We start from the raw sequence: 56,124 nt of genomic DNA, 5'->3' as shown, positions 1-56,124 counted from the left end.
TGGCGCTGCAGTCCAGCGGGCTCGGGCGGTTCACCCAGTTCGGCACCGACCAGGAGGTGCGCGCCGGCGAGCTGATGCTCAACGACCTGCGGGTGCCGTACTCCTTCTCCTGGTCGGGGTCCGGGGGCTCACGCGCGTTCCAGGTGCCCTCCGAGCAGCTGGGGCTCTCGCCGGACGTCGTCCGCGCGGCCGCGCCGCGGTTGCGAGCCAGCCCGCTGCACGACCTCGTGCGCGACCACCTGGCCGGCCTGACCCGGGACGCCGGCCGGCTCACCGCCGACCCGGCCGCCGCCACGCTCGGGACGGCGACGACGGAGCTGGTGCGCGCGCTGCTGGTCTCGGCGGCGGCGCCCGACCGGCTGGTCGCCGGCGTCCGCGCCGAGACGCTGGCGACGCGGGTGCTGGCCTACGCCCGCCGGCACGTGACCGACCCCGAGCTGACCCCGGAACGGATCGCGGCCGCGCACAACGTGTCGGTGCGGCAGCTGTACAAGGTCTGTGCCCGGGCGGGCGTGAGCCTGGAGCAGTGGCTCATCGAGCAGCGGCTGGAGGCGGCGCGGGCGGAGCTCACCTCGCCGGCCGGCCGACAGCGCTCGATCGCGGCCGTCGCCCGGGGCTGCGGGTTCAGCGACCCGAGCCACTTCGCCCGGCGGTTCCGCGCGGCCTACGGGACGACCCCGCGGGAGTGGCAGCGGTCGACCGGCTGACCTCGCCGCGGCCGAGTGCGCAGTCGTGGTCGCCCGCGGCGGCGTGTCCTCGCGTGCCGGCGACCGCACCTGCCCGCTCGGCGGGGATCAGCCGCGCGGCAGCTCCACGGCCGGGGTGCCGGGGCGCGGACCGCAGCCGGTCTGCGACCAGCGGTGCGGGTCCACCCCGGTGGGTGACCCCGCGGTCAGGCGGCGGCGCCGACCGCCGCAGGGACGACGCCCTGCTCGACCAGCGTCTCGACCACCGCCACCACGAGGACGACGATCCGGTCCTCGGCCGGCATGCTGTTGAGCCCGATGGCCACGATCAGGCCGGACTCGGGCAGGTGGACGTGCAGGGTCCGGAAGCCGATCGTGCCGCCCTCGTAGACCCAGAACGTGCCGAACCCCTCCGCGGTCTGCTGGGCCACGCCCAGGCCGAACCCGCTCGGGTCGCTGGGCGAGGTGGACTCGATCGGTTCGCCGGTCGCGGTCGAGACCAGGCTGGTCAGCTCCTCCTGCTGCTCGGGCGGCAGCAGGCGGCCGGAGTAGAGCGCCCGCTCCCAGCGGGCCAGGTCGCCCGTCGTCCCGACGATGCCGCCGGCGCCCCGGCCCCAGGACATCGTGTCCCGGCTGGCGTCGCGCCCGAGCAGGGCGGTCCGGGCGGGCCCCCGGTCGTCGGCGAAGTAGCCGGCGGGTACGCGGTCGGCGATCCGCGGCGGGTACAGGTGCGGGCGGTAGTGCAGGTCGTCGAGGTCCAGCGGGTCGAGCAGCCGGCCGTACAGCTCGTCCTCGTAGCTCTCGCCGGTCACCCGCTCGACGACCAGCTCGGCGAGCACGTAGTTGGTGTTCGAGTAGCTGTAGCCGGAGGTCGCCGGGAGGCCCTCCGCGTACCCGACCAGCCGCTCCGGGGAGAAGTTCGTCCGCGGGTCGGCGACGTAGTCGGCCCAGAAGGACTCGTCGTGGTCGTAGGTGGGGATGCCGCTGGTCATGTTCAGCAGCCGCCGGATCGGCACGTCGGCCCACTGCGGGTACTCGGGCAGCCAGTCGCCGAGCGGGTCGTCGAGCGACAGGCGGCCCTCGGCCTCCAGCTGGAGCAGCAGCACCGAGGTGAACGCCTTGGTGTTGCTGCCGATCTGCCAGAGGGCGTCCTCGGCCACCGGTTCGTCGCCGCCGTACGTCGTCGTCCCCGCGGCCACGTCGACGTGCGGACCGTCGGGCAGGCTCACGGTCAGCCCCGCGGCCGACACGTGCTCCGCCTCGCCGCGCGCCTGGAGGTAGGCCTCCAGGTCGGCGCGCAGCTCGGCCCGCAGGACGTCGTCCTGCGCGTGCGCCGGCAGGACCGCGACCTGCGGGGCGACGAGGGTGGCGAGCCCGACCAGGACGACGAGGACGACGCGGGTCGGGAGGAGGCGGGCGCGCTGTTCGGTCATGGGGACTCCCCAGCCGGGACGGGAGACGCGTGCGAGCAGCAGGGTCCCGCGGCCGGGCCCGCGCCGACAGGCCCTGACGCAGCGCCCGGCCGATGACCTGGGTGCCCCCGACCGGGCGCAGCCGTGCTCCGTTGGGGTGACCTCCCGGCGCACACCGTTGTGGTGCAGCTCACTTCGTCGAACGCTCTCCGCTCGGAGCTACTGGGGGGACGTGGGAGCGATGGCGTGGTGGAACTGGGCCCTGATCCTGTGGGCGACGGGGGCGACGGCGGGCGTGGTGTGCCTCGGCGTCGTCCTGTCGAACCGGGTGGAACGGCGGCAGGCCCCGGCGTCCGACGACGACGGGCTGGGCGTGTTCGACGAGGAGGCCGCACAGCGCGCGGAGATCCCGAAGGCCCGGCGCCCGCGGCCAGGACCTTCTGCCCTTCTGCGGTCCGGCGGGACGAGGAGAGTCGTCGACGCCCTGCGTTTCGATGCGCCCACCGGCAGGTCTCGTCGGGGGGCCTGAACCACACCGCGTCGTCCGGCTCTCCTCGCCGGCCTCCTGCCGCGGACGGCCGCCGTGCCCGAGCGGACGACCGGATCGGGAGGACGCCATGAGTGACCGTCTCGCCGGCAAGGTCGCGCTGATCACGGGTGCGGCACGGGGTCAGGGGGCCGCGGAGGCGGCGCTGTTCGCCTCCGAGGGGGCCCGCCTGGTGCTCGGGGACATCCGCGGCGAGCAGCTCGCCGAGGTGGCCGCGGAGCTCACGGACAAGGGCCACGACGTGGTCGCCCACGCGTTCGACGTGAGCGACGAGGACGGCTGGGCCGGCGCGGTGGCACTGGCCGAGGAGCGCTTCGGCCGGCTCGACGTGCTGGTGAACAACGCCGGCGTCCTCGACATGGCCGGCGTCGAGGCCACGACCATGGAGAACTGGGAGCGGGTGATCGCGACCAACCAGACCGGGGTGTGGCTGGGCATGAGGGCCGTCGCACCCGCGATGCGCCGGGCCGGTGGCGGATCGATCATCAACACGTCGTCGATCTACGGCCTGATCGGGAGTGGCGGAGCGACGGCCTACCAGGGGACGAAGGGTGCCGTCCGCCTCCTGACCAAGACCGCGGCCGTCGAGTTCGCCGGGGACGGCATCCGCGTCAACTCGGTGCACCCCGGGATCATCGACACACCGATGGTGGCGGAGGACGTGCCCGACGAGGTCATCCCGATCGTCGTCGGCGCCACGCCCCTGCAGCGGATGGGGCGACCGGACGAGGTCGCCTACGGCGTGCTCTTCCTCGCCTCGGACGAGGCGTCCTACGTGACCGGCTCCGAGCTCGTGATCGACGGCGGCTACTCGACGCAGTGAGCCGGCCGCTCAGCGGTCGACGTAGCGGTCGCGCTCGACGACGAACTGGCCGGTGGCGGTGTTGGCGTCGGCGAACTCCGGCAGCAGCGGGATGCGCACGGTCACGGTGACGCAGACGGAGAACTCCTCCCCCGGCGTCAGGCTCGGCGTGTAGCTGCCGGCGGCGTCGCAGTCGGCACCCGGCGGTGCGTAGGCCAGCCGGACGTCGGTGGCGTCGACCGCCTGGTCCTCGACCGCCAGCCGCGCCGCGACCTCAGCGCGGGCGGCACCGCTGACCGGGTCGGGAGCGGTGCCGATCGCCCGGCCGGCCTCGCGCGCCGCCGCGGTGGAGGCGAACACCCCGCGCTGCACCGCGGAGAACCCGGCCACGATGTAGACCAGCGGCACGAACACGACGATCGCGATGAACACGAACTCGACCAGCGCCGAGCCCCTCTCACCCTCCATCTGACCCAGTCGTGCGCGCAGCCACCTCACGCCGCGGCCTCCTTGACCGCCCGGCCGGTCACCTCGAGCGGCAGCAGGCCGCCCAGCCCCGCCAGCAGGGTCGGCACCGACCCCGAGCAGCGGACGACCACCAGCGTCAGCCCGGTGTCGTCGGCCTCCTCGACCGAGCTGCACACCAGCCCCTCCGCCGTCCCGACCGACGTCGCCCGCGCCACCGTCGCCACCGCGCGGTCGGCACCGGCCGACGACGCGACGTCGCCGAGCGCCGCGTACCGGGCACCCTCCTGCGCACTGGCGGTCACCACGTTGCGCACGTGCACGTAGACCGCCACCTGCAGCACCGCCAGCAGCAGCACCACGACCAGCACCGAGACGAAGACGAACTCGACGACCGCCCCGCCCCGCTCGCCCTCGCCGGGTGAGGTGCTGGAACGGCCCCGTCCCGGGGCCCGCGCCGAGCCTGCGAGGGGCGGGGGGCAGAGGGGTCCTTTCTCAGCCACCTGTCGTGACGGAGTCCAGCGCGTTGGTCACCGCGGAGACGATCGCCTCGCGGAACGGGATGAGGATGGCCAGCACCAGGGCCGCCGTCATCACCGTGATCATCACCCAGCCCGGGACGTCGCCCCGCTCGGGGTCCTCGCCCCTGAGCCGGTCGCCCAACGCGGCCAGCACGGCCAGGACCCCCGTGAACTGCGGCATCAGTGTCGTCCTTCCTGTCGAGTCCGCCGGCTCATCGCGCCAGCGAGACGATGCTGATCAACCCCGGGAACAGGGCGAAGAGAACGGTGACCGGCAGCACCAGGAAGACGACCGGGACCATCATCGCGATCTCCTTCCGCCCGCCGGCCTCCAGCAGCCGGCGCTTGCCGGCCTCGCGCACGTCGGCCGCCTGGGCACGGAGCACCTCGGCCAGCGGGGTGCCGCGCTCGATGGCGACGAGCAGGCCGTCGATGAACCGGGCCAGCGCGTCGACCGACGTCCGGTCGGCGACCTGCTGCAGCGCGTCGGTCAGCGGCACCCCGGCGCGGGCGCGGCCGAGCGCGGAGCCCAGCTCGCCGGCGAGCTCACCGCCGGAGAGCCGGGTGACACGGGCGATCGCCGCGGTCGGGCTCTCCCCCGCGGTCACCGCGAGCGCGAGCAGCTCGGCGACGACGGGGAACTCCGCGAGCAGCAGCTCCTCGCGGCGGCGGACCTGCTGGGTGAGCCACCAGTCGCGGCCGAGCACCCCGCCGACCAGGCCGGCGACACAGAGCAGCGCCGCCGACAGCACGTTGAGGCTGCCTGCGAGCAGCGAGCCGACCCCGGCGAGGAGCGCGGCGCCCAGCAGTCCGAGGCCGCCCCAGACCACCTGCTCGATGCGGAGGTCCTCGACGGTCGAGTCCCCGCCCAGCGCGTCGAGGCGGCGGCGCACCGCCGTCCGGCCGCCGAGGACGCGGTCGACCAGACGGGCGCCGTCGGCGACCACCGGGCCGAAGACCCGGCGCGCGGCGGTGAGCAGTCCGGCCTCGGTCGCCGTGCCCAGCAGCCGGGACGGCGGCGGGGTGTCGTGCACGTACGGAGCGAGCCGGTCGACCAGCCGCACCGAACGGAACGGCGGCGCGAACGTGACCACGAGCAGGACGCCGGCCGCCACGGCCAGCCCGAGCAGCATCCCCGCGAGCGCCGCGCTCACTGCAGCACCCGCACGTCCTGCGGCAGCCGGCCGATCTGCAGCATCAGCCGGTAGGCGACCAGGCAGACCGCGGCGCCGCCGAGCAACAGCGCGGTGCCGAGGGGCGAGTCGTAGGCGTCGAGGGTGGTCGATTGCGTGGCGAGGAGGAGGAGCACGACCCACGGGGCGGCGACCGCCAGCCGGGCCGCCTGCACCACCCATCCTTGGCGGGTCTCCAGCTCGGCGCGGGCCCGGGCGTCCTCGCGGAGGAAGGTGGCCAGCGTCCGCAGGACCCGGCCGAGGTCGCTGCCGCCGACCTCGCGGGCCACCCGCAGCGTCTCGACGATGCGGTCACCGACCGGGTCGGCCAGGGAGTCCTTGAGCCGGTCCAGGCACTCTCCGAACCGGCCGGTGGAGCGGTACTCGGCGGCGAACCGGGCGAACGGTGCCCGCAGCGCCTCCGGACCCCGCGTGGCCAGCGCGGCGAGCGCCTCGGGCAGGGACAGGCCGGCGCGGACGGCGGAGGCCAGGTTGTCCACGACCTCCGGCCACACCTCGCGCAGGTCCGCCCGCCGCTTGACCGCCAGCCGGCGCACCTGGACGGCCGGCAGCGCGAACCCGAACGCCGCGAACACCAGGCTGACCGTCACCGTGCCCGTGGTGAGCAGGACGACCACCAACACCAGTAGTCCGAGCCCGACCTGCAGGGCGGTCAGCTGAGCGGCGTTGATGCCGGTCAGGCCGGCCGCGGCGAGTCGCTGCTGCCGCCGCGACGGTCCGCGCGCCCCGCTCCGGCGCCGCGGCGCGCGTGGTCCGCTGCGCCAGATCAACAGCAGGCCGACGCCCAGCAGGAGCCCCAGCAGCGGCCCGGTCAGGGTCACGACCCCCACCGGGCGTCGTCGAGCAGCGCCGGCAGGTCGAAGCCGTGGGCGGCGAAGCGCTCGGCGTGCGGCGGGTAGCCGTCGGCGCGCACCAGCCGGCCGTCGCGGGTGGTGAAGACGTCGGCCAGCTCGATGACGCCGTCCTCGGCCCGTCCGGGGACCGCGGCGATCTCGCGCACCCGCCGCCGTCCGTCGGGGTCGCTGCCCACGTGGACGACGAGGTCGACGCTGGCCGCCACCGTGGGGACGACGAAGCCGTGGCCGATGTTCTCGCCGGCCAGCAGCGGCAGCGTGCACATCTTCACCACGGCCTCGCGGGCGCTGTTGGCGTGCAGTGTGCACATGCCGGGCAGGCCCGAGTTGAGCGCGATGAGGAGGTCGAGGCACTCCTCCTGGCGCACCTCGCCGACGACGATCCGGGAGGGCCGCATCCGCAGCGCCTCCTTCACCAGCCGGCGCAGCGGGATCTCCCCGGCGCCCTCGAGGTTGGGCTGGCGGGTCTGCATCGCCACCACGTCGGGCAGCGGCACCCGCAACTCGAAGACCTCCTCGCAGGTGACCACCCGCTCCCGCGCCGGGATCGCGGCGCACAGGCAGTTGAGCAGCGTGGTCTTGCCTGCCTGGGTGCCGCCGGCGACGAGGATGTTCAGCCCGGCCGCGACCGCGGCCTCCAGGAACCGGGCCGCCTGCGCCGTCAGCGTGCCGAGGGCGACCAGCTCGTCCAGCGAGTGGGCCTGCAGCACGAACTTGCGGATGTTGACCGCCATGTGCCGGCGCGTGATGTCCGGGATGACCACGTGCAGTCGCGACCCGTCTGGCATCGTCGCGTCCACGAACGGGGTCGACATGTCGATCCGCCGTCCCGAGGTGCGCAGCATCCGCTCCACCAGGTCGGCCAGCTCCCCGGCGCCCAGGATGGTCGTGGTCAGCTCGCTGCGCCCCCGCCGTGCCACGAACACCCGGCCCGGCTCGTTGACCCAGATCTCCTCGACCTCCGGGTCGTCGAGGTGCCGCTGCAGCGGACCGAACCCGGCCACCCGGTCGAGCACGTCGCGGACCACGGAGTCGGCGTCACCGATCGGCGGCAGCGCCGAGGTCAGGGAACGCTCGGAGTAGTCGGCGACGACGTCGCGCACGAGCAGCCGCACCGGCGCGGGATCTGTGAACGGGTCCAGCCCACGGCGCCGGATGAGCTCGCGCACCTCGCCGTCGACCACCTCCAGCGCACTGGTCGCAGTCGGCACGCCCACCCCCGTCGGCCTGTCGAGATCGGATCCAAGGTCGACGGACTGTAAGAGAACGGCACGGTCCGCAGGGCCGGTCGGCGACGGTCTGTGGACAACACCGCGCCAGCCCCACCCGGTCGGGTGTCACCCCGCACCGCCGGCCGGTGACCGGGTGTGACCGCGGACACTCGTGCTCTGCCCACGGTGGTGGGCAGAGCACGAGCCCCCGCAGGTGAGGGTGTCCGGTCCGCTAGGCCCCGGCCGGCGCGCCCGCCCGGCGCCACTCCTGAGGCGAGACCCCGTGTGCCGCGCGGAACCGGCGGATCAGGTAGCCGGCGTCGGCATAGCCCACCCGGCCGGCGATCGCCTGCACGGTCAGGTCGGTCTCGGTCAGCAGCCGGCGCACCTCGGCCAGCCGGCGCTCGGTGATCCACTGCTGCACCGTGCGCCCGGTGCGCTGCCCCACCACCGTCGTCAGGTGGCCCGCCGACAGCCCCACCTCCGCGGCCACGTCGCGCAGCGAGATCGGCTCCGGGTACCGCCGCTCGACCACGTCGAAGACCGCCGCCAGCAGCGGCTCGTCCCGCAGCCGTAGGTGCCCCGGGACGTCGGCCGCCAGCCGCGCCAGCTCCACGAGCAGCAGCGTCAACCGGGCCAACGCGGCCTCGGCGTACCCCTCGCGGCGCTCCCGCAGCTCCTGCTCGAGGCCGGCGAACCGCCGCACCCAGGCCGGCCGCTCGTCCTCGGGCACCGACAGCCGCTGCACCCCACCGGCCCGGCGCCCGACGAACGGGAACAGCAGCGGGTGCGCCCGCCACGAGCCGAGCGAACCCGGGCTGCGCCGCTCCACCGCGTCCGGCGGGAAGGACGCCGTCCACACCGCCGCGTCGAGGTGCGGACCCGACCACTCCGGGCCCACCACCTCCCCCGGCGCCACCACGACGACGTCCCCCGCCGTGAGCTCCCACGTCCGGCCGTCCAGGACCAGCCCGCCCGCGCCCCGCTCGACGTAGCTGAGGACGAGGAAGTCGTGCGCGTGCGGCCGGTGCGGGAACCCGGGCGGCCCGTGCGCGCCCTCGAACAGCGAGACGGTCACCGGGGGCAGCCCGGCCACCCGCGCGTAGCCGTACAGCGGCGCACCGTCGACCCGGCCCACGATCGGCCGCTCGTCCGAAGATCGTCCCATCGCGCCCGAAGCACCGCCTTTGTCGCCCGGAGTGGCAGGCCCGAGGGTAGAGGTCGAGACCGGAAGATCGAGCACGAGCGAGGCAGGGACATGAGCGAGACGACCAGCGGGCCACGGCTGCGGACGGCGATCAGCGGCACCGGCCGCGAGTACCTGCCCGGGATGGGGCGCCCCTGGCTGCTCCCCCTCTACGACCCGATGACCCGGCTGCTCGGCGTCCAGCAGGTGCACCGGCGGCTGCTCGACCAGGCCGCGCTGCGCCCCGGCCAGACCGTCCTGGAGATCGGCTGCGGCACCGGCAACCTGCTGCTCGAGGCCAAGCAGACCCAGCCCGCGGCCACCGCCGTCGGCGTGGACCCGGACCTGTCCGCCCTGGCCCGCGCGCAGCGCAAGGCCACCCGTCGCGGGCTGGCCGTCCAGCTGGACCGCGGGCACGCGGAGGAGCTGCCCTACGCCGACGACAGCGTCGACGTCGTCCTCTCCTCGTTCATGCTCCACCACGTGCCCGCCGGCGAGCAGGAGACGGCGGTGCGCGAGGTCGTGCGGGTGCTGCGCCCCGGCGGAGCGCTGCACCTGGTGGACGCCGACGGGCACGACCACGAGCACGGGGGTCACCGCGGCCACGAGCACCACGGCCCGGCCCGCCACCACGTGGGCGCGGCCCTCCCCGACCTGCTGCGGCGCGCCGGCTTCACCGAGGTCACCGAGACCGGCTCGGACTCCCGCCGCCACGTCGGCCGGTTCACCTTCTACCGCGCGACGGTCTGACCCCCGGCCGGCACCGCCCTCCGCACCTGGAAGTGCGGCGGGCGGGCGAGGGTCTGGGCGACCACGCAGTACCGCTCGGTCAGCTGGGCGAGCTTGGCCAGGGTGGCGTCGTCGGCGTCGGTGTCGACCTCGGCGTCCACGGTGATCTCGCCGAGCCCGACCGGCACCTCGCGGGAGACGCCGAGGGTGCCACGGGCGTCCATGTCGGCCCGGGCTCTGAACTGCGCCGAGCGGAGCTGCACGCCCATCGCCGTGGCGACGCTGCGCATCGTCACCCCGGCGCAGGCCAGCAGCGCCTGCAGCAGCATGTCGCCGGAGCAGGCGTCGCTGCCGTCGCCGCCGGTGTAGGCGTGCAGCCCGGCGCGGACCGGCCCGGCCCAGGTCTGCACCGTGCAGGTGATGCCGGGGTCGGCGTACTCCGCCTCGGCGTGCATCGGCGCCCGCGCGGCCTCCGGGTCGTCCCGGTACCGCTGCTTGAGCGGCGCCTGCAGGTCTCGGAGCGCGGCGGCGTCCACGGGCCCTCCCTCTCGCCGGGGTCCCCATGCTGGCCCGGCGGGCGGAGCCCCCGCCAGGTCGGCGGTCGCCGCTAGCCTGCCGCGCATGGCGACCTGGTCCGACGTCCGCGACACGGCCATGGCCCTGCCGGACGTCGACGAGCGGCCGCGGCAGGACACCCTCCAGTGGCGGGTCCGCGACAAGGGCTTCGTGTGGGAGCGCCCGCTGCGCCGCGCCGACCTCGCCGCGCTCGGCGACGCCGCACCCCGGGGGCCGGTCCTCGCCGCCTGGGTGCCCGACCTCGGCGCCAAGGAGGCGCTGCTCGCCGACGACCCGGCCGTCTACTTCACGACGCCACACTTCGACGGCTACCCGATCGTGCTGGTGCGCCTCGAGGAGATCGACGCCGGCGAGCTCGCGGAGCTGGTCACCGAGGCGTGGCTGGCCCGGGCCCCGAAGCGCCTGGCCCGCCAGTACCTCGACGCCGGCACCGACTAGCGGCTCAGCCGGTCACGTGCCGGGCCAGCTCGACCACCGCGCCGACGAACGCGTCGCCGTCGAGCAGGACCCGGTCGTTGTGGTCGGCCCCGGGCACCTCGACCAGGCGGTGCAGCCCGGCGGCGGCCGCGGCGACGGCGCGGCTCTGCGCGGGCGGCACGATGCCGTCGGCGTCCCCCAGCACGACCGTCGTCGGCGCGTGCACCGTGGCGACCCGCTCGGCCACCGGGAAACGGTCCCGCAGCAGGGCGCGGACCGGGAGGAACGGGTAGTGCACGCTGCCGACGGCGGCCAGGTCGACGAACGGCGAGCGGAGCACCAGCCCCGCCGGCGCGTGCTCGGTCGCCAGCTCCGTCACGACCGCCGCGCCGAGGCTCTCCCCCAGGTACAGCAGCCGCTCCGGCGGCACCCCGGCGTCCCCGACCAGGTACGCGCGGGCCGCGCGCACGTCCCTCGCCAGCCCCTCCTCGCTGGGACTGCCGGGGTTCCCGCCGTAGCCGCGGTAGTCGAACAGCAACACCGCCAGGCCGTGCCCGGCCAGGGCGCGGGCGAGCGGCGCTCGCAGCCCGCGGTGGCCGCCGTTGCCGTTGGCCACCAGGACGGCGGGCGCGTCGGGGCCGTCGCCGGGGAGGAACCACGCCCCCAGCCGCAGCCCGTCGGAGGTCTCCAGGACGACGTCCCGGCCGCCGGGGAGCACCGAGGCCGCCGGCGGCACCGGGCCCCGGTCGGGCAGGTACACCAGCCGGCGCTGCAGGCCCCACAGGACGCCGGTCAGCACGAGCAGCACCACCGCCAGGACCGCGGTCGCCCGCAGCGCGGACCGGGCACGGCCCCGCGGGGCCACGTCACCGGCGGCCGGGCAGCACCGCGTCGATCAGGTGCGGCCCCGGCTCCGCGAGCGCCGTCCGCAGCTGGTCGGCCAGCTCCTCGGCGGTCGTGGCCCGGGTGGCCGGCACCCCCATGCCGGTGGCCAGCGCCACGAAGTCCAGCCCCGGCCCGCCCAGGTGCAGCAGCTGCGCGGCCCGCTCGCCGTCGCCCTGCGCGCCCACCCGCGACAGCTCGTGCTCGAGGATCGCGTAGGAGCCGTTGTCGCAGACGATCGTGGTGACGTCGAGCTGCTCGCGGGCGTGGGTCCACAGCGCCTGCACCGTGTACATCGCACTGCCGTCGGCCTGGATGAGGACCACCGGCCGGTCCGGGCAGGCGACCGCCGCCCCGACCGACATCGGCAGCCCGTCGCCGATCGCCCCGCCGGTCAGCGCGAGCCAGTCGTGCCGCGGCGCGCCGGAGGTCAGCTCGGCCAGCCCCACCCCGGAGGTGAGCGCCTCGTCGACGACGATCGCGCCCTCCGGCAGCAGCGCGCCGACCACCGCCGCCATCGACCGCGGGTCGAGCGCGCCGGTGGGCAGCTCCGGGCGGGCGGGTTCGAGCAGTTCCGGCTCGGCGTCCGGGGCCGCCAGCGCGGCCAGGGCCTGCAGCGCGGCGACGCCGTCCTCGCCCGGTGCGGACAGGACGTGCACGGTGCACCCCTCGGGCACCGGCGTCCCCGGCACGTCGGGGTAGCCGAAGAAGTGCACCGGCGCGGTCGCGCCGGCCAGCACCAGGTGCGCCGTCCCGGCGAGGGCGGCGATCGCCATCTCCGGCGGGTACGGCAGCTTCGCGACGTCCGGCAGGCCCGCGCCGCGCACCATCCGGGCCGAGAAGGTCTCGCTCACCAGCCGCGCGCCGGTGCCGGCCGCGACCCGGCCGGCGGCGAGCAGCGCGTCGGCGGAGGCGACCACGTCCCCGCCCAGGAACAGCACGGCCGGCTCCCCGGACGCGAGCGCGGCCGCGACGTCGGCGACCACCTGCTCGGGCACCCGCGGCGCGGGGCGCACCGGCACCGGGGCGGCCGGCTGCGCGCCGTCCTCCCACGAGACGTCGGCGGGCAGCACCAGCGTGGCCACCGCCCCGCGCGCCGCCTGCGCCACCGCCTCCGCGGCGTCGGCGGCGACGTCGGCCGGCGACAGCGAGCGGCGCACCCAGTCCGACACGGCGCCGGCGAGGGCGTCGATGTCGGACTCCAGCGGCGCGTCCAGCCGCTTGTGCGACCGCGCGTGGTCACCGACGACGTTGACCACCGGAGCACCGCCCCGGCGCGCGTTGTGCAGGTTGGCCAGCCCGTTGCCCAGGCCCGGCCCGAGGTGCAGCAGGGTCGCCGCGGGGCGGCCGGCCATGCGGGCGTACCCGTCGGCCGCGCCGGTGGCCACGCCCTCGAAGAGGGTGAGCACGCCGCGCATCTCCGGGACGTCGTCGAGCGCGGCGACGAAGTGCATCTCGGAGGTGCCCGGGTTGGCGAAGCAGACGTCGACGCCGGCGGCGACCAGCGTGCGGATGAGCGCCTGGGCCCCGTTCACCCGCGCCCGCCCGGCCGCCGCCGCGGGACCGCCGTCACGGCAGGTTGGGCATGCCGACCTGGATCTCACGCACCTCGAAGTGCGCCATGGTCGCCCCGCCGGTCGCGAAGTTCGCGACGTCGGCCGCAGCCGACTGGCCCTCCGGGGAGGCGAAGGCCTTGCCCATCGCCTCCTCGGACTCGAAGTCGAGCTCGGCGACGAAGTAGGGCGCCGGCTGGGAGGGGTCGATCGACTTGCCGTGGCCCACGGTGAACCGGATCAGGCCGGGCATCTCGATCGCCAGCGGCGCGTGGGTGTCGCGGTAGTAGTCGTCGAACGCGCCGGGGTCGGTGGGCTGTCCGTAGCTGACCACGAGCCGGTGGACCATGTGTGCACCTCCGCGTCGGCCGGGCCTCGCTGCCCGGGAGTGGCCCCACCTTGGCAGGACAGGGGCCACTCCCGCGACCGCTAGAAGGTGATGACCAGGCGCCCGCGCACGCCGCCGCCCTCCAGCACGCGGTGCGCCTCGGCGGCCTGCTCGGCGGGGAAGGTGCGGGCCACCCGGAGGGTCACCACGCCGTCCTCCACCAGCTGCCGCAGCTCGTCGAGCTTCTGCTGCTCCTCGCCGTAGGTGCGCACCATCACCGGGTGCACGCGCAGCCCGCGCTCCCCGTTCCCCCGGTAGCCGCGGACGGTCGTCACGGCGCCGCCGTCCTTGACCGCCGGGAGCACGAGCTCGTCCTGCACCGAGCCGTCGGCCAGCCCGTCGACGCCGTCCGGGTACAGCTCGCGGATGCGGTCGGCGACGTCGTCCCCACGCCGGACGACGGCGTCCGCGCCGAGGTCCCGGACCAGCTGCTCGTCGGCCCCCGAGGCGTCGGCGACGACGGTCAGGCCCGCCTGCTTGGCCAGCTGGACGACGTAGCCGCCGAACGCGCCGGCCGCGCCGGTCACGGCCAGCACCTGGCCGGGCTCCAGCGCCATGAGGTCGAGGGCGAGTCGCGCGGTGAGGCCGTTCATCGGCAGGGTCGCGGCCTCGACGTCCGTGGCGCCCTTCGGCGAGCGGGCGACCGCCCCCACGGGGACGACGAGGTCCTCGCGGTACCCGCCGTGCGCACCGGAGGGCAGCACGACCGCCATGACCTGCTCCCCCACCTGCAGGTCGGTGTCGACGTCCGGGCCGATCTCGACCAGCTCACCGGCGGCGTCCATGCCGGGCACGAACGGGAACTCCTTGACCGGGTCGCGCTGGGCGTAGCTGCCGTTGCGGGCGTAGGTGTCCGTGGGGTTCACCGTCGCCGCGGTCACCCGCAGCCGCACCTGGCCCGCGCCCAGCGGCTCGGCCGGGACGTCGAGGACGTGCAGGGCCTCCGGCCCACCGAACTCGGTCACTCCGACAGCTCTCATGCCCCCAGCCAAGCCGGTGCGGCGGACCGGTGTTCCCGTCCTTCCACGCAGCAGAACCCCAGCCGGTTCGGGGCGCCTCCCCGGATGGGCCCCCGACCGTGGTGCCGGTGGACGGCGGGACGTGTCGGGAATGGACCGCCCCCGCCGGTCGCTGAACCGGGCGATCCCCCCGCACGACCCGCGAGAGGTGCCGCATGCCAGCTCTGCTGCAGGACCGGTCCACCGACGTCCACGCGGACGGCGCCCGGGCGCCGCGGCGTTCCCGGCGCACGCGGCGGCGGCTGGTCGCCGCCGGGGTCGGGCTCACCGTGCTCGTGCCCCTGTCCGCGCAGCTGCGGGACTGGCTGCCCGGCAACCCCTTCGGGCAGGACGTGGTCGACCGCAGCACCACCCCGCTGCTGCTGGCCCTCGACGACCTGCACGAGTACCACGCGGCGACGGGCACCTTCCAGGTCGTCGTCGACCGCGAGGTGGACACCCGCTACGTGCCCTCGGTGATCAGCGGTGAGCGGGTCACCTACCTGGCCACCGGCACCGCCGACGCCTCCGTCGACTTCGAGGGCCTGGACGCCGAGCGGGTGACGCTGTCGGCCGACGGCGAGTCGGCCACGATCGTGCTGCCGGCCCCGCGCATCGGCGAGGTGCGCATCGACCCCGCCGAGAGCCGCGTCCTCGACCGGGACCGCGGCCTGGTCGAGCGGGTCGGGGATGCCCTCGCCGACGACCCCGCCGCCGACGACCCCGAGCTGTTCGCCCTCGCCGAGAGCCGCCTGGCCGCGGCCGCGAACGGGAGCGACCTGGTCAGCCGCGCCGAGGACAACACCCGCTCGATGCTCACCACCCTGGCGCAGTCGCTGGGCGTCGACGAGGTCGAGGTCCGGTTCGAGGAGGCTCCCGGCAGCGCCGGCTGACCTCTCTCCCCGCGCGCGCTCGTGCTCTGCCCATCGACCTGGGCAGAGCACGAAGGCGGGGCGCCACCACCTGCTGCCGCGGGAACTCGTGCTCTGCCCAGCGGTGTGGGCAGAGCACGAGCTCCTGCAGGGACACCATGGCCCCAGCCCTCCGGCGAGGGCACCCCGGGACCCAGGTCGCTCAGCGCTTGAGTGCGTACTCCTTGAGCAGTCCCCGGCTGATGATCGTCTTCTGGATCTCGCTGGTGCCCTCACCGATGAGCAGGAACGGCGCCTCGCGCATCAGCCGCTCGATCTCGTACTCCTTGGAGTACCCGTAGCCGCCGTGGATCCGGAAGGCCTGCGTGGTCACCTCCGCGCAGTACTCGCTGGCCAGCAGCTTGGCCATGCCGGCCTGGACGTCGTTGCGCTCGCCGGAGTCCTTGAGGCGGGCGGCGTTGACCATCATCAGGTGCGCGGCCTCGACCTTGGTGGCCATCTCGGCCAGCTGGAACGCGATGGCCTGGTGCGCGGCGATCGGCTTGCCGAAGGTCTCCCGCTGCTGCGCGTAGGCCACGGCCAGCTCGAAGGCCCGGATCGAGATGCCGCAGGCACGGGCGGCGACGTTGACCCGGCCCACCTCGACGCCGTCCATCATCTGCGCGAACCCGCGGCCCGGCGTCCCCCCGAGGACGTCGCCGGCCGAGGCGCGGAAGCCGTCGAACACCAGCTCGGTGGTGTCCACGCCCTTGTAGCCCATCTTGTCGATCTTCCCGGGGATGGTGAGCCCGGGGAGCACCTCGCCGAAGCCGGCCGGCTTCTCGACGAGGAAGGTCGTCAGGTTCTGGTGCGCCTTCGCCGCCCCCTCGTCGGTGCGCACGAGCGCGGCGACGAGGGTGGAGCTGGCGCCGTTGGTCAGCCACATCTTCTGGCCGTCGATCACGTACCCGTCGCCGTCGCGGACCGCCCTGGTGCGGATGCCGGCGACGTCGGAGCCGAGCCCCGGCTCGGACATCGAGAACGCGCCGCGCACCTCCCCGGTGGCCATACGGGGCAGCAGCCGCTGCTTCTGCTCCTCCGTGCCGTGCTGGACGAGCATGTAGGCCACGATGAAGTGCGTGTTGATGACGCCGGAGACGCTCATCCAGCCGCGGGCGATCTCCTCGACCACCAGCGCGTACGTCAGCAGAGACTCCCCCAGGCCGCCGTACTCCTCGGGGATGGTCAGCCCGAAGATGCCCAGCTCCTTCAGGCCCTCGACGATCTCGGTCGGGTAGACGTCGCCGTGCTCCAGCTCCTGGGCGGACGGGATGATCTCCTTGTCCACGAAGCTCCTGACCGTCGCCAGGATCTCCTGCTGGACGTCGGTGAGGTCGGCGGTCTGGGCCAGGCGGGTCATGGCGAAAGCTCCTCCGGGACTCCGGTGTCCGTGGTTACCGGTGAGTATGGAGCACGTGAGATGTCCCCCGGCCGCGACGCTCGGCGCCGTCCGCGTGACCGCGCGCCTGGCCGCCGTCCTCACCGCCTGGGCACTGCTGGCGGGCTGCGGCGGCGACCCCGGCGAGCGAGCGCCGCGGGAGGACCCGGCCCCCGCGCAGGCCGAGCAGTCGGCCGCGGCCGCCGCCGACCCGGCGTCCGCGACCACCCCCGCGGAGGCCGCACTGGCCGTGGCGCTGCGCGCCGGTGACCTCCCGGCGGGGTGGACCGTGCAGGCGAACCCGGTGGCCGACGACGACCTCTCCGACGACCCGAGCCTGGACGGCATCTGCGGGATCTCCTCCACCTCCGAGGCGCACCGGACGGCGAAGCACCCCGTGGTCGGGCTGGACGCCGACGGCATCCCGGGCCTGGTCTCGGAGGCCATCGCCTACGACTCGGCCGCGGCCGGCGCGCTGGCGATGACCGAGCTGCGGGACGCCTTCGAGTCCTGCCCGGCCGGCGACCGGACCTTCCTCGACCCACCCGTCGTCGACGGGCTCACCGGCACGGTCGTGGCCGTCCGCTACCGGCTGGCGGACGGGACGACGCAGGACGTGCTCGCGCAAGGGCGTGGCGCGGTGGTGTCGGTGCTCATCGCGGAGGATCCTGCGGCGGGCGCGACGGCGGCCGAGGGCATCGCCGCCCGGATGGCGTCCCTGCCCGCCCCCGCGACCGGCGGCTGAGCCACCACGACGAGAGGACCCGCATGAGCAGCGACGCGCCCGGCCACGGGCAGCCGGCCGGCCACGGCCCGCCCCCGGGACACGGAGCGCCGGCGTACGGGCCGCCTCCCGGGTACGGCGCGCCTCACGGCTACGGCCCACCGCCCGCCTACGGCCCGCCGCCGGGGTACGGCGCGCCTCCCGGATACGGTCCGCCGCCCGGCCTCTACCGGCGGCCCACCAACACCATGGCGATCCTCGCCCTCGTGATGGCGTTCGTGTTCGCGCCGGCCGGGCTGGTGCTCGGGGTGGTCGCGCGCCGGCAGATCCGGCAGACCGGCGAGGAGGGCGACGGCCTCGCGCTGGCCGGGATCATCGTCGGCGCGATCGCCTGCGCGCTCGTCGCCCTGGCGTTCGTCCTGTGGTTCATCGCGCTGGCCTCGCTGTCGAGCGTCTCCTTCGGCCCGTGAGACCGCGACGGCCCGCCCCGGCGCACCGGGCGGGCCGTCGCGTCCGGCGGCTCAGGCTTCGGGCGGGGTGAACGACGAGGTGCGGGTGAGGCCCGCGGCGCGGCCCTTGCCGGCGATGACCAGCGCCATCTTGCGGCTGGCCTCGTCGATCATCTCGTCGCCGAGCATCGCCGAGCCCTTCTTGCCGCCGGCCTCCGAGGTCGACCACTCGTAGGCGTCGAGGATGAGCTCGGCGTGGTCGTAGTCCTCCTGGGACGGCGCGTAGATCTCGTTGGCCGCGTCGATCTGGCCGGGGTGCAGCACCCACTTGCCGTCGAAGCCGAGCACCGCCGAGCGCTTGGCGACCTCGCGGAACGCGTCGACGTCCCGGATCTGCAGGAACGGCCCGTCGATCGCCTGCACACCGCGGGCGCGGGCGGCCATGAGGATCTGCATGAGGATGTAGTGGAACGGGTCGCCGGCGTAGTCCGGGTGCAGCGCGCCCACCACCAGCGACTTCATGTTGATCGACGCCATGAAGTCGGCCGGGCCGAAGATGATCGTCTCGATCCGCGGGCTGGCGAAGGCGATGTCGTTGACGTTGATCAGGCCCTGGGCGTTCTCGATCTGCGCCTCGATGCCGATCCGGCCCACCTCGAGGCCGTTGGACTTCTCGACCTGGGTGAGCAGCAGGTCCAGGGCCCGCACCTGGGTGGCGTCGACGACCTTGGGCAGCATGATGCAGTCCAGCTCGGCGCCCGCGCCCTCCACGACCTCGATGACGTCGTGGTAGGTCCACTCCGTCGTCCAGTCGTTGACCCGGACGGTGCGGATCTTGTCGCCCCAGCCGCCCTCGTTCAGCGCCGCGACGATGTTCTTGCGGGCGCCCGGCTTGGCCAGCGGGGCACAGGCGTCCTCCAGGTCGAGGAAGACCTGGTCGGCCGGCAGGCCCTTCGCCTTCTCCAGGAACCGCGGGTTGCTGCCCGGGACGGCGAGGTTGGAACGGCGGGATCGGAGCTCGGCCACGACCGGAGGGTAGCGACGGGGTCGCGGGCCCGTCAGGTCGCCGGCTCGACCAGCGTGCTGGGCCGGCTGGCCCGCACCACGAGCGCGACGCCGACGACGACGAGCAGCACGCCGGGCAGGGCGAGCAGCGGCGGCACCTGCTGCAGCAGCACCAGCGCGAACAGCAGCGCGCCGGGCACCTCGAGCAGGACGACGAGCGACACCACGGTGGGGCCGACCGAGGACAGCACCCGGTTGAGCAGCGTGTGGCCCAGCAGCTGCGCGCAGAAGGTGATCCCGGCGATCAGCAGCCAGTCGCGGGCGCTGAACCCGGCCAGCGGAGCCCGGACGACGACGGCCGACACCGCGATCGCCGCCGCGCACACCGAGTAGCAGACCACCGCGTACGCCGAGGTGGTCAGGCGCTGGCGGGCCCGCGCGCCCGCCAGCACGTACCCGCCGGCGCAGACCGCGCCGAGCAGCGCGAGCCCGTCCCCGGCCAGGGCGCGCAGGCTCACCGTCACGTCGACCCCCGCGATGAGCGCGACCCCGAGCACCGCGATCACCAGTCCCCACCAGATGGCCGCGGGCAGCCGCACGCCGCTCACCCGGGCCGCCAGCGCCGTCCAGATGGGGGTGGTGGTGACCAGCGCGGTCGAGGCGGCCACCGTGGTCATCGACAGGCTCGGGAGCCAGGCGGCGAAGTGGGCGGCGAGGAACAGCCCGGCCACCACCGAGCTGCCGAGGTCACGCGGGCGCAGGCCGGCCAGCGTCGAGCGGTCCCGGAGGAGGACCACCGGCAGCAGGGTCCCCGCGCCACCCACGTTGCGCCAGAAGGCCAGCGCCAGCATCGGCGCGGTCACCAGCGTGGTCAGCGGCGCCGACAGCGAGATGCCGAGGACGGCCACGGCGATGATGCCGACGTCCCGTCCGCCGGGCCGGTGCACGTCCCACGCGGACGCCGCCGGAGCGCTCAGGAGGGCACCCGGATCCGGCCGCGGGCGACCGGCACCACCGCACCCTGCACGGTCGTCGCCGTGGTCCGTCCCCCGGAGGCGGTGACGGTGCAGGAGAGCACCGACGGGCGGCCCATGGCCTCGCCCTGGCGGACGACGTAGGACGACGTCCCGTCGGGGGCGACCAGGCCGGTGGCGACCAGCCAGACGCCGGTGCCCAGGGCCGCCGAGCCGGTCGCCGGGTCCTCCCCCCACCCCAGGTCGGCCGCGAAGACGCGCGCGTAGGCGGTGGAGGCCGCGGCGTCCCAGGACAGCACCGAGACGCCCTCCCCCACCCCCAGCTCGCCGAGCAGGGCCGGGACGGGAGCGGCGGCGTCGACCACCTCGGGACGGACCGCCAGGAAGCTGAAGGGCAGCCCGCAGCCGGCGACGTGCGCGGGCAGGCCGACGGCGTCGGCGGCCGAGAGCCCCATCGCCGCGGCCAGCGCACCGGGCTCGGGGCCGTCCTCGAGGGTGGGCCGCCCGCCGGAGAGGGTCGCGCCGTCGTCGTCCACCACGAGGTCGAGGACGCCGGCGCCGCACTCCTGGCGCACGGTGCCCGCGGGCAGCCGCCCGGCGCGGACCAGCGTGTGCGCCGCGCCGACGCTCGGGTGCCCGGCGAAGGGCAGCTCGGCGTACGGCGTGAAGATGCGGACCCGGTAGTCGGCCCCCGAGCCCTCGGAGGGCGCGCACAGGAACGAGGTCTCCGACAGGTGGAACTCGTTGGCCAGCGCCTGGCACTGCTCCGTCGTCAGCCCGTCGGCGTCGTACACGACGGCCAGCGGGTTGCCCGCGAAGGCGCGGGGGGCGAAGACGTCGACGACCTCGTACTCGAGCTCGGCTGCGGGGGACGACACGGCGCCGACGGTAGCCTCAGCGCGCGTGGCCGGTCTCGCCAGGCCACGGCACCGCCGGTCAGATCCACACCCTCGGCACGGAGCCGACGATCGCCATCGAGGAGGTTCCGTGACCACGGTGACGAGGGCCTACGTCTCCCGGCTCGCCGGGCTGCCGGTCTTCGACCCCAACGGCGACCGGGTCGGCAAGGTCCGGGACGTCGTCGTCGCCCTGCGGGTGGGCACCGCCGCGCCCCGGGTGCTGGGGCTGGTGGTCGAGGTGGTGGCCCGCCGGCGCATCTTCGTGCCGATGGGCCGGGTGACCGCCGTCGACACCGGCGCGGTCGTGCTGGCCTCGGGCACCCTCAACCTCAAGCGCTTCGAGCAGCGGGCCGGCGAGACCCTCGTCCTCGGGGAGCTGCTGGACCGTGCCGTGCACATCGCCGAGTCCGGCCGCCCCGCGCACGTGGTCGACGCCGGCATCGAGCAGACCCGCACCGCCGACTGGGTGCTGTCCAAGCTCGCCGTCCAGGAACCCGGCCGGCTGGGCCGCCGGGGCCAGCTGCACACCCTGAACTGGGACGAGGTCACCGGCCTGGCGCTGCCGCAGGGCGGCCAGGGCGCGGAGACCCTCATCGCCACGTACCGCGAGCTCAACGCCGCCGACCTCGCCCACGCCCTGCAGGACCTCCCGATCAAGCGCCGGCACGAGGTGGCCGAGGCCCTGGACGACGAGCGGCTGGCCGACGTCCTCGGGGAGCTGCCGGAGGCCGACCAGATCACCATCCTGGGCACCCTCGACGAGGGCCGCGCCGCCGACGTCCTCGAGGTGATGGACCCCGACGACGCCGCGGACCTGCTCGCCGAGCTCTCGAACGTCGACCGCAACCGGCTGCTGGAGCTCATGGAGCCCGACGAGGCCGAGCCGGTGCGGCAGCTGCTGCAGTACTCCGAGGACACCGCCGGCGGGATCATGACCAGCGAGCCGGTGATCCTCTCCCCCGACGCCACCATCGCCGAGGCACTGGCGCGGGTGCGCGAGCCGGAACTGACCCCGGCGCTGGCCAGCCAGGTGTACGTGTGCCGGCCGCCGTCGGCCACCCCGACCGGCCGCTACCTCGGCCTGGCCCACATCCAGCGGATGCTCCGCGAACCGCCGTCCACCCTGGTCAGCGGGGTCGTCGACGACCTGGAGCCGCTGCGGCCGGAGGCGCCGCTGGCCGAGGTGACCCGCTACTTCGCCACCTACAACCTGGTCGCCGCGCCGGTCGTCGACGCCCAGGGCCGGCTCGTGGGCGCGGTCAGCGTGGACGACGTCCTGGACCACCTGCTGCCCGAGAACTGGCGCGAGCGGGCCCGCCGTGGCTGAGGGCCGCCGGCTCGACGTCCCCCGGGGTGCGCGCGGGTTCGGCAGCTTCCTGCGCCTGGACCCCGACGCGGTCGGCCGCTTCGCCGAGGGCATCGCCCGGTTCCTCGGCACCGGCCGCTTCCTCGCCGTCCAGACCGTCATCGTGACGGTGTGGATCATCCTCAACGTCTTCGCGGTCCGCCTGCAGTGGGACCCCTACCCCTTCATCCTGCTCAACCTGGCCTTCTCCACCCAGGCCGCCTACGCCGCGCCGCTGATCCTGCTGGCGCAGAACCGGCAGGCCGACCGCGACCGCGTGCAGGCCGAGGAGGACCGGGCCCGCGCCGCCTCCACCCGCGCCGACACCGAGTACCTGGCCCGGGAGCTGGCCTCGCTGCGGGTCGCCGTCGGCGAGCTGGCCACCCGCGACTTCATCCGCGGCGAGCTCAGCCGGCTGGCGGAGGACGGCGGCGACGACACGGACAAGCGCGAGAAGAAGGCCAAGAAGAAGCGCGACGCCCTCGGCTGAGGACGCCGGCGCTGCGCCGGTCCTGTCGGTGCCGTGCGTCACGATCCGGGGCGTGACGCGCACGCACACCGTCACCGGGTCGCCGATCGGCCCGCTGACGCCGGTGGCCGAGGGCGACGCGCTGGTCGCCCTGTACATGGACGTGCCCGACGGGGCCGCGCTCGGGGAACGGGACGACGCCGCGTTCACCGACGTCGTCCGGCAGCTGGAGGAGTACTTCGCCGGCGACCGGAGGGAGTTCGACCTGCGGCTGCGGCCGTCGGGCAACGAGCTGCAGCTGGCGGTCTGGCGGCTCATGGCGGAGATCCCCTACGGCGAGACGCGCTCCTACGGCTCCCTCGCCCGGCAGCTCGGCGACCGGACCCTCGCCCAGGCGGTGGGCACGGCGTGCGGGCGCAACCCGTTGCCGGTCGTGATCCCGTGCCACCGGGTGATCGGCGCCGACGGCCGCCTCGTCGGCTTCGGCGGCGGGCTGCACCGCAAGCGGCTCCTCCTCGACCTGGAGCAGCGCGACCGGCGACTGTTCTGAGCCCGCGGGTCAGCCGGTCAGGACGTGCACCAGCGCGCCGGCGGCGTCCGCGAGCTACACCGGCAGGTACCAGCGGCCCAGCCAGCGTTCCCGCGACGTGATCCGCAGTCGGCACTCCTCCGGGTCCAGCCCGTTGGCGTCCAAGCTGGCGCGCACGTACTCCTCCGCCCGCTCGGACAGGCCCCGGAGCAGCGTCACCGCGGTCTCCATGCGGGCGAGAGGCCTGAGGGTGAGCGCGACCTTGGCCCGCCCCCGCAGCCGCCCGTCGTCCACCCGGCGCGTCCGGGCGTAGGCGACTTCGGCCTCGACGTCCTCGGCGGTGAGGAAGTCGGTGAGCAGGTCGAGGATCTGCCCCTGGGTCAGGGTGCTGGCCGGGAGGTCCCATGCCGCCCAGAGCGGGTAGGGCCCGACGAGCGGATCGAACGGCTTGGCCATGGGAGGCGCCACGTAGGGCTCGCTCCGGAGCAGTTGGTACCCGGCGGCAGGCCTCAGGTCGCCACCGAACTCCCCTCCGGTGTCGGTGAAGTCGCCCAGGGAACAGATGCCCCTCAGCTGGCTGATCCCCTTCTCGACCGACCGCACGCTCCCTCCCGAGGTCCGGACGATCCTGTCCTCGGCGGTCGGGGAGACGGCGAGGAGCATGTTGATCACCGCCATCTCCGACAACGAGGACGCCGCCGCCGACACCACCCCGATCCCCTCCTGCTGCAGCAGTGCCGCGATGGCGTGGCAGGAGCCCACCCGGGCCGGTCCGACGGCGGTGGCGAGCACGAGGCGCGTCGGGTTGTCGTCGGGCAGCACCCCGAACCGTGTGTCGCGCGCGGTGCTGAAGGTCGCCGGGTCGCCCGCCCGGACCTGGGACCACTCACCGCGGATGCGGCGTACCCGCCGATCGCCCACGTACAACGACAGTCCCCACTCGGCGGCGAAGCGGTCGACGGCGTCGAGGAAGGCGATCCGCGCGTCGGACTGGTGGCGGCCGACACCCACCGACAGCCGGATCGCGTGCCCGTTGGCCGGGCGGCCGGCCTCCCGGCTGCCGTCACCCGCGGCTTCCGTGGCGGGGGCAACCGGTGTCTGCATGAAGAGGATCGGCGCCTTGGCCACGTGGGCGGCGAGGTGGGATAGGGTGCTCAGGGCTGCGGTGAGGAAGAGGCTGTCGCGGATGCTGGGCCGCCAACCGCGCGCCCCGTAGGTCAGCAGCACCTCGACGCCCTGGGCGTTCTCGAAGAGGAAGCCGGGGTTGGGCACGGCCGTCCCCACGTACCGCCGGCCCTGTTTCCGCCCGCGCAACCTGCCGGTCTCGAAGACCGTCACCTCACGCGGGTCACGCCTGACCTCGGGCCAGGTCGTCACCTCGATGCGGCACCGCAGCGCGGAGAAGAGGAACTCCTCGTGCGGCCCGTCGAACCCGTCCAGCCGCCCCGTGTCGGCATCGGCTGCCTCCACCGGCCCGGGCGCCCTCGTCTCCTCCACGCCGAACAACGGCGCCGCCAGCCCGTCCCCGCCGGATTCCCCAGGGAGCTGGTCGGGGCGTGCGCCCGGCCGGGCCGTCGACGTGGCCGTCCCGGCGCGGTCGGGGCCGGAGTGCAGCACCTGCAACCTGACGGCGGAGTTGCCCGCGGCCGCGGACCGCGCGGCGATGCGCACCAGCTCGGCGGGCCGGTCCAGATCGCCCAACACCTAGATCACGCCCTTGCCGTCGAACCGGACGTCCACCGCGCCGACTTCCCCCCGGCCGTTACCGGACATCTCCTGGCGCAGCCAGGCGGGCAGGGCCGGCACGAGCGGAACGCGCTGACGGCGCAACCGGCGCCGCAGCAACATCTCCCACGCACTGAGGGCCAGCAGGAGGAGGAGGCCGCCGGCCGCCGCCCGGAAGGCCCACAGGAGGCTCGAGGGGTCGTCGGTCCCGGCGATGGTCAGGGCGAGCACCGCGGTCACACCGATCGCGAGATAGGCCAGCCGGGTCTGGTAGGCGCGAAGGTGGTGCAGCACCGAGTTCGTCCGTGGCAGCGGCAGCCTGGTCGCGAGCAGCCCAGGGACGACGAGCAGCGCGGCGACGACCGCGTCGCTGCTCTCGAACGCGATCCGGGCGTCGCTCCCCACGCGCCAGTCGAGCAGCCAGTCGGTCGACCGGGTCGCGGTGGTCACGACGAACCCGACGAGGAGAGCCAGGCACCCGATGAACTTGAGTACGGAGCCGACCAGAGACGGCGTCTCGTCGGTCAGCACGAACACGGCACGGGCTGAGACGGGCTCTGCGCTGCGCCGGGTCCACTCGACGAAGCGTGGCCGCCAGTGGACGTGAGCGCCGTGCTCGCGGGGGTCGTCATCGGCGACCACGTCGTCGCCGAGCTGGAGGTCGGGCAGCACCCGGGCCACGTTCCTCAGCGTGCCCGCCGTCAGGGCACTGAACGCCAGCTGCCGGTAGGCGTCGGCGTGGTAGTGACCGGCGAAGGCGGCCAGGTCGGTCAGCGCGAGCGCCGGGACGTCCAGTCGCGCCAGGGCCTCCTCTTGGGACAGGCCAGGATCCGGGATCCTTTCCGGCTCGTAGCCGAAGGAGCGCACGCTGGTGCGGTAGTACTCGAGATACGCCGTCCGGTCAGCGAGCCGCCGGCGCGCCAGCTCGCTGAGCTTCGAGGCGACGCTCTGCAGCTCGGTCTCCAGGAGCTTGCGCGCGATGGAGCCGGCGTCCCGCGGATCCGGGCGCACCCGTAGCGCGTCGAAGTGGTGAGCGAGAGCGGCACAGTCCTGAGTGATGGAGGTGACCAGGGGTGCGTCGACGTCCGTGCAGAGAGCGAATCGGGAGACGTGCACCTCCTCGTCGACCTCGAGCTCCAGGTGGTATGACTCCACCTCCCTGGGCACCTCTGTCGCGAACGTGCCGACCAGAACGCCCGAGTCCGGCCGGAAGCCCCGCAGCCACCTCGCCAGCCGGTGCGAGCTGTGCACGGGGGACAACCGCGGGAGCTCGTACTGCACGGTGAACCCGGCGTCGGTGAACGGCACCTGGACGACGAGGAACTGCTCGCGGACGGCGAAGTCGAGGAGCCTGAAGAACGGGTGGTCGACACCGAGGAGCGCCTCGAGGCCGTTCTGCGCGGCGAGTCGGATGCTGTAGGAATCCGACTCCAGCAAGGGTGGGCTGCCGGGGTCGCGGTGCAGGGGCTCGCGGGTCGCCCGCTGGCTCATCTCCTCCAGGGACCGCGCGTGCGCCGAGCCGGACTCGTCGACCGCGTGCGCGATCGCCATCTCGACCAGCCACCTCGCGCGGTTCTGGGAGTGCCGCAGTGCGTGCAGCGCCGTCCCCCGCACCTGGCCGTCCGGATGGGCGTCCAGGAGCATCCGGAAGAGCCTGATGAGGCCCGCGGAGAGGTTCCGGGCGGAACGGAGCGCCGTCAGCCGCGGGAGGACGTTGCCCTGCCCGTCCCGCACCACCACGGGCGCGATGTCCTGGCGCGGCTGACGCGCGATCGGCAGCCAGACGTGGCCGCGCATCGACTCCTCAGGGGGCTGGGCGTGGTCGACGGGCAGGCGCAGAGCGGACACCTGGTCGGTCGTCAGTGCCCGCAGGTCGACGTCCATCGACACGTCCCGCGCGAGATAGCCGCTCTCGCGGTACGTCAGCCGCTCGGAGATGCGCGTGACGTGGTTCATCCGCAGTGACAGGTCCAGCAGCGCCAGCCCCCGCGCCGACTCCTCCCGCGACACCCGGGGCGGCGTGGACGGGACCGCGAGCGACCACAGGTCCGACAACGGCGCCGTCGGGTCGGCGGACGACGTGGCAGGAGCACCACCTCCCGGCACTGGGCCGTGGCTCATGGCTGCACCTCTCCCCCGACACAGGCGCACGACACCCTGCGACTGTTGCGTGCATCACACGTGCGGGGACTCTACGGCGCGCTCCGGCCTCCAGCGGGCCGAGGTGGGTCAGCCGGTCAGGACGTGCACCAGCGCGCCGGCGAGCCCAGCGAGCACCAGGACGACGATGAACGGCGCCCGCAGGGCCAGCGCGACCGCGGCCACGGCGAGCCCGACCAGCCGCCCGTCGACCACGATCGCGCCGTCGCTGGTGGCGGCCTGGACGGCGACCAGCGCAGCCAGCAGCGCGGCCGGGACGAAGTCGACGACCCGCGCCACCCACGGCTGCTCCACCCACGCCGCCGGCACCGACAGCCCCGCGAGCTTGAGCAGGTAGCAGCCCAGCGACCCGGCGACGACCGCCACCCACAGCGCGGTGCCGCTCACTGCGCGCCCTCCGGAGCGACCCGCGCGCGGGGCCGACCGGCGAGGGCGACGGCCACGACCGCGGCGATGACCTGCACGCCGGGTGGCACGAACGGCGTCAGCGCCAGCGCCACCACCGCGCCCCCGAGCGCGACCCGCCGCTGCACCGCCGCCTCGGGGAACGGCCGCCGCAGTCGCGGCCACAGCAGGGCCAGGAACGCGGCCGGGACGACGGCGTCGAGCGCGGCCAGCGCCGCACCGCTGAGCGCCGCCGCGCCGAGCGAGCCGACCACCGTCGTGAGGTTCCAGATCAGGAAGATCGTCGCGCCGCCGGCCAGGAAGGCCAGCCGCGCCAGGCCCCGGTCGGGGGCGGCGATGGCCAGCGCCGTCGTCTCGTCGATGACCCAGTGCGCCGTCCCCAGCCGCGGCACCGCACCCCGCGGCCGCAGCAGCGGCACCAGCCGGACGCCGTACACGGTGTTGCGGGTGCCGAGCAGCAGCGCGCTGCCGACGGCGGCCAGCACGCCGCCGCCCGCGCCGAGCACACCGACCAGGGCGAACTGGGAGGCGCCGGTGAACATGAGCAGCGACATCGTCATCGCCTGCCAGAGGTCCAGCCCCGCGGCGTCGGCCGCGGCGCCGAAGGCCACGCCGTAGAGGCCGACGGCCACCCCGAGCCCGATCGCGTCGCGCAGGGTGGCGGAACGCTGGTCGGACACGCGGCCAGGGTAGTGAGCGCCTCCGTGCGTACCGGATCACTCCTCGGACGGCGGGCTGGGCCGGTGGGCCGCCGTACAGTGGCAGGAGACCCGTGTGCGCAGGTCCCCGCCCCTCGCGGCGGACCGACCGGGTCCCCCGTCGAAGGAGACAGACGCAACGATGTCCGCCCCGCTGACCGGCGCGCCGGCGCTCGACGCCGTCACCGCCGCTCTGGCCACCGTGCAGGACCCGGAGATCAACCGCCCGCTGACCGAGCTGGGCATGGTCAAGGACGTGCAGATCGCCGAGGACGGCACCGTCCGGGTCGAGGTCTACCTCACCGTCTCTGGCTGCCCGATGCGCGAGACGATCACCAACCGCGTCACCCAGGCCGTCTCCGCCGTCCCCGGTGTCACGGCCGTCCAGGTGGCCCTCGACGTGATGAACGACGAGCAGCGCGCCGAGCTGCGGCGCACCGTCCGTGGCACCGACGCCGCCGACCCGGTCATCCCGTTCGCCCAGCCCGGCTCGCTGACCCGCGTGTACGCCGTCGCCTCCGGCAAGGGCGGCGTCGGCAAGTCGTCGGTCACGGTCAACCTGGCCGCGGCGCTGTCCAAGCGCGGCCTGTCGGTCGGCGTGGTGGACGCCGACATCTACGGCCACTCGGTGCCGCGGATGCTCGGGGTCGACGACAAGCCGACCCAGGTCGACAACATGATCATGCCGCCGCAGGCCTACGGCGTGAAGGTCATCTCGATCGGCATGTTCACCCCGGGCAACACCCCGGTCGTGTGGCGCGGGCCGATGCTGCACCGCGCGCTGCAGCAGTTCCTCGCCGACGTGTGGTGGGGCGACCTCGACGTGCTCCTGCTGGACCTCCCGCCCGGCACCGGCGACGTCGCGATCTCCATCGCCCAGCTGCTGCCCAACGCCGAGATCCTCGTCGTGACGACGCCGCAGCTGGCCGCCGCCGAGGTGGCGGAGCGGGCCGGGGCGATCGCCACCCAGACCCACCAGCAGGTGGTCGGCGTCATCGAGAACATGTCCTGGATGGACCTGCCCGACGGCTCCCGCGTGGAGGTCTTCGGGTCCGGCGGCGGTCAGACCGTCTCCGACGCGCTGACCCGCTCCCTCGGCGCCCGGGTGCCGCTGCTCGGCCAGATCCCGCTCGACACCCGCGTGCGCGAGGCCGGCGACGCCGGTGCGCCGGTCGTGCTCGCCGACCCCGAGTCCTCGGCGGCGCAGGCGCTGACCGCGATCGCCGACGGGCTGGCCACCCGCCAGCGCGGGCTGTCGGGCATGTCGCTGGGGCTCACCCCCGTCCGCCGCTGACCTGATCGACGACAGAGGCCGGTTCCCCGCGAGGGGAACCGGCCTCTGTCGTGTCCGGGACGGGCACTGCGGGCGTTCCCCGCGCCTTGCGGGCGTTGTAGAGCCGGCAGTGCACGAGGAACCCCGGCAATGGAGCCGGGGACGGCACCTGGCCGCGGGTGGACCGGTCGCGGGGGCCCGGAGGGTCTCCCGACCGGGACACGGGCAGCGGCTCAGCTCAGCAGGGGGACGGCACCTGGCCGCGGTGTCGGCCGGTAGGCCGACGATGTCATCGCCTCAGGTCGCGTCGGGGTCGAACGGGGGCGGCGTGGCCGCGTCGCGGGACCGGACGGCGTTCCGGCCGGCCACGGTGGCGCCGGCCCCGGCCCGGGCGAGCCCGGCCGAACCGGTCGCGCTGCCGCGGCGCACCGACGGCGCGTCGTCGTCGGCGAGCAGCTGGTTCCGGATGAACGTCTTCGGGTGGTACTGGCGCAGGTCGAGGTCGCGGAGCTTGGCGAGGTCGTCGCCCAGCGACTCGTCCACCTGGGCGCGGACGCCGGTGATCGCCTCGCGCACCTTCTTCAGGCCGGTCGCGGCGTCCTTGGCCAGGTGCGGCAGCCGCTCGGGGCCGAAGATGAACAGCGCCGCGAGCGCGAGGACGATGATCTCGCCCCAGCCGATCGAGTCGAACACGAAACCGCTCCCGTCGTCCCGCGGGCGCCCCTGCCGCCCACGGCTGTCCAGCCTAGGCGCGTCGGAGCGCCGGGTCAGTGCCCCGATCCGGGGGGGTGGCCGGGGTCTCAGGCCTCGTCGAGGGTGACGTCGACGGTCGTCGACGAGCCCCCGCGGACCAGCTCGATGCGGACGGTCTCCCCCGGCTCGTGCGCGTCGACGGCGACGACGAGCTCCTCGGAGCTGCCCACCGGGTCCTCGCCCACCGCGATGATGACGTCCTGCTCCCGGATGCCGGCCTCGGCCGCGCCGCTGCCGGGCTCGACGTTGACCACCAGCGCGCCGTCCCGGGTGCCGTCGGTGACCGAGCGGGCGTTGACCCCGAGCGCGGCGTGCACCGCCCGGCCGGTGCTGATCAGCTGTTCGGCGATGTCCCGGGCGGAGTCGATCGGGATCGCGAAGCCCAGGCCCACGCTGCCCCCGCCGAGGGAGGCGATGGCGGTGTTGATGCCTATGACCTCGCCCGAGCCGTTGACCAGCGCGCCGCCGGAGTTGCCCGGGTTGATGGGCGCATCGGTCTGCACCGCGCTGATGACGGCGTTGGTGTCGCTGCCCTCCCCCGACAGCCGGACCGGGCGGTCCAGCGCGCTGACGATGCCGGTGGTCACCGTGCTCGCCAGGCCCAGCGGGGAGCCGATCGCGACGACGGGGTCACCGACGACGACGTCGGAGGAGTCGCCGAGGGCCGCGGTGAGCAGGCCGGGCTTCTCCACCTTGAGGACGGCGACGTCGCTGGCCGGGTCGCGGCCGACGATCCGGGCCGCCGAGCCGCTGCCGTCGGAGAAGACCGCGCGGATCTCGGCACCCTCGACGCCGTCGGCGCCGGAGATGACGTGGTTGTTGGTGATGATGTAGCCGTTCTCGCCGTCGACGACCACGCCGGAGCCGGTGGCGCCGGCCTCCCCGAGGCGGACCTCGACGGAGACCACCGCGGGCGTGACCCGCTCGGCGATGTCGGAGACCGAGCCCGGCTCGCGGGCGACCCCCTCGCTGGTCTCGTTGAGCTGGGTGCCGGGGGCGAGCAGCGGGGTCTCGCTGGCGGTGCGGGTCAGCAGGTAGCCGGCGCCGCCGCCGATCGCGCCGACGAGCAGCACGGCGAGGACGACGAGAACCGACAGGCGGATCGACAGGTCGCGCAGCCGCAGCTTCCGGCGGCCCTTCCCGTCGACGACGACCGGGCCGGGCTGGTCCTCCGGCTCCTCGAAGACCGCCGGGCCGGTGAGGGCGGCGGGCGCGTGGGGGTCCCGCCAGGGGTCGGAGCGGGCGTCGGGCTTCCACCACGGACCGGTCGCGGTCCGGCGGCGTTCCGGCCGGCCGCCGGGCGGCTCCTGCAGGCCGCGCCGGACCGGTCCGGGCGGCGCGAAGGCCCGCAGCACCGCCTCCGGCGGCGGAGGCGGCAGCGGGCGCGGCGGCGGGGCGGGGCGGTCACCGGCGAAACTGCCGTCGACGGCGGTGGGCCGCCCGAACGCGGCCTGCTGGGCGGGGCTCGGTGCGGGCGGGGGAGGCACGGCGGGGCGGGGGTCACCCGGTGGGGGGTCGAAGCCCCCGACACCGGCCCGGGGCCGCGCGAAGACCTCGTCGGGCGCCGGCGCCGTGTCGGCGGGCCGCGACTCCTCGGGGGTCTCCGGGTTCTCGGGCAGTGGGACCTCCCCGGTCGCGGCGTCGGGACGGGTGTTCAGGGCGTTCCGCCCGGGCGGACGGCTGCGGTGTCAGCCGTCATGGTGCGGACCACCGGCGGCGCGATCTGGGTGCGCTGCTCCGGCGGGGAACCGGCGACCGACGAGGGCACCCGGCGATCGCCGTGCGGACCGTCGACCGGGAGCCCGAGGGCGAGCACCGTGACGCCCAGCCCGAGGCCGGCGAGCGCTCCGGCGACCCCGCGCCGCAGCCAGCGGGCCTGACCGGGCCGCGCGGGAGGCGGCGTCGGCGGGGCCAGCGGCACCGACCAGGAGCCGGCGGGGCCGGACACGGTGAGCTGCTCGGGCCCGGCGCTCAGCCCGCCGCCGGTGCCGGGGACGTCGGCGGTGAAGGGGATGGCGCGCAGGCGCGAGAGCAGGTCGCCGGGCACCGCGACCTCGGCACAGGTGTGCAGCGCGTCCTTGGCCTCCCGCTGGGCCTGCACGGCCATCCGGCACTGGGCACAGCCGGTCAGGTGCCGGGCCGCGCGGCCGGCGGGGCCGCCGGCCAGCTCGCCGTCCACCAGGGCGGCGATCGCCTCCTGGGCCAGGTGGCTCTCGGGGATGTTCACCCCGCGCTCCCCTCCGCGGCCACCGGGCGGCGCGGGGCCAGGTGCGCCAGGGCCTCGCGCAGCTGGACACGGCCGCGGTGGATGCGGCTGCGGACCGTGCCGAGCTTGATGCCGAGGGTGGCCGCGATCTCCTCGTAGGTCAGGCCCTCGATGTCACACAGGACGACGGCGACGCGGAATTCCGGTGAGAGCGCGTCCAGCGCCGCCTGCACCTGCGGGTCGAGGTGGGTGTCGGAGTAGACCTGCTCGGGGCTGGGCGCGGTACCGGGCAGGCGCTCGGTGTCCTCGGGCAGGGCGTCGAAGCGGATCCGCTGCCGGCGCCGCACCATGTCGAGGAACAGGTTCGTGGTGATCCGGTGCAGCCAGCCCTCGAAGGTGCCGGGCGAGAAGTCGGCCAGCGAGCGGAACACCCGGACGAACGTCTCCTGGGTGAGGTCCTCGGCGTCCTGCGGGTTGCCCGACAGCCGGTAGGCCAGCCGGTAGACGCGCGCGGAGTGGTCGCGGACGACCTGCTCCCAGGTGGGGGCGACCCACGCCTCGGCGCCGGGCGCGTCGGGCACGGCGGCCGGCTGCGCGGGGACAGGGGCATCGGACACGGGTCCAGGATCGCAGACGGAGGCCGCTCCCTGCCCTCCCACGTCGGCGGGTCGGGCGGGGGCGGCTCGCTTGGGGCGCACGTCGTGATCAACGGGCGGTGCGCCACCCGGTGTTCCCGTTCACAGCAAGCTCACAGCCCCGCCGGTCGCGGACGGTCACCGGGAGTGGGCCACTACCCTCGGCCGGTGATGAGCAGCGGACCGAGGCCGGGCAGGGACGGCGCCGCCTACGCCGACCGGTTCGCGACCGAGACCCCCGCCCTGGTCGCGGCCCGGGCGCGTGCGGCCCGTCTCGGCGGCCCCGCGCCGCTCGAGCCGGCCGTCGGCGCCTCGCTGGCCGTCCTCGCCGCGACCGGGGGTGCCCGCGCGGTCGTCTCGATCGGCAGCGGCGCCGGGGTGGTCGGGCTGTGGCTGCTGGAGGGCATGCGCCCCGACGGCGTCCTCACCGCCCTGGACGGCGACCCGGAGCAGTTGCGCGCGGCCCGGCTGGCCTTCGTCGAGGCCGGCCACCCGGCCGGCCGCACGCGCATGATCTTCGGGACCCCGGCCGAGGTGCTCCCGCGGCTGTCGCCGGGCGCCTACGACATGGTCGTCTGCGCCGGGCCCCCCACCGAGTACGCCCGGCACCTGGACGCCCTGCTCGACCTGGTGCGGGTGGGCGGCACGCTGACCTGCCACGGGCTGCTGGAGGGCGACCGCATCGCCGACCGCACCGCCCGCGACGAGCAGACCGTCACCTGGCGGGAACTGGCCCGCACCGTGCGCGAGCACGAGGCCCTGACCTCGGCCGTCCTCCCCATCGGGGCAGGCCTGCTGGTGGCGACCCGGCGCCGCTGAGGTCGCGACGCCGGGCCGGCCGTCAGTCGGTGCCGGACTCCATCGCGGCGCGGTCGAGCAGCTCGTCCTCCTCGGAGACCGCCCCGCGCGAGGCGATCGCCTGGGCGCCGCCCGCGGCCATCGCACCGATCAGCCCGGTCGAGGCCGCCTGCGCGGCACCGACGGCCGCCGGGGTCACGCCGCCGACCATGCCGATCGCTGCGTACTGTTCGAGCTTGGCGCGGGAGTCGGCGATGTCGAGGTTGCGCATGGTCAGCTGGCCGATGCGGTCCACCGGGCCGAACGCGGAGTCCTCGGTCCGCTCCATGGAGAGCTTGTCCGGGTGGTAGCTGAACGCCGGTCCGGAGGTGTCGAGGATCGAGTAGTCCTCGCCCCGCCGCAGGCGCAGGGTCACCTCGCCGGTGACCGCCATGCCGACCCAGCGCTGCAGCGACTCCCGCAGCATCAGCGACTGCGGGTCCAGCCAGCGGCCCTCGTACATCAGCCGGCCGAGGCGCCGGCCCTCGCTGTGGTAGGTGGCGAGGGTGTCCTCGTTGTGGATGGCGTTGACCAGCCGCTCGTAGACGATGTGCAGCAGCGCCATGCCGGGCGCCTCGTAGATGCCGCGGCTCTTGGCCTCGATGATGCGGTTCTCGATCTGGTCGGACATGCCCAGGCCGTGCCGGCCGCCGATGGCGTTGGCCTCCAGCACCAGGTCGACGGCGGAGGCGTACTCCTTGCCGTTGATGCTGACCGGGCGGCCCTGGACGAACCCGATCGTGACGTCCTCGTGGGGGATCTCGACGGCGGGGTCCCAGAACCGCACGCCCATGATCGGCTCGACGATCTCGACCCCGGCGTCCAGGTGCTCCAGCGACTTGGCCTCGTGGGTGGCGCCCCAGATGTTGGCGTCGGTGGAGTAGGCCTTCTCCGTGCTGTCCCGGTAGGGCAGGTCGTGGGCCAGCAGCCACTCGGACATCTCCTTGCGGCCGCCGAGCTCGGTGACGAAGTCGGCGTCCAGCCACGGCTTGTAGATCCGCAGCGAGGGGTTGGCCAGCAGGCCGTAGCGGTAGAACCGCTCGATGTCGTTGCCCTTGTAGGTCGAGCCGTCGCCCCAGATCTGGACGTCGTCCTCGAGCATGGCGCGCACCAGCAGGGTGCCGGTGACCGCCCGGCCGAGCGGGGTGGTGTTGAAGTAGCTGCGCCCCCCGGAGCGGATGTGGAACGCCCCGCAGGTCAGGGCCGCCAGCCCCTCCTCGACGAGGGCGGCGCGGCAGTCGACCAGGCGGGCGATCTCCCCGCCGTACGCGGCGGCGCGACCGGGCACCGAGGCGATGTCCGGCTCGTCGTACTGGCCGATGTCGGCGGTGTACGTGCACGGCACCGCGCCCTTGTCACGCATCCACGCGACCGCCACCGAGGTGTCGAGTCCGCCGGAGAAGGCGATGCCGACGCGCTCGCCGACCGGGAGGGAGGTGAGGACCTTGGACACGGGAAGAAGTATGCACGCCGATGCATGATCATGCACAGGCGGGGGTGGAGCGCTCAGACCAACGCGCGGGCGCCCTTCCCCAGGACGGTGACCCCGCCGGCGCTCACGTGGTAGCGCTGGCGGTCGGTGTCGAGGTCGACCCCGATGCGCGCCCACGGCGGGACGACGACGTTCTTGTCGAGGATGGCCCGCCGGACGTAGGCCCCCTCACCGACGAAGACGCCGTCCATGAGCACGCTGTCCTCGACCCGCGCGCCGCGCTCGACGCGCACACCCGGTGAGACCACCGAGTTGTGCACCGAGCCGCCGCCGATGATCGCGCCGGCGCTGACCATCGACTCCTCCGCGCGGCCGCCGAGGACGAACTTCGCCGGGGGCAGCTGCGGCGGCAGGGTGAGGATCGGCCAGCGGTCGTTGTACAGGTTGAAGATCGGCGTGACCGACACGAGGTCCATGTGCGCGTCGAAGTACGAGTCGATCGTCCCGACGTCCCGCCAGTAGCCGTGGTCGCGCTCGCTGGCGCCCGGGACGATGTTGGTGGAGAAGTCGTAGACCCACGCGTCGCCGGCCTCGGCCAGCATCGGCATGATCGACCCGCCCATGTCGTGGGCGGAGCTCTCGTCCTCGGCGTCGGCCCGCAGCGCCTCGAGCAGGGCCTCGGTGGTGAACACGTAGTTGCCCATGGAGGCGAAGCTCTCCTCCGGGGAGTCGGGCAGCCCCGGCGGGTCGGCGGGCTTCTCCAAGAAGCCGCGCACCTTCCCCTCGGCGTCGGCGTCGATCACGCCGAACTCGGTGGCCTCCACCCGCGGCACCCGCAGGCCGGCGATGGTGACCCCCGCGCCGGTCTGCACGTGCTGGTCGATCATCTGCGCCGGGTCCATGCGGTAGACGTGGTCGGCGCCGAAGACCATGACGATGTCGGGCCGGGCGTCGTAGATGAGGTTCAGGCTCTGGAAGATCGCGTCGGCGCTGCCGGTGTACCAGCGCGGCCCGAGCCGCTGTTGCGCGGGCACGGGGGTGATGAAGTTGCCCAGCATCTGCGACAGCCGCCACGTCGTGGTGATGTGCCGGTCGAGGCTGTGGCTCTTGTACTGGGTGAGGACGGCGATCTGCCGCACCTCCGCGTTGACCAGGTTGGACAGCACGAAGTCGATGAGCCGGTAGTTGCCGCCGAACGGCACTGCCGGTTTCGCCCGATCCGCGGTGAGCGGGGCCAGCCGCTTGCCCTCACCGCCGGCCAGGACGATGCCGAGAACCCGAGGACCGCCACGCATGTGACGCAACGTAGCCGGTGGACGGGGCTGCCGCCGCACCGCGGTGCACGGTGGTCACCCATGGGGTGAGATGCCTACCTCGTGCCGTACGGGGCGGCCCCTGCAGGGCCCCGCCGCGAGCGTGCGAGCGGCGGGGAGCAGCGGGGTCACCCCTCGGCTCCTGGCCCCCTGCAGGGCCCCGCCGCGAGCGTGCGAGGGGCGGGGAGCAGCGGGGTCACCCCTCGGCTCCTGGCCCCCTGCAGGGCCCCGCCGCGAGCGTGCGAGCGGGCGGGGGCAGCGGGGTCACCCCTCGGCTCCTGGCCCCCTGCAGGGCCCCGCCGTGAGCATGCGAGGGGCGGGGAGCAGGGGGTCCTTCTAGGGTGAGGCGCGTGCGCATCGGTGTGGTGACCCGTGAGTGGCCGCCGGACGTCTACGGCGGCGCGGGGGTGCACGTCGAGCACCTCGCGGCGGCCCTGCGGACGCTCCCGGCCGGCCCCCAGCTCGACGTCCACTGCTTCGGCGAGCCGCGGGCCGACGCGACCGGGCACGCCGTCCCCGCCGGGCTGGCCGGCGCCAACGGCGCGCTGCAGGCCCTGGGGGTCGACGTGGAGATCGCCGGGGCGCTGGCCGACGTGGACCTGGTGCACAGCCACACCTGGTACGCCAACGCCGCGGGCCTGTTCGCCTCGCTGGTGCACGGCGTGCCGCACGTGGTCACCGCGCACTCCCTCGAGCCGCGGCGGCCGTGGAAGGCCGACCAGCTCGGCGGCGGCTACCGGCTGTCCTCGTGGGTGGAGCGCACCGCCTACCTCGCCGCGGACGCCGTCATCGCGGTCAGCGGCGGGATGAAGGCCGACGTGCTCGCCGTCTACCCCGAGCTCGACCCCGACCGGGTGCACGTGGTCGGCAACGGCGTGGACGCCGAGGCCTACCGGCCGGTGCACGACCCCGACGCGGTGCGCGCCCTCGGCGTGGACCCGGACCGGCCGTACGCACTGTTCGTCGGTCGGATCACCCGGCAGAAGGGCGTCATGCACCTGCTGGCCGCCGCCGAGCAGCTGCCGCCCGAGGCGGGGCTGGTGCTCTGTGCCGGGGCCGCCGACACCCCCGCGGAGCGACAGCAGGTGGCCGACGCCGTCGCCGAGCTGCAGGCGCGGCGGGACGGCGTGGTGTGGATCGAGGCGATGCTGCCCCGCGAGCAGCTGGTCCCCCTGATCACCGGCGCCACCGTGTTCGTCGTCCCCTCGGTGTACGAGCCGCTGGGCATCGTGAACCTGGAGGCCGCCGCCTGCGGCACCGCCGTCGTGGCCAGCGCCGTGGGCGGGATCCCCGAGGTCGTCGCCGACGGCCGCACCGGGCTGCTGGTGCCCTACGACCCGGACGACACCGCAGCCTTCGAGTCGGGCCTGGCGGCGCGGATCGCCGAGCTGCTCGCCGACCCGGACCGGGCCGCGCGCATGGGAGCGGCCGGCCGGGAGCGGGTGCTGGCCGAGTTCGGCTGGCCGGCGATCGCCCAGCAGACCGTGCAGGTCTACTCTGCCGTCCTGGACGGGCGGGCGCAGCGGCAGGGCTGACCCGCGGCGCTGGGGTACCGTCGCTGCGCCGGCCCGTGCCGGCGGCGCACGTGCAGCGAAGTCCGGTGCGACCCCGGCGCTGTCCCGCAACTGTGATGGCCGTTCCCGGCCGAGCCAGATCGCCTGCCGCGCGTCGTGTACCGACCCGCGCGGCAAGGGTCGCGCACCGGGCGCCCGGCGCTCGTGGGCGGCGCGCGCCGCATCGCAGAGAGACCTCCGTTGCCCCGTACCGCTCCGCGCCGGCGCCCCCCGGCCACGCTCCTGCTCCCCCTCCTCCTCGCACTGTCGGCGTGCGCCGGCGACGACCCCGCCGCGGGGGACGCCGCCGCCTCCCCCACCGCAGCCGGGGACTTCCCCGTGACCGTGACCGGGGACGCCGGCGAGCTCACCCTCGACCAGCGCCCGGAGAACATCGTCTCGATGTCGGCCTCGGCCACCGAGATGCTCTTCGCGATCGGCGCCGGCGAGCAGGTGGAGGCGGTGGACAGCACGTCGGACTTCCCGGCCGAGGCGCCGACCACCGACCTGACGTCCTTCACGCCCAGCGCCGAGGCGATCGCCGCGTACTCCCCCGACCTCGTCGTCCTCAGCGACGACCTCAACGGCATCGTCGACGCGCTCGACGCGCTGGCGGTGCCGACCCTCCTGCTCGGCGCCCCCGCCACCCTCGAGGAGAGCTACGAGCAGGTGCAGACCCTCGGCGCGGCCACCGGCCACCCCGACGAGGCCGCCGACGTCGTGGCCGACGTCCAGGACCGGATCGCCGCCGCCGTCGACTCCGTCCCGGCCGGCGTGGAGGGCATGCGCGTCTACCACGAGCTCGACCCGAGCTTCTACTCCGCGACCAGCGAGACCTTCATCGGCAGCGTCTACCGCGCGTTCGGTCTGGAGAACATCGCCGACGGGGCAGCCGACACCGCGGGCGGCTACCCGCAGCTGTCGGCGGAGTACGTCGTCGGCCAGGCGCCGGGCCTCGTGGTGCTCGCCGACACCGTCTGCTGCGGGCAGACCGCCGCCGCCCTCGCCGAGCGGCCCGCCTTCGACACCGTGCCCGCCGTGCAGGAGGGCCGCGTGCTCGAGGCCGGGGACGACGTCGCCTCCCGGTGGGGACCGCGGGTGGCCGACTTCGCCGAGTCGCTGGCCGGCGTCCTGCAGGGCTGAGCGGAGCCCATGACGGCCACCGCGGGCGGCACCCGCAGCCCCGCCGCAGCCCGGCCGGCACGCACCCGGCGCCGGGCGGCGCTGGTGCCGTGGGCGGCCGGGCTGGCGCTGGTGCTGTCGATGCTGGCCGGGGTCTGGGTCGGCGCGCTGCCGCTGCCGCCCGGCGCGGTCGTCGCCACCCTCGCCGACCGGGCGCTGGCGCCCCTGGGCGTCGACGTGGGCGGCGGCCTGGAGGGGACGGGGGCGGCGGTGCTGCTGCAGCTGCGGCTGCCGCGCGTGGTGCTCGCCGCCCTCGTCGGCGCCGGGCTGGCCGTCGCGGGCGCGGCCTACCAGGGGGTCTTCCGCAACCCGCTGGCCGACCCCTACCTGCTCGGGGCGGCCGCCGGGGCCGGGCTCGGCGCCACCCTCGTCATCGCCTACGCGCCGGGCACCTCGCTCGGACCGGTCGGCGTCGTCCCCCTCGCGGCGTTCGCCGGTGCCCTGCTCGGGGTGGGCGCCGCCCTGGCCCTCGGCACCGCGGCCGGCGGCTCGCACGGTCCGACCCTGCTGCTGGCCGGCGTCGCCGTCGCCTCGTTCCTCGCCGCGGCCCAGACGCTGGTCCAGCAGCAGAACACCGACGACCTGCGCGAGGTGTACGGCTGGCTGCTCGGGCAGCTGGGGCGGGCCCAGTGGTCCGACGTCGTCCTCGTGCTCCCCTACCTCGGCCTCGCCTGCCTGGTGCTCCTGCTGTGCGGGCGCGCCCTGGACGTGCTGGCCGTCGGGGACGACGAGGCGCGCTCCCTGGGTGTGCACCCGGGCCGGATGCGGCTGCTGGTCATCGTCGCGGCGTCCCTGGCCACCGCGTCGGCGGTCGCGGTCAGCGGGCTGATCGGTTTCGTCGGGCTCGTGGTCCCGCACATCGCCCGCCGGCTGGTCGGTGGCTCCAACGCCCGCGTGCTGCCCGCGGCGCTGCTGACCGGGGGCGCCTTCCTCGTGGTCGCCGACCTGGTGGCCCGGGTGGTGCTCGCGCCGGCCGAGCTGCCGATCGGCGTGGTCACCGCCTTCGTCGGCGCCCCCTTCTTCGCCGCCCTGCTGTGGCTGGGGGCGAGGCGGCGGTGAGCACCCCGGTTCCCGGCGGGGCCCGCGTGGAGGTCGTCGGGCTGAGCGCCGCGTTCGGCCGCACGCCGGTGCTCGAGGACGTCCGGCTGGCCGTGGCGCCCGGCGGGTGGACGGCGGTCATCGGCCCCAACGGGGCGGGCAAGTCCACCCTGCTGCGGTCGGTGCTCGGGTTCCACCCGCACACCGGCCTGGTCCGCGTCGACGGCGTCCCGACCACGGGCATGCCGCGGCGGGAGCGCGCCCGCCAACTGGCCTACGCGCCGCAGCGGCCCGTCGTCCCGGAGGGGGTGAGCACCGCCGACTACGTGGCGCTGGGCCGCACCCCGCACCGGTCGCTGCTGGCCGCGCCCCGTCCGGGCGACCGCCGGGTGGTGGCCGAGGTGATGGCGCGCCTGGGCCTCTCGGGGCTGGCCGACCGGCCGGTGTCCACGCTCTCCGGGGGCGAGCAGCAGCGCGCCGTCCTCGCCCGGGCCCTGGCCCAGCAGCCGCGGGTGCTGCTGCTCGACGAGCCCACGGCGGCACTGGACCTCGGCCACGCGCAGCAGGTGCTCGACCTCGTCGACCGGCTGCGCCGACAGGACGGCCTCACCGTGCTCAGCACCCTGCACGACCTCAGCCTGGCCGGGCAGTACGCCGACCGGCTGGCGCTGCTGTCGGCCGGCCGGGTGGTGGCCGAGGGGCCGCCGGCCGACGTCCTGACCACCGAGGCGCTGGCCGGCCACTACGGGGCCCGCGCCGAGGTGGTCGCGGGCCCGCACGGCCCCGCCGTCCTGCCGCTGCGCGCGCCCGACGGCGCCCGGGGATGATCGTCGGCCGGACCGCTGCGCGGAACCGGCCCCGGGCGGCGGGCCGGCCGGGCGGTCGCGACCCTCGAGGAGGAACCGCGTGTCGCAGGCTGCCGCGCCGGTGCTGCAGGTCGGCCTGCTCGCCGCCCCCGGTGCACCGGCCGAGCTGGCCGGCTGGCTGGCCGGCGAGCTCGCCACCGAGCTGACGGCGGCGCACCCCGAGGTCCGCTGGGAGCTGCGGGCCGTCGAGGACGGGCTGGTGCAGCCCCCGGCCGACGACGACGAGATCGTCGCCGCCACCCGCCGCCGGCTGCTCGCCGAGGACTGGGACCTCGCCCTCGCCCTCACCGACGTCCCCCTGGAGGTGGGCCGCCGCCCGGTGGTCGGGCACGCCAGCCCGGTGCACGGCGTCGCCCTGCTGTCCCTGCCTGCGCTCGGGGCGGTCGGCCGGCGGCGGCGCGCGCTGCAGGCCGCCGCCGGGCTGGTGCGCACCCTGCTGGGCACGGGGGACGGCGACGAGGACGACCGCGCCGCGATGGGACGACGGCTGCGGGAGCTGGCCACCGATCCGGCCGACGCCACCGCCGGGGTGGCCTTCACCGCGCGGGTCCTGTCGGGCAACCTGCGGCTGCTGCTCGGCATGGTGCGGGCCAACCGGCCGTGGCGGCTGGCGGTGCAGCTGTCGCGGGCCCTGACCGCGGCGATCGCGGCCGGCGTCTTCGCCCTCATCACCGCCGACATCTGGCGGCTGGCCGACGCCTTCGGCTGGCCCCGGCTGACGGTGGTCGCCGTCGGCTCGGTGGTCGCCGTCGTCGTCACGCTGGTCGTCGGCGCGCAGCTGTGGGAGCGGCCGCGGCACCGGCGGGAGCGCAAGCAGGTGCTGCTGTTCAACGTCGCCACCACCGCGACCGTGGTGCTCGGGGTGCTCACCCTCTACGCCGTGCTCTACGTGCTGGCCCTGGCGGGGGCGCTGCTGCTCGTGGTCGGCCCGCTGTTCGCCGAGGGGCTGGGCCACCCGGTCCACTTCTCGGACTACCTGGAGCTGGCCTGGCTGACCTGCTCGCTGGCCACCGTCGGTGGCGCGCTCGGTGCGGGGCTGGAGTCCGACGAGGCCGTGCGGGAGGCCGCGTACACCTACCGTACGGGGTCGCCGCTCGAGGAAGCCGAACCGGCCGGATCCGTTTCGCCAGGTGCCGTCGCCGTCGATGGCGCATGATCTGCCCGTGTCGATCGCCGAGCGCTTCTCCGCCGCGCTGGGCCGCGTCTCCGACGACGACCTCGCCGGGCCGGAGCTGCTCCCTGTCCGGCTGGCCTGCGCCTGCGCCCGGATGCTGGGCGTGGACGGCGCCGGACTGAGCGTCCTGGACGCCGCCGGCCGCCGGCTCCCGCTCGGGGCCAGCTCGGAGGAGGCGGCCCTCGCCGAGCGGCTGCAGTTCACCGCCGGCAGCGGCCCGTGCCACACCGCGCAGGAGCACCGGGAGCCGGTCTTCGCCGCCTTCGCCGACCTGCACCGCCGCTGGCCGACCTTCGCCGAGCTCCTCGCGGAGCGCACGCCGTTCCGCGCCGTGGTCGCCCTGCCCCTCGGCGAGACCCTCGCCGGGCCGGGCGCCGTGGACCTGTTCTTCGTCGACGAGACGACGGTGACCGGCCTCGACGTGTTCGAGGCCGTGGCCGTGGGCGACCTCGTCACCTCCGCGCTGGAGGAGGCGACGGTGTGGTCGCCGTGGTCGGAGGAGGGCGGGCCGTCCTGGCTGCACGGCCCGGCCGCCCGGCGCCGGGCGGTGGTGTGGCAGGCGATCGGCCTCCTCGGCATGGACCTGGACACCGGGAGCGCGGTGGCGCTGGACCTGCTCCGCGCCGCGGCCTGGTCGGAGGGGCGGTCGGTCGACGACCTGGCCGCCGACGTGGTGGCCGGCCGGCTCCACCCGGCCACCCTGCGCCCGGGGGCCGTCGACCCGCCGTCCTGAGTGTCGGGCTCCGCCCGGTCCGGTCACTCCCCCGCGATTGGGGGTCGGCAACCCCCGCCGTTCGGCCCTCGCCGCTCAGCGGAGACGGGGCGACACTGTCCGTACACGGATGCAGTGCCCGTGCGACTGACCGCACCGGGACACGGGTACGGTCCCCGCTCGGCGCAGGGACGAATGGGGAGGTGGCGCGTGATCAAGGTGTTGCTGGCCGACGACCACGCGTTCGTCCGTGACTCGCTGACCGAGCTCCTGTCGGCCAGCGGTGACGTCAGCGTCGTCGCCCAGTGCGAGGACGGCGAGCAGGTGCTCGACGCCGCCCGGCGCACCCAGCCCGACGTCGTCCTGCTCGACCTCGCCATGCCGCGGGTGACGGGGCTCGAGGCCGCCCGCGAGCTGCTCGCGGCGAACCCCGACACGCGGGTCGTGGTGCTCACCGGCTCCCTCACCCCTGCGCTGGTGGCCGAGGCCCAGGAGATCGGCGTCGTGGGGTACCTGCTGAAGGACGACGACCCCGGCGCGCTGCCCGCACACGTCCGCGCCGTGGCCGCCGGCGGGACCGCCTGGAGCGACGCTGCGGCGTCGGCCGCCCCCCGAAAGAGTGACCAGGGGCTGTGAGCGCAGCAACTGAACGGCAGAGTCTCGTGCACGGTGAGTATCGACCCGCTCATGGCGTGTGCGGGCCTCCGGGGACTTAGGTCCTGACCTGGGCACAACCCCTGGCCAGAACCCCCCGGCTCCGGTGCTATGTGCGGGCCTCCCCCGCACAGCGGGTGGGAGACTGGCACGACAACGGGGGTACACCATGACGCTCGCACAGCTCGACCGGCGGACCGGCATCGACCAGATCAGGGTCCTGGTCGTCGACGACCACCGCACGTTCGCCGAGCTGCTGTCCGGGGCGTTGGCCTCCGCCGGCATGCAGGCGGTCGGGACGGCGCACTCCGCCGCCCAGGCCGTGGCGATGGCCCAGGACCTCCAGCCCGACGTCGTGGTCATGGACATCGAGATGCCCCGCCAGGACGGTCTGGCCGCGACCCGCCGCGTCCGCGAGGTCGCCCCGCGCGCCGTCGTCGCCGTGGTCACCGCCCACCGCGACCCCGACTGGGTGGTCCGCGCGGCCCAGGCCGGCGCCTCGGCGTTCATCCCGAAGGACGGCTCGCTGGCGGAGATGATCGACGTGCTCTCCCGGGTGCAGGCCGGGCAGATGCTGGTCGCGCCCTCCACCTTCGCCGGCGGTCCGACGTGCGCCCCCTCGGCCTCCCCCGACCGCGTGGCCCCGCCCCAGCTGACCCGCCGCGAGCAGGAGGTGCTCGACTGCCTCGGGCGCGGCATGCAGGTGAAGGCGATCGCCCGGGTCCTCGGCATCACGCTGGAGACCTGCCGCGGCTACGTGAAGTCGCTGCACGCGAAGCTCGGTGTCCGTTCCCAGCTGGAGGCAGTCGTCAAGGCGCAGCAGTTGGGGCTCCTCGGCTCGATGAATGAGCACTGAGGCTCCCCCCTCCGCTCCCCCTCGCACGTCCGGCCAGGTGCGCCGCCGCGGTACGGGCGTGCGGCGTGAGCTGGCCGCCTTCTGCGCCACGGCACTGCTGGCCCTGCTGGTCGTCTCGGCGGGCACCGTCTGGCTGAGTGAGCGCATCGCCCGCACCAACGCGCTGGCCGAGGCCGAGCGTGGCGCCGAACGGCTCGGCAGCCTGCTGGTGGCGCCGGTCCTGACCGACGCGCTCGCGGGTGTGCCCGGCCGGTGGTCGGAGCTGGACCGCGACGTCCGGAACCGGATGAGCGACGGTTCGGTCACCAAGATGGTCGTCTGGCGCGCCGACGGCGAGATCCTCTACGCCAGCGACCCCACGCTGATCGGCAGGGACATCGAGCCCTCCGGCGAGCTGCGCGCGGCCCTCGACGGCGAGACCGTCTCCGACGTCGACGAGTCCCCGGAGACCGGCGGCGAGGGTGCGCTGCTCGAGGTCTACACCCCCCTGCAGGTGCCCGGTGAGCACCTGGCCTTCGAGGCGTACTTCGCCTACGAGGGCATCGACCGGCAGGCCGCCCTGCTGCGCGGGGAGATCATCCCGATGGCGATCGGAGCACTGGTCCTCCTGCAGGTGGTGCAGATCCCCATCGCCGTCTCCCTGGCCCGGCGGGTGCGCCGCCAGCAGGCCGAGCGCGCCGCCCTCATGCAGCGCTCGGTCGAGGCCTCGGACCGCGAGCGCCGGGCGATCGCCGCCGACGTGCACGACGGGCCGGTGCAGGACCTCGCAGGCGTCAGCTACGCCCTCTCCGCGCTGCGCAGCAGCCTGCCCGAGGACCGGCAGCCGACGGTCGACAAGCTGGTGGGCGCCGTCCGGCACGCCGTCCAGTCGCTGCGCCGGCTGATGGTCGACATCTACCCGCCCGACCTCAGCGGCTCCGGGCTGGGCGCGGCGATCTCCGACGCCGCCGAGCCGCTGCGCGCGGAGGGCGTCACGGTCCTGATGGACGCCGCCCCGCTGCCCGACCTGACGTCCGACGCGGCGGCGGTGCTCTACCGCACCGCGAAGGAGGCCCTGGCCAACGTGGCGCACCACGCGGGTGCCACGCACGCCTGGATCACGCTCGAGGAGACCCAGCTCGCCGGGTCGCCGTCCGTGCGGCTGGAGATCGCCGACGACGGGGTCGGCTTCCCCGCCGGCGGCACCGACCGGCGGCACGAGGGCCACCTCGGCCTGTCCCTGCTGCGCGACCGCGTCGTCGACCTGGGCGGCACGGTGGTCCTCGGCGAGCGGGACGGCGGGGGCGCCGTCCTGACCGCAGTGGTACCGGCAAGTCACGATCAGTGACGCAATTGACCCCCTGACCTGCACGAACCCCCCATTTGCGGGTACCCCCGCTCCCCTTCCGACGGCTGTGACGGACGGGCCCAGAACGAGAGAGTTCCACTACCGCAAACCGAGATCGCGGCAGTGAGGAGCTCTAACCGATGGACCTGCCCAGCCTGAACCGCCGTGACGTCCTCAAGGTGTCCCTGGCCGGCACCGCTGTCATGGCACTGCCCTTCCAGGCGGTCCTGTCGGCGAGCAGTGCCTCCGACCTCGACGAGGCGGCGCTGCCGAAGCCGTACGCCGCCGCCTTCCGCGCCCCGCGGGTCGCCACGCCGGTCGCGACCGACGACGTCCCGGGCAACGACTACGGCACCCGGCCCGACAACGGCGCCCCCATCCCGGGTGGCGAGTACAGCGGCACGGACTACTACCGCATCGAGCAGAAGCCCACGACGGTCGAGCTCATCAAGGGCGTCAAGACCACGATGTGGGGCTACAACGGCGAGGTCCCCGGCCCGACCATCCGCACCTACGTGAAGAACGGCAAGCCGCGCCGGGTGGTCATGCAGCAGATCAACCGGCTGCCGGCCGTGCACCCGACGATGAACTACGTCCCGTGGACCTCCACCCACCTGCACGGCTCGCCGTCCAAGCCGCAGTTCGACGGGTACGCCGGCGACCTGACCCAGCCCGGTGAGTGGAAGAACTACGAGTACCCGAACAACTGCACCCCGCGGACGGCCTGGTACCACGACCACGGCGTGCACCACACCGCCCAGAACGTCTACATGGGCCTGGCCGCGCAGTACCACATCGTCGACGAGGACCTCGAGATCTCCCTGGGCATCCCGCGGTACCGGCGGGACCTGGCCGCCGGCGCTCCCCAGTACGAGTTCCCGCTGATCATCGGCGACGTCATGTTCGCCAGCAACGGCCAGCTGATGTTCGACGACGACGGGGAGTCCGGCCTCTACGGCGATGTCATCCTCGTCAACGGGGTGCCGTGGCCGAACATGAAGGTCGAGCCGCGCAAGTACCGCTTCCGCGTGCTCAACGGCTCCCTGGCCCGCGGCTACAAGCTGCGGCTGAGCAACGGCAGGCCGTTCACGGTCATCGCGACCGACGGCGGCTTCATGCACGAGCCGCAGACGGTCACCACGCTCACCATCGGCATGGCCGAGCGCTACGAGATCATCATCGACTTCGCCAGCATGAAGGGCACGAAGGTCCAGCTACTCAACAGCGGCGTCAAGAACGCCCGGGACTTCGACCACACCGGCAAGGTCATGCAGTTCGAGGTCGGCCAGACCGTCAGCAGCCAGGACGGCAACGGCCCGCTCAACCTCGCCGCCTTCGCCGGCCTCAAGCACACGGCGATGAAGCTGACCACCGGCGAGTCCGTCGCCACCCGGCGCATGCGGCTGGAGCGCACCAACGGCCTGTGGGTGATCAACGACAAGACCTGGGACGACGTCGTCCGCTCCAAGTACGAGGACGTCTTCGCCCAGGTGGCGCCCAACTCGGTGGAGATCTGGGAGATCGAGAACTCCTCAGGCGGCTGGTTCCACCCCCTGCACGTGCACCTGGTCGACTTCCAGGTGCTCGACCGCAACGGGCTTCCGCCCCGCCCGGAGGAGCGCGGCCCCAAGGACGTCGTCTACGTCGGCGAGAACGAGGTCATCCGCGTGCTGATGAAGTTCGAGCACGAGGAGGGGCGGTACATGATCCACTGCCACAACCTCTCGCACGAGGACCACGACATGATGCTCCAGTACCAGGTGGGGCACCACGACATCGACTGCGACTCGATCAACACCTGCCCTCCGAAGGGTGGCGAGCCGCCGGTGCTCACGCCGCGGACCCTGCCGGCCGAGCCCGAGGAGCCGGGTGAGGGCAGCGAGCTGCCGGACGACGAGGTGCCGGAGACCCCGGCGCCGACGACGTCCCCGTCCGCGCCGGCCACGACGACCGCACCGTCCACGACGTCGGCGCCGTCCACGACGACCGCACCGACCCGGCGCGGGACGACCACCACGGCACCGACGACCACCACGGCCCCGGCTCCCACGACGTCGGCCGCGCCGACCACGCCCACACGGCGCACGCGGTGACCGCCGTCCACGCCGCCCCGGCGGTGACCGGCGAGGCGACCTCGTCCGGCCGGGTCTCGCGGTGGCAGCTCGTGGCGGCGGCCGGACTGGCCGCCGCCGGCGGGCTGCACGTGGCCGCCGCGGTGGACCACCTGCAGTCCGGTGAGCTGGCCGTCGGGTTCTTCCTGCTCACCGCCCTGGCTCAGGTCGGCCTGGCCGCCTGGATCGCGCTGAGCGCCTGGTCGGGGCGGCGGACCAGCCCGGAGCTGGCCGCCTTCGCCGTCCTGGGCACGGTGGGCCTGCTGGTCCTCTACGTGGTGGCCCACACGACCAACCTGCTCGACGCCTTCGCGGTCCCCCACGCGTCCAGCGGGGGCCACGCGCACGACGTCCCCGGGCGGGAGATCCTGGCGGTCGACCCGATCACCGGCGTCGACTTCACCGACGGCATGCCCACCGCCATCGACGGGCCGGTGGCCATGGACGGCACGACGGACTCGGCCACGGGGCACGGGCCCGAGGCGATGGGCACCGCGACGGTCGCCGTCGAACTGCTGGCCCTCAGCGCGCTCACGGCTCTCCTCCCGCGCACCTGGCGGGGGCTGGCCACGAACGGGCTGCTGGCCCTCGGCGGCCTCGCCTGGGTCCTCTGGTTCACCGGCGTCCTCGGGTGAGGAACGCCCCTCAGACGACCGCCGCGGTCACTGGTGACCCCCGCACCAGTGACCGCGGCGGTGGGCGGCACCGGGCGCCACGCCCGGGTACCGCCGCCCGGTCGGCCGCCGTGGTCACTGGAGACCCCCGCTCCGGTGACCACGGCGGTGCCGTCCCCGACGCGGACGACGGCCCCCGATCGGCCGCCGCGGCTCCCGGTGACCTCCGCACCCGGAGCCGCGGCAGCGTGCTGCGGCGCCGGCTCAGCGGCCTGGCGACGTGGGGAGCGACCGGCCTGGCCATGCTGCTGGTCCTGTCACTGGCCGGCCTGCTGCCGCTGCAGCTCATGCGCGTGGACTCCACGAGCATGACGCCCACCACCGCATCTGGGGACCTCCTGGTGGTCCGTCACGGGCACGGCCCGGTCGAGCGCGGGGACGTCGTCGCCGTGCACCACCCGCTCGGGGACGGGCTGCTGGTCAAGCGGGCCGTCGCCCTCGGCGGGGACGAGGTCGGCATCGAGGACGGCGTCCTGGTCGTCAACGGGACGCCGGTGTGCGAGCCGGCGATCGACCCGGCCCTCATCGACGGCGTGTACTTCGGGCCGATCACCGTGCCGGAGGACTCGCTGTTCCTGCTCAGCGACCACCGCGACGGGTCGATCGACTCCCGTGCCTTCGGGCCGGTGCCCACCGACGACCTCGTCGGCTCCGTCGTGGGCCGCGCGTGGCCGCACCCGGGCGCGCTGCCCTCGCCGTCCGCCGGCTGCTGACGCCGCGCACCTCCTCCGTCGCACGCGCGAGACCGGCGTTCTCGTGGCCATCAGCTGTTGATGGCCACGAGAACGCCGGTCTCGTGGGGGGGGTGGTGCGCGCTCAGCCGCGGACGGGACCCTCGGTCGTCGGCGAGCCGGCGGGGAAGCCGAGGTCGTCGCCGGCCGAGCGGGACAGCTCGTGCCACAGCTTGTTGGTGTCGTTGAGCTCCCGCTCGACCTCGGTCAGCGCCACGTGCACCGGGATGCCGGGCCGGCCGCCCACCTTGACCAGGAAGTTGCCGCGGCCGGGCGGCTCGGCCTCGACGCCGGTGCCGGGGTTCCACGCGGGCGGGTCCTGCCAGCCGGCCAGGAGCTCCTGCTCGGCGGCGGTCAGCGCGACGGCGGAGGTGAGCATCGGCATCTCGGCCATGGGCAGGCCGCCGCAGATGACCATGCCGGAGCGCTCGACGAAGCCGCGGGCCTTCATCCGGTCCTCCTCGGTGGGGAGGGCCAGCAGGTCGCTCATGGTGTGGCTGACCATCGCCATGCCGACGCCACGCTGCCGGTTGAGCCGGGTGAGGGCGTCGACCCGGTCGACCATGCCGCGACCGGCCCGCAGCGCCCGCCACAGCTCGTCCAGCACGACGAAGTGGTGCCGGCGGGGCTCCAGACCGGCGTCGGCCAGGGCGTGCGCCACGCTGATCGCGCCGAACCCGGCCGACCAGCAGGCGAGCAGGACGGCGGCCTGCAGGTCGGTCTGGGCGTCGTCGATGCTCGACACGTCGAAGACCACCGGGCGGTCGCGGCGCATCGGCGTCGTCGTCGGCTCGGCGAAGATGCGGCCCAGCCGCCCGCCGCCGGTGAGGCCGACCAGGGTGGCCTCGAGGTCCTCGGTGACGTCGTCGTAGCGGCTGCGGTCCCCGCGGTCCAGGGCCGCGGCCCGGACGTCCTCGGGGGCGGCGCGCAGCACCGCGAGCAGGTGGTGGAGGGTCGGGGCGCCCAGCCGCGCGCTGTCGTGGGTGTCGTCGAGGACGCGCAGCGCCCGGTCGAGCACCGTCTCCTCGCGGTCGGTGGGCGGGGCGCCGCGCATCACGGTGACGAGGGCGGCGACGATCGCGTGCCGGCGTCCGTGCGCGTCGGCGAGCACCTGGCTGCGGGCGTCGCCGGTGAGCCGGGCGGCGGCGGCGACGGCCTCCCCGGGGTCGAGCACGTTGAGGTGCCCGCGGCCCCGGCCGAGCCGGATGACCTGGCCGCCGATGGCCTCCACGAGGTCCACGTAGTCGGGCTTGAGGTCGCCCAGCACCATCGGCAGGACGCCGTAGCCGGCCAGCCCGAGGGCCATCCGGCGGACGACGGTCGACTTGCCGAGGCCGGGCTTGCCGAGGACGAACGCCGAGGGGTTGCTGATCAGCCGGGCCCGCTGGAACCAGCTGATCGGGTCGCAGCACAGCGTGGCGCCGGTGAGCAGGTTGCGGCCCAGCGGCACCCCGGTCATCGGCGTCCCGGCGCCGGCGGCGAAGGGCCACAGCCCGCACGCCTGCACCGTGGTGGCGCGCCACTCGTCGGGGGCCTGCACGTAGGTCGCCGCGCCGCCGCCGCGGCCCGGCCAGCCGCGCGGCCCCGGTCCGGGCGAGGGCCGGCCGGCCCGCTTGCGGGTCACAGTGCCTCCCGGAACTCGCGGGGGACGGTCAGGTGCGCCGAGGGGACGATGCCCAGCGGCAGCGCGGCGGCGAAGGCCGAGTCCTGGGACCCGTACACCGGGCGCAGCTGGGTGCGGGCGCTCGCCGAGAGGTTGTCGATCGCGGCGCGGGCGGCGTCGAGGGCGGCCCGCGGGTCGTCGAGCAGGTCGGCGTCGGCCACGGTCGCCGTCACGAGCATCGCGAAGTCGACCAGCCCCGCGCCCCGGGCCTCCTCCTCCGCGGTGAGGGTGGCGGCGCGCTGGTCGGCCAGCACGCGGGCCGAGGGCCGGGACGAGGAGGACGCGCGGAAGTCGGCGGTGCGCCGGTCCTGCTCGACGAGGCGGGCGGCGCGGCCGGCGTCCAGCGGCCGGTACAGCAGGGTGACCCGCTTGCGGTCGACGTCCGGGTGGGGCGCGACGAGGTCGGCGAGCACCGAGGAGAACACCTCGCCGCGGGGCGCCTCGGTCATCTCCCAGGTCACCGACACCGCGCCGTCGTGCCGGTACCAGCCCCAGCCCGCCTGGGCGGCGGCCGGGCCGACGTCGGACCAGCGCAGCTCGGGTGCGCCCCCGGTGGCGTGCGCCTCGTCGAGGAGCCGCGCCGCGGAGGGGTCGTAGGCGATCCGGACCGCCTCGCACAGCTCCTGGGCGGTGGCCGGGCGGACCACGCCCGCGCCGGTGGCGGTGAGGCCCGCGGTGAGCCCGGGCAGCCGGGTGCCGATGTCGCGGGCGACGTCGGCGGTCTCCCGGCGGCGGGCACCGGAGCGCCCGGTCGTGGTGAAGGTGAGGGAGACGTAGGCGGTGACGGTCGCCGAGCCGGCCGGGTAGGTCTCCACGACCTCCCGCAGCATCGCGAGGGCCACCTCCGGGGCGCGCGGGTCCAGGGAGCCGCCCACCTCGCGGCGCAGCCGGGTGCCGGAATCCGGTGCGGTCTCGACGGTCACCGCCGCCGCGACCAGGCCCGGCTCGTTGCCGAGGGCGGCCAGCCAGGCGCCCCAGTGGGCCACCCAGGTGTCCACCTGCTCCTCGTCGACGAGGGAGGCGCCGTCGGGCTCGGTGACGAGCACGACGGTCGCGTGCCGCGTCGCCGGGACCGTGACCAGGGCGAAGGGCCGGCCGTGGGCGTCCTGCCACTCGGAGAGCCGGGACGCCGCGGCCAGCCCCGGCAGCTGGTGGCCGGTCTCCGGGGTGCGGCCCAGGGGTCCGGAGCGGTAGAGGTGGGTGCCGCTGCGCCGGGCGCGCGTCCAGGCGATCCGGGTGGACAGCCGCTGGATCCCCGACCGGTGGTGCCGGTCGCGGACCACCAGCAGGGCGAGCAGCCCGCCGAGGACGCCGCCGGCGGCCAGCGCCCACAGCAGGCCGGCGAACAGCTGGGTGGTGATGACCCCGAGCAGGCCGGCCAGCAGGAGCCCGGTGCCGAGGAGACCGAGGCCGCCGAGGCCCGGGGTGGTCGGCCGGCGCCAGTTGCCGTAGGTGCGGGGCGGGGCGGTGGGGGCGGGCGCGGCGGTCACGGGCGCGGGTCCTCAGCATCGGTGGTGGCGGTGGGCAGCGACCGCGTCTCGGCGGCGGCGCGGACGGCGTGGGGTGCCGGCGCGGCCGTGACGGCGTCGCGGGCGGGTCGGCTGGAGCCGAGCCGGTGGGCGCCGACGCGGGCGCCGCCGGAGTCGATCGTCGCGGCCGCCGTCCGGTGGCTGGCGCCCCGCGCGGAGGGCACCCGCAGGGCCGAGGCGGCGGTCGCGCCGGCGGCGCTCCCCGGCGCCACGGCCCGGGCGCCGGACGGCAGGCCGCCGGCCGCCGCCCGCACCCGGTTGCCGCCGGCGGTCACCGTGCGCACCGCCGGCTGGAGCACCCGCAGCAGCGCCGGGAGGGCGGCGATGGCCAGGGCCAGGAAGGTGGTGCCGGTCAGCGCCGCGATCAGCGGGGCGTCCTCGGGGGCGGGGGCGAGCATCAGGCCGGTGGCGTAGACCAGCGCCGCGGCCGGCTGGTAGAGCGCGAAGGCCAGCGTCCAGGTGAGCGTGCGGACGAAGACCATCCGCCCGGTGTCGGTGTTGGTCGCCGAGGCCGACAGCGGGAGCACCCCGGCGAGGACGACGAGGACGACCCCGCGGGCCACCAGCAGCACGATCTGGACGACGGCGCCGAGCAGCGCGGCCGTGCCGAGCAGGACGACGAGCACGGCGGACATGCCGTCGGTCTGTTGCAGCGCGAGCAGGTCGGTCAGGCCCGCCTCGACGTCGCCGGTGGCCTGCTGCAGCACCCAGACGGAGAACGCGTCGGCCGCGGTCACCAGCAGGGTGACGCCGGTGAGGCTCGCGCCGGCCACCAGCACCAGAGTGCCCAGGCCGCGGAGCAGCTCGGCCAGCGGCTGGGTCCGCCGCTGCCACACCATGCGTGCCGCGGCCACCAGCACCGCGACCACCGCCACCGCGCCGGAGTACCAGGCCAGCGACCCGGTCAGCAGGTCGGTGGCCTCCGACGGCACCGCGGCGCCGTCGGCACCGACGGTGCCGAGCCCCGGCGACGGCGGGTCCGCCCACAGGCGCGCGACGGCGGCCAGCGCGTCACCGGCCGCCTCGACGATCTCCTTCGCCAGGTCGCCCACGATGTCGCCGCCTCCACTCTCGTCGAACACACCCACGCCTGCGGCCGGGATGGCCGGGTCGAGGAACACGTCACCGAAGCCGGCCGAGGCCGTGTCCAGGTCGACGACGTCCGCCGACCCGCTGATCGAGTGCCCGGCTCCGAGGCTCGCCAGCCGGTCGAACTCCTCGCCGCCCGGCGCCGCGTCCACGACGAGGGCCGGGATGCGGTCGGTCTCCACCGCCACCTGGTCGGCCGTCGGGGCCAGCGGCACCACGCCGTCGTCCACCACGGCGGCCGGGAGCCGGTCCACCTCGACCGCGACCTGCTCCGGTGTCGGCGTGGCGGGGATCAGCACCTCGCCCGCCGGCGCGATCGGGTCCCCCGGCGTGGTGGGGGCCGGGGTCGTCGGCGTGGGCTCGGCCGGAGTGGTGGGCGCCGGAGTCGTCGGCGCCGGCGTGGTCGGCGCCGGTTCCGCCGGGGCGGTCGGCGCCGGGGTTGTCGGCGTGGGCTCGGCCGGGGCGGTCGGCGCCGGCGTCGTGGGCGCCGGTTCGGCCGGGGTGGTCGGCGCCGGGGTCGTCGGCGTGGGCTCGGCCGGGGTCGTCGGCGCGGGCGTCGTGGGCGCCGGGGTGGTCGGCTCGGCCGGGGTGGTGGGCGCCGGGGGCGTCGGGTCGGCCGGCGGCGGCGTCTCCGCCGGCGGGGTCGTCTCCGCCGGCGGGGTCGTCTGGGCCGGCGGCGTCGTCGTCTGGACCGGCGGCGTGGTCGGCGCCGGGGTCGTCGGGTCAGCGGTCGCGGCGGCCGGCGTGGGCGCGGCCGGCGCCGCGGCGCCCGGGTCCGTGGTCTCCGCGGGCGGGACCGGGCTGGTCACCTCGGCACCCCCGCGGCGCGGTCGTCCCTCACAGCTGTTCCCCCGTGTCCGCTCGTGTTCAGACCAGCGCCGCGACGAGCCCGGACGCCGACCCCGCGAGGACCGCGCCGCCCAGGACGTAGGCCAGGCTCACGGCGTGCTCGGCACCCTCACCGCGCCGGTGGGCCAGCGCCATGCGCGCCCCGACCAGCAGCACCCCGACGACGCAGACGGCGAGCACCGTCCACGCGACCCACTGGACGATCGTCACGATGCCCTCGGAGCCGGGCGGGGCCACGCCCTGGCCGGGGTCCACCACGGCGAGCGCGACGGGCGAGGAGAGCAGGCTCATCGGGGTCCGTCCTCAGGATCGAGAGGGCATCGGTCGTCGTCCTCCACGGTGGATCGACCGTGGAGGAGCGGCAATGCCCGACATTGGGGGTGCCGCAGCTGTCCCCCGTCCGGCTGTACTCCTCGGTGCACCGGTGTGGCGGGGGTCCCGCCGGGGTTGACGGGAGGGTCACGGGCATGCGCAGCTCGCGACGAGGTCTCGCTGTGGCCACCGTGCTGGCCGCCGCGCTCGGGCTCGCCGGCTGCAGCGACGCCCCGGCAGCGGACGAGCCGCAGCCGCAGGCCACCCCCGAACCCACCGTCGTGGCCGGCGACGCCGACGCGCTGCTGCCCCCCGCACCCCCCGCCCCCACCGACGACGACGCCTCCCGGTCCGCCGCCCTCGACGCCGCGAGCGCCGCGGTCACCGCCTTCGCCCGGCCGACGCTCGACCCCGCGCAGTGGTGGGCCGAGCTGCAGCCCCTGCTCAGCCCCGCCGCGGCGACCGCCTACGACGGCACCGACCCCGCGGCGGTGCCGGCGTCGGCCGTCACCGGCCCCCCGCAGCCCACCCCGGCGGTGAGCGCGTACCTGTCCACCGTGCTCGTCCCGACCGACGCCGGCGAGTACGCCGTCCTCCTCGTCCGCGAGGGTGACGGCGCCCCGTGGCTGGTCGAGCGGATCACCCCGGTCGAGTCGGCCGGCGCGTCACCCGGGGCCGTGACCCCGCCCGGGGCCGACGCCCTGCCCGCACCGGGGACGACGCCGTGAGGCGGACCGCCGTCGCGGCCGTGCTCGCCCCGGTGGTCGTCGCCGGCGGCCTGCTGACCGCGGCGCTGGTGACGGAGGCCGACCGCCAGGCCGGCGCCTGCGCCCCCGGTGGGGCGCCGGTGAGCGTCACCGGCATCCCGGACGGGTCGGTCGCCGGCTGGGCGGACACCCAGCTGGTCAACGCGGCGCTGATCATGGAGGCGGGCGAGGCGCTCGGCGTCAGCGCCCGCGGCCAGGTCATCGGCGTGATGACGGCCATGGGCGAGTCCTCGCTGACCGTCGTCGACCACGGCGACGCCGTCGGGCCGGACAGCCGCGGGCTGTTCCAGCAGCGTGCCAACGGCGCCTGGGGCAGCTACGAGGACCGGATGGACCCCACCACCTCGGCCACCAACTTCTACCGGGCCCTGCTCCAGGTCGACGGCTGGGAGACCCTCCCGCCGACGCTCGCCGCCCACCGGACCCAGCGCAACGCCGACCCGTACCACTACGCCCGCTGGTGGGACGACGCCCTGGAGGTGGCCACCGCGCTGTCC

57 protein-coding genes (2 of these 57 running past the window's edge) are annotated in these 56,124 nt (G+C 75.2%); 26 read left to right on the top strand and 31 right to left on the bottom strand.

The features are described from left to right. Positions 1-707, top strand: the 3' portion of a protein-coding gene (locus ACI78Q_RS10665; protein WP_456923323.1) for a helix-turn-helix domain-containing protein. The gene continues 241 nt to the left of window position 1, outside the view; only the last 707 of its 948 coding nucleotides appear in the window; its start codon lies beyond the left edge, outside the window; its stop codon occupies positions 705-707. A 185-nt stretch (positions 708-892) separates the two neighbouring features. On the opposite strand, the gene ACI78Q_RS10660 is transcribed toward ACI78Q_RS10665, so the two are convergent. After that, complete coding sequence (locus ACI78Q_RS10660; RefSeq protein WP_456923322.1) at positions 893-2,119, bottom strand: serine hydrolase domain-containing protein; 1,227 nt, start codon at positions 2,117-2,119, stop codon at positions 893-895. 596 nt (positions 2,120-2,715) lie between these two features. Here ACI78Q_RS10660 and ACI78Q_RS10655 point away from each other — a divergent pair. Further along, on the top strand, positions 2,716-3,468 hold the full coding sequence (locus ACI78Q_RS10655; RefSeq protein WP_456923321.1) for an SDR family NAD(P)-dependent oxidoreductase: 753 nt from the start codon (positions 2,716-2,718) through the stop codon (positions 3,466-3,468). Between the two features lie 9 nt (positions 3,469-3,477). On the opposite strand, the gene ACI78Q_RS10650 is transcribed toward ACI78Q_RS10655, so the two are convergent. The 7 genes from ACI78Q_RS10650 to ACI78Q_RS10620 all read right to left on the bottom strand — a co-directional run bounded on the left by ACI78Q_RS10650 (position 3,478) and on the right by ACI78Q_RS10620 (position 8,859). Then, positions 3,478-3,945 carry a hypothetical protein gene (locus ACI78Q_RS10650; protein ID WP_456923320.1) on the bottom strand — a complete coding sequence of 156 codons (468 nt, stop codon included), beginning with the start codon at positions 3,943-3,945 and terminating at the stop codon, positions 3,478-3,480. Then, positions 3,942-4,415 (bottom strand): TadE/TadG family type IV pilus assembly protein, encoded by a 474-nt coding sequence (locus ACI78Q_RS10645; RefSeq protein WP_456923319.1) that lies wholly within the window; start codon positions 4,413-4,415, stop codon positions 3,942-3,944. Before ACI78Q_RS10645 ends, ACI78Q_RS10650 begins: the two co-directional genes overlap by 4 nt. After that, positions 4,408-4,614 (bottom strand): hypothetical protein, encoded by a 207-nt coding sequence (locus ACI78Q_RS10640; protein ID WP_097207893.1) that lies wholly within the window; start codon positions 4,612-4,614, stop codon positions 4,408-4,410. The genes ACI78Q_RS10645 and ACI78Q_RS10640 overlap by 8 nt, the downstream gene beginning before the upstream one ends. Before the next feature lie 31 nt (positions 4,615-4,645). After that, a complete protein-coding gene (locus tag ACI78Q_RS10635) occupies positions 4,646-5,587 on the bottom strand; it encodes a type II secretion system F family protein (RefSeq protein WP_456923318.1) in 942 nt (313 codons plus the stop codon). After that, positions 5,584-6,456, bottom strand: a complete 873-nt coding sequence (locus ACI78Q_RS10630) for a type II secretion system F family protein (RefSeq protein ID WP_456923317.1) — start codon at positions 6,454-6,456, stop codon at positions 5,584-5,586. Before ACI78Q_RS10630 ends, ACI78Q_RS10635 begins: the two co-directional genes overlap by 4 nt. Further along, positions 6,444-7,691, bottom strand: coding sequence for a CpaF family protein (locus tag ACI78Q_RS10625; RefSeq protein WP_456923316.1), 1,248 nt, complete (start codon positions 7,689-7,691; stop codon positions 6,444-6,446). The genes ACI78Q_RS10630 and ACI78Q_RS10625 overlap by 13 nt, the downstream gene beginning before the upstream one ends. A gap of 232 nt (positions 7,692-7,923) precedes the next feature. Beyond that, complete coding sequence (locus ACI78Q_RS10620; RefSeq protein ID WP_456923315.1) at positions 7,924-8,859, bottom strand: AraC family transcriptional regulator; 936 nt, start codon at positions 8,857-8,859, stop codon at positions 7,924-7,926. 90 nt (positions 8,860-8,949) lie between these two features. On the opposite strand from ACI78Q_RS10620, the gene ACI78Q_RS10615 reads away from it, so the two are divergent. Further along, a complete protein-coding gene (locus ACI78Q_RS10615; protein WP_456923314.1) occupies positions 8,950-9,627 on the top strand; it encodes a class I SAM-dependent methyltransferase in 678 nt (225 codons plus the stop codon). Here ACI78Q_RS10615 and ACI78Q_RS10610 read toward each other — a convergent pair. Continuing rightward, positions 9,609-10,142, bottom strand: a complete 534-nt coding sequence (locus ACI78Q_RS10610) for an OsmC family protein (RefSeq protein ID WP_456923313.1) — start codon at positions 10,140-10,142, stop codon at positions 9,609-9,611. The two genes, ACI78Q_RS10615 and ACI78Q_RS10610, sit on opposite strands and share 19 nt — an antisense overlap. A gap of 85 nt (positions 10,143-10,227) precedes the next feature. On the opposite strand from ACI78Q_RS10610, the gene ACI78Q_RS10605 reads away from it, so the two are divergent. Beyond that, positions 10,228-10,620, top strand: a complete 393-nt coding sequence (locus ACI78Q_RS10605) for an MmcQ/YjbR family DNA-binding protein (RefSeq protein ID WP_456923312.1) — start codon at positions 10,228-10,230, stop codon at positions 10,618-10,620. A 4-nt stretch (positions 10,621-10,624) separates the two neighbouring features. Here ACI78Q_RS10605 and ACI78Q_RS10600 read toward each other — a convergent pair whose 3' ends face one another. From ACI78Q_RS10600 to ACI78Q_RS10585, 4 genes are all read right to left on the bottom strand, one after another. After that, on the bottom strand, positions 10,625-11,464 hold the full coding sequence (locus ACI78Q_RS10600; protein WP_456923310.1) for an alpha/beta hydrolase: 840 nt from the start codon (positions 11,462-11,464) through the stop codon (positions 10,625-10,627). A gap of 1 nt (position 11,465) precedes the next feature. Beyond that, positions 11,466-13,016 carry an acetolactate synthase large subunit gene (locus ACI78Q_RS10595; RefSeq protein ID WP_456923308.1) on the bottom strand — a complete coding sequence of 517 codons (1,551 nt, stop codon included), beginning with the start codon at positions 13,014-13,016 and terminating at the stop codon, positions 11,466-11,468. A 34-nt stretch (positions 13,017-13,050) separates the two neighbouring features. Further along, entirely contained in the window at positions 13,051-13,383 is a 333-nt protein-coding gene (locus ACI78Q_RS10590; RefSeq protein WP_456923307.1) for an EthD family reductase, read from the bottom strand. 80 nt (positions 13,384-13,463) lie between these two features. After that, positions 13,464-14,402, bottom strand: coding sequence for an NADP-dependent oxidoreductase (locus ACI78Q_RS10585; RefSeq protein WP_456923306.1), 939 nt, complete (start codon positions 14,400-14,402; stop codon positions 13,464-13,466). 194 nt (positions 14,403-14,596) lie between these two features. On the opposite strand from ACI78Q_RS10585, the gene ACI78Q_RS10580 reads away from it, so the two are divergent. Then, complete coding sequence (locus ACI78Q_RS10580; RefSeq protein ID WP_456923305.1) at positions 14,597-15,313, top strand: DUF4230 domain-containing protein; 717 nt, start codon at positions 14,597-14,599, stop codon at positions 15,311-15,313. 181 nt (positions 15,314-15,494) lie between these two features. Here ACI78Q_RS10580 and ACI78Q_RS10575 read toward each other — a convergent pair whose 3' ends face one another. Further along, the gene (locus ACI78Q_RS10575) at positions 15,495-16,691 is read right to left on the bottom strand and encodes an acyl-CoA dehydrogenase family protein (protein WP_456923304.1); all 1,197 of its coding nucleotides are present in this window, start codon (positions 16,689-16,691) and stop codon (positions 15,495-15,497) included. A 55-nt stretch (positions 16,692-16,746) separates the two neighbouring features. Here ACI78Q_RS10575 and ACI78Q_RS10570 point away from each other — a divergent pair, with 55 nt between their 5' ends. Further along, positions 16,747-17,454 carry a hypothetical protein gene (locus ACI78Q_RS10570; RefSeq protein ID WP_456923303.1) on the top strand — a complete coding sequence of 236 codons (708 nt, stop codon included), beginning with the start codon at positions 16,747-16,749 and terminating at the stop codon, positions 17,452-17,454. 23 nt (positions 17,455-17,477) lie between these two features. Beyond that, complete coding sequence (locus ACI78Q_RS10565) at positions 17,478-17,903, top strand: DUF4190 domain-containing protein (protein ID WP_456923302.1); 426 nt, start codon at positions 17,478-17,480, stop codon at positions 17,901-17,903. 51 nt (positions 17,904-17,954) lie between these two features. Here the strand turns inward: ACI78Q_RS10565 and ACI78Q_RS10560 are convergent, their stop codons facing one another. The 3 genes from ACI78Q_RS10560 to ACI78Q_RS10550 are packed head-to-tail and all read right to left on the bottom strand — an operon-like array spanning position 17,955 to position 20,739. Beyond that, a complete protein-coding gene (locus ACI78Q_RS10560) occupies positions 17,955-18,908 on the bottom strand; it encodes an HpcH/HpaI aldolase/citrate lyase family protein (RefSeq protein ID WP_456923301.1) in 954 nt (317 codons plus the stop codon). Positions 18,909-18,940: 32 nt separating this feature from the next. Further along, complete coding sequence (locus ACI78Q_RS10555) at positions 18,941-19,834, bottom strand: DMT family transporter (RefSeq protein ID WP_456923300.1); 894 nt, start codon at positions 19,832-19,834, stop codon at positions 18,941-18,943. A 26-nt stretch (positions 19,835-19,860) separates the two neighbouring features. Beyond that, the gene (locus tag ACI78Q_RS10550; RefSeq protein ID WP_456923299.1) at positions 19,861-20,739 is read right to left on the bottom strand and encodes a PhzF family phenazine biosynthesis protein; all 879 of its coding nucleotides are present in this window, start codon (positions 20,737-20,739) and stop codon (positions 19,861-19,863) included. Between the two features lie 109 nt (positions 20,740-20,848). Between ACI78Q_RS10550 and ACI78Q_RS10545 the strand changes: the two genes are divergently transcribed. The 3 genes from ACI78Q_RS10545 to ACI78Q_RS10535 are packed head-to-tail and all read left to right on the top strand — an operon-like array spanning position 20,849 to position 23,124. Continuing rightward, complete coding sequence (locus ACI78Q_RS10545) at positions 20,849-22,087, top strand: magnesium transporter MgtE N-terminal domain-containing protein (protein ID WP_456923298.1); 1,239 nt, start codon at positions 20,849-20,851, stop codon at positions 22,085-22,087. After that, positions 22,080-22,595, top strand: a complete 516-nt coding sequence (locus tag ACI78Q_RS10540; protein WP_456923296.1) for a DUF1003 domain-containing protein — start codon at positions 22,080-22,082, stop codon at positions 22,593-22,595. Before ACI78Q_RS10545 ends, ACI78Q_RS10540 begins: the two co-directional genes overlap by 8 nt. Positions 22,596-22,647: 52 nt before the next feature. Continuing rightward, a complete protein-coding gene (locus ACI78Q_RS10535; RefSeq protein ID WP_456923295.1) occupies positions 22,648-23,124 on the top strand; it encodes a methylated-DNA--[protein]-cysteine S-methyltransferase in 477 nt (158 codons plus the stop codon). Between the two features lie 54 nt (positions 23,125-23,178). Here the strand turns inward: ACI78Q_RS10535 and ACI78Q_RS10530 are convergent, their stop codons facing one another. The 4 genes from ACI78Q_RS10530 to ACI78Q_RS10515 all read right to left on the bottom strand — a co-directional run bounded on the left by ACI78Q_RS10530 (position 23,179) and on the right by ACI78Q_RS10515 (position 28,073). Next, positions 23,179-24,807 carry a hypothetical protein gene (locus tag ACI78Q_RS10530; RefSeq protein ID WP_456923294.1) on the bottom strand — a complete coding sequence of 543 codons (1,629 nt, stop codon included), beginning with the start codon at positions 24,805-24,807 and terminating at the stop codon, positions 23,179-23,181. Next, positions 24,808-26,949 (bottom strand): hypothetical protein, encoded by a 2,142-nt coding sequence (locus ACI78Q_RS10525; RefSeq protein WP_456923293.1) that lies wholly within the window; start codon positions 26,947-26,949, stop codon positions 24,808-24,810. A gap of 108 nt (positions 26,950-27,057) precedes the next feature. Further along, complete coding sequence (locus ACI78Q_RS10520) at positions 27,058-27,375, bottom strand: AzlD domain-containing protein (RefSeq protein WP_456923292.1); 318 nt, start codon at positions 27,373-27,375, stop codon at positions 27,058-27,060. Beyond that, on the bottom strand, positions 27,372-28,073 hold the full coding sequence (locus tag ACI78Q_RS10515) for an AzlC family ABC transporter permease (protein WP_456923291.1): 702 nt from the start codon (positions 28,071-28,073) through the stop codon (positions 27,372-27,374). The genes ACI78Q_RS10520 and ACI78Q_RS10515 overlap by 4 nt, the downstream gene beginning before the upstream one ends. Positions 28,074-28,233: 160 nt before the next feature. Here ACI78Q_RS10515 and ACI78Q_RS10510 point away from each other — a divergent pair, with 160 nt between their 5' ends. After that, positions 28,234-29,385 (top strand): Mrp/NBP35 family ATP-binding protein, encoded by a 1,152-nt coding sequence (locus ACI78Q_RS10510; RefSeq protein WP_456923290.1) that lies wholly within the window; start codon positions 28,234-28,236, stop codon positions 29,383-29,385. Positions 29,386-29,661: 276 nt separating this feature from the next. Here ACI78Q_RS10510 and ACI78Q_RS10505 read toward each other — a convergent pair whose 3' ends face one another. The 4 genes from ACI78Q_RS10505 to sigE all read right to left on the bottom strand — a co-directional run bounded on the left by ACI78Q_RS10505 (position 29,662) and on the right by sigE (position 32,940). Beyond that, entirely contained in the window at positions 29,662-30,057 is a 396-nt protein-coding gene (locus ACI78Q_RS10505; RefSeq protein ID WP_456923289.1) for a twin-arginine translocase TatA/TatE family subunit, read from the bottom strand. Between the two features lie 107 nt (positions 30,058-30,164). After that, complete coding sequence (locus ACI78Q_RS10500) at positions 30,165-31,604, bottom strand: S1C family serine protease (RefSeq protein WP_456923288.1); 1,440 nt, start codon at positions 31,602-31,604, stop codon at positions 30,165-30,167. 167 nt (positions 31,605-31,771) lie between these two features. After that, positions 31,772-32,344: an anti-sigma factor family protein gene (locus tag ACI78Q_RS10495; protein ID WP_456923286.1), complete on the bottom strand. Its 573-nt coding sequence runs from the start codon at positions 32,342-32,344 to the stop codon at positions 31,772-31,774. Continuing rightward, positions 32,341-32,940, bottom strand: coding sequence for an RNA polymerase sigma factor SigE (gene sigE / locus ACI78Q_RS10490; RefSeq protein ID WP_456923285.1), 600 nt, complete (start codon positions 32,938-32,940; stop codon positions 32,341-32,343). Before sigE ends, ACI78Q_RS10495 begins: the two co-directional genes overlap by 4 nt. Before the next feature lie 189 nt (positions 32,941-33,129). On the opposite strand from sigE, the gene ACI78Q_RS10485 reads away from it, so the two are divergent. After that, on the top strand, positions 33,130-33,777 hold the full coding sequence (locus tag ACI78Q_RS10485) for an O-methyltransferase (RefSeq protein WP_456923284.1): 648 nt from the start codon (positions 33,130-33,132) through the stop codon (positions 33,775-33,777). A 22-nt stretch (positions 33,778-33,799) separates the two neighbouring features. On the opposite strand, the gene argG is transcribed toward ACI78Q_RS10485, so the two are convergent. Both argG and glgC read right to left on the bottom strand, forming a co-directional pair. Next, positions 33,800-35,248, bottom strand: coding sequence for an argininosuccinate synthase (argG, locus tag ACI78Q_RS10480; protein ID WP_456923283.1), 1,449 nt, complete (start codon positions 35,246-35,248; stop codon positions 33,800-33,802). A gap of 53 nt (positions 35,249-35,301) precedes the next feature. After that, a complete protein-coding gene (gene glgC, locus ACI78Q_RS10475; RefSeq protein WP_456923282.1) occupies positions 35,302-36,522 on the bottom strand; it encodes a glucose-1-phosphate adenylyltransferase in 1,221 nt (406 codons plus the stop codon). A gap of 368 nt (positions 36,523-36,890) precedes the next feature. Between glgC and glgA the strand changes: the two genes are divergently transcribed. From glgA to lepB, 12 genes are all read left to right on the top strand, one after another. Beyond that, positions 36,891-38,075 carry a glycogen synthase gene (glgA, locus tag ACI78Q_RS10470; protein ID WP_456923281.1) on the top strand — a complete coding sequence of 395 codons (1,185 nt, stop codon included), beginning with the start codon at positions 36,891-36,893 and terminating at the stop codon, positions 38,073-38,075. 357 nt (positions 38,076-38,432) lie between these two features. Further along, positions 38,433-39,236: an ABC transporter substrate-binding protein gene (locus ACI78Q_RS10465; protein WP_456923280.1), complete on the top strand. Its 804-nt coding sequence runs from the start codon at positions 38,433-38,435 to the stop codon at positions 39,234-39,236. A gap of 9 nt (positions 39,237-39,245) precedes the next feature. After that, complete coding sequence (locus ACI78Q_RS10460) at positions 39,246-40,334, top strand: FecCD family ABC transporter permease (protein WP_456923279.1); 1,089 nt, start codon at positions 39,246-39,248, stop codon at positions 40,332-40,334. Further along, the gene (locus ACI78Q_RS10455) at positions 40,331-41,140 is read left to right on the top strand and encodes an ABC transporter ATP-binding protein (RefSeq protein ID WP_456923278.1); all 810 of its coding nucleotides are present in this window, start codon (positions 40,331-40,333) and stop codon (positions 41,138-41,140) included. Before ACI78Q_RS10460 ends, ACI78Q_RS10455 begins: the two co-directional genes overlap by 4 nt. A 79-nt stretch (positions 41,141-41,219) precedes the next feature. Further along, entirely contained in the window at positions 41,220-42,335 is a 1,116-nt protein-coding gene (locus tag ACI78Q_RS10450; protein WP_456923277.1) for a hypothetical protein, read from the top strand. 7 nt (positions 42,336-42,342) lie between these two features. Continuing rightward, on the top strand, positions 42,343-43,086 hold the full coding sequence (locus tag ACI78Q_RS10445; RefSeq protein WP_456923276.1) for an ANTAR domain-containing protein: 744 nt from the start codon (positions 42,343-42,345) through the stop codon (positions 43,084-43,086). 189 nt (positions 43,087-43,275) lie between these two features. Then, complete coding sequence (locus ACI78Q_RS10440) at positions 43,276-43,701, top strand: response regulator (RefSeq protein ID WP_456923275.1); 426 nt, start codon at positions 43,276-43,278, stop codon at positions 43,699-43,701. A 187-nt stretch (positions 43,702-43,888) separates the two neighbouring features. Beyond that, positions 43,889-44,575, top strand: coding sequence for a response regulator transcription factor (locus tag ACI78Q_RS10435; protein WP_456923274.1), 687 nt, complete (start codon positions 43,889-43,891; stop codon positions 44,573-44,575). Between the two features lie 58 nt (positions 44,576-44,633). Then, positions 44,634-45,902, top strand: a complete 1,269-nt coding sequence (locus ACI78Q_RS10430; protein WP_456923273.1) for a sensor histidine kinase — start codon at positions 44,634-44,636, stop codon at positions 45,900-45,902. Between the two features lie 140 nt (positions 45,903-46,042). Then, the gene (locus tag ACI78Q_RS10425) at positions 46,043-47,995 is read left to right on the top strand and encodes a multicopper oxidase family protein (RefSeq protein ID WP_456923272.1); all 1,953 of its coding nucleotides are present in this window, start codon (positions 46,043-46,045) and stop codon (positions 47,993-47,995) included. Then, entirely contained in the window at positions 47,992-48,648 is a 657-nt protein-coding gene (locus ACI78Q_RS10420) for a hypothetical protein (RefSeq protein WP_456923271.1), read from the top strand. Before ACI78Q_RS10425 ends, ACI78Q_RS10420 begins: the two co-directional genes overlap by 4 nt. 110 nt (positions 48,649-48,758) lie before the next feature. Then, positions 48,759-49,400: a signal peptidase I gene (gene lepB / locus ACI78Q_RS10415; RefSeq protein ID WP_456923270.1), complete on the top strand. Its 642-nt coding sequence runs from the start codon at positions 48,759-48,761 to the stop codon at positions 49,398-49,400. Between the two features lie 103 nt (positions 49,401-49,503). Here lepB and ACI78Q_RS10410 read toward each other — a convergent pair whose 3' ends face one another. Genes ACI78Q_RS10410 through ACI78Q_RS10395 form a run of 4 tightly spaced genes read right to left on the bottom strand, consistent with a single transcriptional unit; the run spans position 49,504 to position 54,839 of the window. Then, positions 49,504-51,042, bottom strand: a complete 1,539-nt coding sequence (locus ACI78Q_RS10410; protein WP_456923269.1) for a hypothetical protein — start codon at positions 51,040-51,042, stop codon at positions 49,504-49,506. Beyond that, positions 51,039-52,571: an SCO6880 family protein gene (locus tag ACI78Q_RS10405; RefSeq protein ID WP_456923268.1), complete on the bottom strand. Its 1,533-nt coding sequence runs from the start codon at positions 52,569-52,571 to the stop codon at positions 51,039-51,041. The genes ACI78Q_RS10410 and ACI78Q_RS10405 overlap by 4 nt, the downstream gene beginning before the upstream one ends. Then, a complete protein-coding gene (locus ACI78Q_RS10400) occupies positions 52,568-54,508 on the bottom strand; it encodes a hypothetical protein (RefSeq protein WP_456923267.1) in 1,941 nt (646 codons plus the stop codon). Before ACI78Q_RS10400 ends, ACI78Q_RS10405 begins: the two co-directional genes overlap by 4 nt. Positions 54,509-54,566: 58 nt before the next feature. Next, positions 54,567-54,839: a hypothetical protein gene (locus ACI78Q_RS10395; protein ID WP_456923266.1), complete on the bottom strand. Its 273-nt coding sequence runs from the start codon at positions 54,837-54,839 to the stop codon at positions 54,567-54,569. A gap of 203 nt (positions 54,840-55,042) precedes the next feature. Here ACI78Q_RS10395 and ACI78Q_RS10390 point away from each other — a divergent pair, with 203 nt between their 5' ends. Together ACI78Q_RS10390 and ACI78Q_RS10385 are read left to right on the top strand one after the other, a co-directional pair. Next, entirely contained in the window at positions 55,043-55,588 is a 546-nt protein-coding gene (locus ACI78Q_RS10390; RefSeq protein WP_456923265.1) for a hypothetical protein, read from the top strand. Further along, positions 55,585-56,124, top strand: the 5' portion of a protein-coding gene (locus ACI78Q_RS10385) for a M23 family metallopeptidase (RefSeq protein ID WP_456923264.1). Its footprint extends 492 nt past the window's final position; 540 of the gene's 1,032 nt are visible here — the first part of the coding sequence; the start codon lies at positions 55,585-55,587; the stop codon falls past the right edge of the window. The genes ACI78Q_RS10390 and ACI78Q_RS10385 overlap by 4 nt, the downstream gene beginning before the upstream one ends.

This window comes from Geodermatophilus sp. SYSU D00705, assembly GCF_054050135.1.
This window is presented reverse-complemented; position numbering and strand designations above follow the sequence as displayed.

Excerpts from the sequence above, each read along its gene's own strand:
- glgC (WP_456923282.1), bottom strand. The coding sequence starts at position 36,522 with ATGCGTGGCGGTCCTCGGGTTCTCGGCATCGTCCTGGCCGGCGGTGAG.
- ACI78Q_RS10565 (WP_456923302.1), top strand. The coding sequence starts at position 17,478 with ATGAGCAGCGACGCGCCCGGCCACGGGCAGCCGGCCGGCCACGGCCCG.
- ACI78Q_RS10590 (WP_456923307.1), bottom strand. The coding sequence starts at position 13,383 with ATGGTCCACCGGCTCGTGGTCAGCTACGGACAGCCCACCGACCCCGGC.
- ACI78Q_RS10655 (WP_456923321.1), top strand. The coding sequence starts at position 2,716 with ATGAGTGACCGTCTCGCCGGCAAGGTCGCGCTGATCACGGGTGCGGCA.
- ACI78Q_RS10435 (WP_456923274.1), top strand. The coding sequence starts at position 43,889 with ATGACGCTCGCACAGCTCGACCGGCGGACCGGCATCGACCAGATCAGG.
- ACI78Q_RS10575 (WP_456923304.1), bottom strand. The coding sequence starts at position 16,691 with ATGACCCGCCTGGCCCAGACCGCCGACCTCACCGACGTCCAGCAGGAG.
- ACI78Q_RS10615 (WP_456923314.1), top strand. The coding sequence starts at position 8,950 with ATGAGCGAGACGACCAGCGGGCCACGGCTGCGGACGGCGATCAGCGGC.
- ACI78Q_RS10585 (WP_456923306.1), bottom strand. The coding sequence starts at position 14,402 with ATGAGAGCTGTCGGAGTGACCGAGTTCGGTGGGCCGGAGGCCCTGCAC.
- ACI78Q_RS10510 (WP_456923290.1), top strand. The coding sequence starts at position 28,234 with ATGTCCGCCCCGCTGACCGGCGCGCCGGCGCTCGACGCCGTCACCGCC.
- ACI78Q_RS10620 (WP_456923315.1), bottom strand. The coding sequence starts at position 8,859 with ATGGGACGATCTTCGGACGAGCGGCCGATCGTGGGCCGGGTCGACGGT.
- ACI78Q_RS10580 (WP_456923305.1), top strand. The coding sequence starts at position 14,597 with ATGCCAGCTCTGCTGCAGGACCGGTCCACCGACGTCCACGCGGACGGC.
- ACI78Q_RS10605 (WP_456923312.1), top strand. The coding sequence starts at position 10,228 with ATGGCGACCTGGTCCGACGTCCGCGACACGGCCATGGCCCTGCCGGAC.
- ACI78Q_RS10485 (WP_456923284.1), top strand. The coding sequence starts at position 33,130 with ATGAGCAGCGGACCGAGGCCGGGCAGGGACGGCGCCGCCTACGCCGAC.
- ACI78Q_RS10425 (WP_456923272.1), top strand. The coding sequence starts at position 46,043 with ATGGACCTGCCCAGCCTGAACCGCCGTGACGTCCTCAAGGTGTCCCTG.
- ACI78Q_RS10460 (WP_456923279.1), top strand. The coding sequence starts at position 39,246 with ATGACGGCCACCGCGGGCGGCACCCGCAGCCCCGCCGCAGCCCGGCCG.
- ACI78Q_RS10395 (WP_456923266.1), bottom strand. The coding sequence starts at position 54,839 with ATGAGCCTGCTCTCCTCGCCCGTCGCGCTCGCCGTGGTGGACCCCGGC.
- ACI78Q_RS10525 (WP_456923293.1), bottom strand. The coding sequence starts at position 26,949 with ATGAGCCACGGCCCAGTGCCGGGAGGTGGTGCTCCTGCCACGTCGTCC.
- ACI78Q_RS10640 (WP_097207893.1), bottom strand. The coding sequence starts at position 4,614 with ATGCCGCAGTTCACGGGGGTCCTGGCCGTGCTGGCCGCGTTGGGCGAC.
- ACI78Q_RS10660 (WP_456923322.1), bottom strand. The coding sequence starts at position 2,119 with ATGACCGAACAGCGCGCCCGCCTCCTCCCGACCCGCGTCGTCCTCGTC.